A 56,004-nucleotide genomic window follows, 5' to 3' on the forward strand; every position below is an offset into this window, starting at 1 on the left:
AGCTCGGTGCCATGCAGCGCCAGTTCGAATTGGGTGGTGTGGACCATGTCAGGTGGCTTGATCGTCAGCAAGGCCGGACAGCGCGGCCGCCACCGACTTTAACCGCGTCCGCTGAGCCACCCCGCTCTGAAGCCCCGCACGCGACACGCCCCCATGGATAATCGGCTGGAGCCCCCCGGCCCGAAGGTTGCGTCGCCCCCAATCCCATCCACCCGCTAACGCCCACAGCAAGCCCCATCACCATGCCGCCCAAGTCCACACCTCTTCGCTACCTGAGCGCCCTAGCGCTGATTGCAGCCGGCTGCGCCTTCGGTCCTGCCCGGGCCGACAGCCTGGCCTCGTCGGCCTCCAGCGCCGGCTCTTCGGCCAGTGGCAGCGTGTCGGATTCGTTGCATGGCTCCAGCAACAGCTCGGCCGACAGTTCACGCGATGGCCGCCAGGTGGCCAATGGCGACTACCGCATCCTGGCGCTGGCCCCGGTGCCGGAGCGCCCCGGCAAGCTGCGCCTGACGCTGCAATGGCAGCCTGCCTTGCCGACAGCCCAGGTCACGGCGGCGGCCGACCCGACCCTGCTGATGCTGGACTTGCCGGCCGACGTGGTGCGCCAGCAAGACCTGGGCGCGGGCGGCACCGTGCATGCCGAGCAGCGCGTCTATGGCATTGAGTTCAGCCGTACCGAAACCCGGCAAGCCTTCTTCCTGGTGCTGGCCGACGACTGGCACGACGACCTGGCCGCCCGCCCTGTCATCGGGCTGTGAAGCCGCGGGTGATCCGGGGCCTGCTGGCGGGCCTGGCACTCGCCGGCGCCTGGGCCACGGCACAGGCTGCCGGATGGGCGTCGTCGTCATTTTGTGAGCGCAACCCCACGCTGAGCGCTGGCGAGCAGGACACCCTGCTGCGTTTTGCCGGTGTGTTGCGGGCCGAACTCGACGCCACCGGCGAAGACACGGTGCTGATCAGCCGCTCGGGCCTGGATCTGTCCGAGTTCGGGCTGCGCTACTCGCACGCCGGGGTGGCCTTGCGTGACCGCGACACCGGCGTGTGGCGCGTGCGCCAGCTCTACTACGCCTGCGACGAACAGGCCCCACGCCTGTACGACCAAGGGCTGGCAGGTTTTGTGATGGGCTCCGAGCGGCCGCAGCGGGGCTATCTGTCCATCGTGCGCCTGCCACCTGATGCCGCCCGGGCCTTGCGCGCGGCCGCCCTCGACACGCCTGCAGCCCTGCAACTGCTGGCCGGCCGCTACAGCGCCAATGCCTATGCCTGGAGCCTGCGCTACCAAAACTGCAACCAATGGGTCCTGGAGCTGATGGCCCTGGCCTGGGGTGCCCTGCCCCCTGGCCCCGATCTGCGCGCCCAGGCTCAGCAATGGCTGCGCCAGGCCGGCTACGCCCCCGCCCCCGTGCCTGTGCCCTCGCATTGGCTGATGTTTGCCGCCAGCTTTGTGCCGCTGGTGCACCTGGACGACCACCCCGAAGACGACCGCTACGCCTTGCGACTGAAGGTCAGCGTCCCGGCCACCTTGGAGGCCTTTGTCCGGGCCCGCTGGCCCGACAGCCAGCGCCTGGAGCTGTGCCATGACAGCCAGCAGGCCGTGGTGCACGGGGGCTGGGCCCTGGTGGACGAAGCCTGCCGTGCCGGACCGGCAGATCGCCAGCAAGCGCTGCAGTGAAGGCCTGTGCTGGCCGAGTCCGGTCAGGGGGCATGGCGCAGGCGCCAACGCCCCAGACTCAAAGTTGCTATAACCCGCCAGGCCACCAGCCCTGTTGAGGCGCAAAGACTGCGCCCGACAGGGTTGCCCCCACTGGCCTTGGCCCTGCAACCCACCTGGACCCCCATGACAACAAAGCACCCCATCCCCTCGGCCCTGATGATGGCCGTTCTGCTGGCCAGCACAGCGGCATCGGCTGCTCCCCCCACTGCCGACGAGGTGGTCAGCACGATGGAGAAGCTCAATGGCGTCACGCCGGGCGCCCGGCGCAATCACATTCAGGGCCTTTGTGCCACGGGCAGCTTTGTGGGTGCACCGGCGGTGCAGGCCTACTCGCGCTCGGCGCTGTTCAGCGGCCAGCCCGTGCCCGTCGTGGCCCGCTTCTCGCTCGCAGGTGGCAACCCCAACACACCCGACTCGGCGAAATCACCGCGAGGGCTGGCCGTCGAGTTTCGCCTGCCGGGCGGCAGCCTGCAGCACTTCACCATGCTCAACGTGCCGGTCTTCAGCGCGGCCACGCCACAGACCTTCCAGGATACCCTGTTGGCCAACCTGCCCGACCCGGCGACCGGCAAGCCCGACCCCGCCAAGCAGCAGGCCTTTCGTGACAACCACCCTGACGCCAAGCCCCTGGCCGCCTTCATGGCCAGCCACAACCCGCCTGTGAGCTACGCCCAGAGTGACTTCTACAGCGTGCACACTTTCAAGTTTGTGAGCGCCAAAGACCAGACCACCCTGGTGCGCTGGCGCTTTGACCCCGAAGCCGGTGTCAGCCGCTGGAGCGACGAAGCCCTGAAGACGGCTCCGGCCCGCTTCCTGGATGAAGACCTGCTGAGCCGCGTGAAGGCCGGGCCCCTGCGCTGGAACATGGTGGTGACGCTGGGCGAGGCCGGCGACGAGCAGAACAACTCCACCGTGTATTGGCCCGCCGAACGCCGCCAGATGCAGGCGGGCGTGCTGACCCTGACGGCCGCCACGCCACAAGCCGGGGCCGAATGCGAAAAGATCAACTTCGACCCCCTGGTCATCGCCGAGGGCATGGCCCCCACTGAAGACCCGGTGCTGCTGTTTCGCTCGCCGGCCTACGCCGCCTCGTTCGTCAAGCGGTTGACCGGCCGCTGAGCCCGCGGCTCACACCACGTCTGGCTTGCCAATGGCTTTCAGCACGGCCGGGCCAATGATGCGGTGCATGGGGGTGACCGGAAGCATGTAAAGCTTGCCCAGCAGGTTGTGCACATGCACCACGGTGGTCACGGTGACGGTGCTCGGCCCTCCGGCCGGGTCGGCGGCCCGATGCACCGACAGGGTCACGTCCAGATGCTTGTCCTGGTCACCCAGCAGCACCTCGTCGGGGGTGTTGCGGATCAGGGTGAATATGCCGACACGCTCACCCACGGCATACGCTGATCCGGGCTTGGCGGGGTCCAGTCGCGACAAGGCGCCCAGGTCTTTCAGGCCCAGCAGGGCCACCACCCGGTTGCGCAGCACCATCAGGGTGTCAACCCAGCGCGGTGTGTGCCGCAAAGCCTGCAGAAAATGGTCCAGAGCGGTGGCCTGGCTGGGCCCCACGGCAATGGCGTTGGCATCGTGAAAATAGGCCCCGGGCAGCAAGGGGCTGATCAGGCTGCCAGCGGGCGCTTCGCAGGTGTAGGGGCGTGAGGGCATGGGGGTCATCGGGTGAGGGCTGATCGGCTGGGCCAAGCAAGGCGCTCAGGGCTTGTCGCTGAGCATCTGCAATTTGGCGAGCAGTTCGGTCACGCTGAAGGGCTTGGCGATGTACTCGTCGGCTCCCGCCATGAGCCCATCAAACTGATCCATCAACTGGGCCTTGGCGCTCAACATGAGAATCTTGCAGCTGTGGCTGGTGTCAGCCCGGATCACCTTGCAGACCTCCAGGCCGTCCAGCCCACCGGGCATCATCACGTCGAGCAACACCACATCGGGTTTGTGCTCGTGGTATTGATCCAGGCCACTGCGTCCGTTCACAGCCTCGATCACCTCGCAGTCCATGAAATCGAGCGCCATCACGATCAGCTGCCTGACAGAGGGGTTGTCTTCGATGATCAGGATTTTCATGCGCCTGCCTTGCCTGAGATGAATGTCTAGGGGCGTCAGCTTATCAGCCAAACCAGGGCCTTCAGCAAAGCCCGGCCAAGTCAGGCCGCGGTCAGACGCACCACGCTAAGGTCATGCCACTTCATGAAGGACCGCTGATCTTGCCCACAGAACCTCGATACGACGCAAGGCCTGGCCTGCAGGCCGAGCGCCCCTGGCGCCCCTTGCCTGGTGCCACCAGCGATCCCGGCGAATCGCTTTGCTGGGTTTGGCTGAAGGTGCTGGCCGTGGGCTTTCTGCTGGCCACGGCCGTGGGGCTGATCGGGCTGACGCTCGACATCCTCTGTGTCTGAAGCGCTGCCCAAAGGGCGCTCAGACCAATGAGCGTTCCTTCAGGTGACGTCAGCGGCACACCGGCAGCATCAGGCCCCCATCGAGCAGGCGCATCGAACAAGCCCAGCCGGCCATGAGGTCGCCCGACCGGCGGCTGTTCGAGGCCATCCAGGGCCGTGCCCAGGCGATGACCGGGGCGCGGCCCACTGACAGATCCTGACCCAGTTCGGTCAGAGGCCGGGGTGCAAGCCTTGGTCGCGGAACTTTGTAAAGATGAGCTCGTCTACCTTGAGCGGTGCCGAGAGCGGCCCGCCCTGCGGCCCCTCAGCCTCAGGTGATGAAGACCTCTCAGGGAGAAAATACAAAGTGAAGCACTTCAACAACTTTCGTCGGCCCCTGCTGACCCTTTCCATCGTGGCCCTTCTTGGATTGTCAGCCTGTGGCGGCGGTGGGCTGGATGCCCTGGTCGGCGGCACGATGTCGGGACTGCCAACGGGCCAGCAGCTCGTGTTGCAAAACAATGGTGCCGACGACCTGACGCTGACCCAGAACGGCGACTTCCGCTTTGCCACGGAGCTCAAGGCCAACGCCAGCTACAGCGTCACCATCAAGACCGCCCCCACCGGCGTGAGGTGCCAAGTCACCAATGGCAGCGGCAAGATCAACAACGTGGGCTCTTCGGTCCAGAACATCAAGGTCAGTTGCGACACCGGCCCCTCCATCGGCGGCACCCTGACCGGGCTGCAAAGCGGCTACAGCGTGATCTTGAGCACCAACGGCATGTCGGTGGTCCTGGCACAGAACGGCGACTTCAGGTTCGCCAATTCGCTGCCCAACGGCACCAACTACAACGTGGTGGTGGCACAGCAACCCCTGGTGGGCAACTGCCTGGTCAGCAACCCGACGGGCGTCACCGCCACCAACAAGCTTTCGCTGGTCAGCGTGAGCTGTCAGTGAACATGGCCACCCCGGTGCGGTTCAGGTAGACAAGATCCCACTCGGACTCTTCCACCAGCTCAAAGCCATGCCGCTGGTAGAAGTGGTTCGAGCGGCTGCCTCGCAACGCCGTCACCTTGACCGGCAGGCCCTGAGCCGCAGCCTGCCTCAACACATCGACCACCACTGCGGCCCCCAGGCCCCGACCTTGGTGATCGGGGTGCACGTACAGGTGATCGAGCAGCAGGTGCTGCGGTTCAAGCCGCAGCACCACCACACCGACCCTGCGCCCCCCCACCATCAGGTGACGAGTGCACTCAGGCGAAAAATGCTCAAGAAAGCGGGCCCGGGCCCGCACGGGGTCAAACCGCCCCAAGGCCTCCAGGCTGGCTTGCATGGCCGCGATGCGCAGGGCGACCAGTTCCTCGGCATCGCCGAGGCGGGCGGGTTCGTAGTGAAGTGTCATGGCAGGCCTGGAGCATACGGCCCCGGGCTTGGCTGGGGGCAAGCCCCTCCACAGCTGGCGTAAGACCGCCTACCGCGACGGGTCACGCGCCGTCAGGGAGCGCACCCAAGGAACGGGTCAACCGGGCCCGTCACGGGGCGCATCAAAGGCAGATCAAGGGCTTCAGATAGGCGTCCCGACGACCCTTGAAGCCCGCGGCCTGCTCCATCAACCACCCCTGCACCAGCGCCACCGCAGGCGGCGGGCTGGCCGAACAGATGAGGTGGTAAGCCGCCCGGGATGTGACGTAGCCCTGAAACGGCAGCACCAGCCGGCCCGCCAGCAGCTCGTCGAGCACCATGCTCAGGCGCCCCATGGCCACCCCCTGATGCGCCATCGCCGCACCCACGGCCAGCAGTGACAGATTGAACACCCGCCCTTGCGGCAAGCGGTTGGCCGGCCAGGCCACACCGGCCTGCGTCAGCCAGTGCAGCCATTCTTCGCCGGGCCGGGCGCCGGCCCAAGGGGACTCATCGTGCAGCAACCAGGCCCCATCGAGATCGGTGGGCGAGCGGAGCTCGGGGTGCTCGGCCATGAAGACCGGGCTGGCCACTGGCAACAAGACCTCGTCGAGCACCTGCTGGGCCTTCAGGTCGGGATAGTGCCCCAGGTCGTACCGCAACGCCGCAGCCAAGCCCTCGGCCCGCATGCGCTGGGCATCGAGCGGATGGAACTCGGCCATGACCTTGAGCCCCACCTCTGGCAGACGGCGGTAGAAATCACCCAACCGGGGCGTGAGCCAGCTCATGGCCAATGTGGGGGAGCAGCTCAGCAGCAGGGCTTCTTGTGCGTCGGGGGTGCGAATCTGTGCCAGTCCTTGCTCGATGGCTTGCAAGGAGGGGGTGAGCGCCGAGGCCAGGCGCTGGCCCTCGGTAGTGGGCGAGAGCGTGCGGTGATGGCGCACCAGCAAGGGCTTGCCTGCCCATTCTTCGAGTTGGCGCACTTGCTGGCTGACCGCCCCCTGGGTGATGCAGAGGTCTTGCGCCGCCTTGGTGAAGCTCTGGCAACGCACCACGGCCTCGAAGGTGCGGGCCCAGACCAGCAAGGACGGCGAAAGGTGGACCAGGCTCACAAGTTCACATTGGTTTGACTAATGAATTGCATCAGTATAGGCCGCTTCTCTGTTGGCATGGCTGGATGAACAATGCAGCCATCCATTAGCGAAAGCAGCCCATGCGCTCCCCCAACACCGACTCCCACACCGACTTCAAGATCGACTTTGACATGCCAGGCCTGTTGGACGGCCGACCGGTGCTCTGGACCCAAACCCAAGGCCATCCCAACCCCGTGCAGGATGAGGGCACCCTGGCCTTGTCACCGGCCGCCATCGAATCGGCCCGCCTGCGCCTGAAACGCTTCGAACCGCTGCTGGCCGAGCTTTTTGATGGGCTGCAAGCCTGCGGCGGGCAGATCGAGTCGCCTTTGATGAACGTGCCAGATCTGCAAACAGCCCTGGGCCTGCCGCCCAGCCGGGGCAGCCTGTGGGTGAAGGCCGACCACCTGCTGCCCGTGGCCGGCTCGGTCAAAGCGCGTGGCGGCACCCACGAGGTGATCGAGTTTGCCGAAACACTGGCCCTGCAGCACGGTCTGATCGACCCAAGCGGGGACTACCGCCGACTGGCCAGCCCCGAGGCCAGGGCCCTGTTTGGCCAGTACACGGTGGCCGTGGGCTCGACAGGCAACCTGGGGCTGGCCATCGGCACCATGGCCGCCGCGCTGGGTTTGCGGGCCGAGGTACACATGTCAGCCGACGCCAAGGCCTGGAAGAAAGCACGGCTGCGCAGCCGCGGCGTGAGTGTGATCGAACACGCAGGCGACTATGCTGACGCGGTGGCAGCCGGGCGGGCCGGGGCGGCGGCCGATCCGCATTGTCATTTTGTGGATGACGAACGCTCCAGCTCGCTGTTCTTGGGCTATGCCACGGCTGCCGCGCACCTGGCGGCCCAGTTGGCAGAGGCGGGGCGGCCTGTCGACGCCCGGCACCCGCTGTTCGTCTACCTGCCCTGCGGTGTGGGGGGCGCCCCCGGCGGGGTGGCGTACGGTCTGCAGCAGCTGTTCGGGCACCATGTGCATTGCCTATTTGCCGAGCCCACGGCATCGCCCTGTTTTCTGGTGCAGCGGCTGGCGGGCTGGCCGGGCCTGCCCGCCACCGGGCCACACCCCAGCGTATATGACATCGGTCTGAACAACCTCACCGAAGCCGACGGGCTGGCCGTGCCCCGGGCCTCCACCCTGGCGGCCGCCGCCGTGGGCGCCCAGATCGCGGGCATCTACACCGTGCAGGACGACACCTTGATGCGCCACCTGTGGCAGGCCCAGGCCAGCCAGGGCCTGCGCATCGAGCCTTCGGCCGCTGCCGGCCTGTCAGGCCCGGCCATGCTGCTCAACACCCCCCAAGGGCAGGCCTATCTGCAACAGAGGGGCCTGGACAGCCAGATGGCGCAGGCGACCCATGTGGCCTGGCTGACCGGGGGCATGCTGATGCCCGAGGAGGACTATCAGGGCTTTGTGCTGCGGGGCCAAGCCCGCGATCAAGCGCAGGCCTGAAACCGGGAAGGTGGGAACCCGGGTGCGCTCAGGCGGCCCGGCGCACCCACATCAGACTGGCGCCCATGGCCATCAACACGCCGCCAAACAGGCGGTTCTGCGCCCGTTGCGCCCGGGCGCTGCGCAGCAGGCTGGCCAAACGTGCGCCGGTGAACGCATAACCATGCATGACCACCAAGTCTACCGCCACGGTGGTGAGCATCAGCACCCCGATCTGGGGCAGCAGGGGGCGGCTGGCGACGATGAACTGGGGCAGCACAGCCACCATGAAGACGATGCCCTTGGGGTTGGTCAGGTTGGTGAACAAGCCCGTCAAAAAACGCTGCCGGGCCGACATCATCGGCACTGCGCCGGCGTTCGCCCCGGGGTTGTCGGTCGCCTCATCCAGCAAACCGTGGCCTGCGTGTACCGGCGCGCGCCATTGCTTCCAGCCCAGCCACAGCAGGTACAGAGCCCCCAGCACCTTGACCACGGTGAACGCCATGGCCGAAGCCACCAGCAGCGAGCCCACCCCCACCCCGGCAATCAGGGTGATGCCCATGAGACCGGCCTGCAGGCCTAGGATGGTGACGCTGGCGCCTTGCACGCCATAACGCAGCCCATGCCCCACCGACAGCACAGCCCCGGAACCTGGCGACAGGGCAATCAGCCAGGCCGCCGCGAAATATGACCACCAAACACTTGTATCCATGCCTCAAATGGTAAGGGGCAATGCGCCTGCCCCAGCACAGGTGGGCTTGAAAACCGCCTTGGCCGCCAGGCCACAGGGCGATTGAAGCGAGGGCTCAGTTCAGGGGCGCCTGAAAGAGCAGGCCACCGGCGGGCAGGGGCAGCCCCACAGGCGCCAGCCCAGAGGTAGCTGTGGGCGGCTCTGCCAGCAAGGGCGGCACGGCATTGGCACCGACACGGTTGCGCAAGGCCGCCGCAGGCTCCCGGTAGACGTGCTGGCCAATGAACAGGCGCATGCGCAAAGAGGCCAGCACCTTGAGGAACAGGTCCATGCTGATGTGTGCAGGGTCGGACTCGATGTGGGCGATGCGCGATTGGGTGACCCCCACCATCTGCCCGAACCGGGCCTGGGTCAGGCCAGTGGCACGGCGGGCCTCGATCAGCATCGGGCGCAAGGTCGCCAGATCGGGAAACGGATGCACCTCGGCGCCCAGGGCGGTCATCAACAGGTAGAACTGGTGCAGCTTGATGGCCAGCGGATTGCGCTCGATGCCCCACACGCGCGAACTGCTGATCTGCATGTAGTCTGCCACCTCGGCCACCGAAACCTGCTGGGCCAGGCGCAGGGCCTTGAGCTGCGCACCGAGCTGGGTGGGAATGACGGCGTATTGCATGGTGCTGGGGACTCCGGTGGGGGCTGCTGCGATTGTGCCAAATCCGGCCGGTGCCGCCAGGGCTTTCCGAGTGGAACGCAGGGTCAGCAGTCGTTGGCAGCCGCATCGACCCGGCACTTATGGCGCTCCGTCCAAATCCGGCAACGCTGGGTCAGCCACCCTGATATCCCGGGGTTTGCCGCGCTGCGCCCTCCAGGCCGCGCGTGACAGCATCGATCCCATGTTCAAGCTCGAAAGGCGTTGATGACGCAGGCCCGACGCCCCTCTGAAAGTGAGGTGTTGCCGTCGATATGGGCCCAGACCAGTTCCTTCTTTCTCTTTGACGACCAAGCCGGATCACGCTCTACACCCTCATTTTCGCAACGGCTTTCCGTCAGCAACAACAGGTGTAGAAAAAGTCACCTGGCCCATACAGTTGTATCGAACCGACCCAATGTGGGTTACCCGACCTTTCAAGGGCCTACAGGCAGCAGGTGAAACTGAGCAATCATCGACATTGATCGCAATATCTGCCATGCGTATTCTTGATGACAATTGCCAGAATTGTGACCCTGTTGAACATTTCTGATGGCACGATGAAAGAGGTCGTCATCCGACCTTCACGTGGCCGGACTGGTCCCCCGTGAAACGGTCCGAATGCCGGGCCTTTTTTTGAAATCTGTCACACCGGGATCACATCAGTGATGCCCCGCATTCACACGGCGTGGGTGGGTTGTCCTCTTCAGTTGCGATTCAAATCTTTCCGATCTCTTATGACTTGAATCAAATCTTGACCAAAGCATCAACTTATGATGAAAATCGCACATCACAAATTAAATGATTTTGTCATTTATTTTTATCATCTTATGATCGAGCCTCATACCGAGACCTGGAGCCAGCGTGCGTCTTGACGAGCCATTTGATTTAGGTTCGATTCTGTTACCTGGCTCAGCAGGGATTCAGACTTACCCACTGCCAGGCAATGTGGGTTCCAGCTTTATTTCGCACTGGTCTGGGCCCGCACACCAATCGTCCAGTGTGGGGACCCCTTATCTCAGCGTGGCTTTGTTTCCTCATGCCGAAAAAAAGCATGCGATGTTCAACTTTGGCAACGGTTGGAATGATCGCTTCTGCGACGACCCCCACGCGATCTATGTCACGCCGCCAAACACAGCACATGAATGGAAAATAGACGGCGCACTCATGGTGGTCATGCTGTCCATCTCCATGTCACAGATCAGCGCAGTGATCGAGGAATTAGAAATCAATGACGATGCCATCGAACTGGTCAAGCCCCTGGCCGAAAAGGGCTACTCAGATCCTTTGGTGCATGACCTTATCCTTCGCCTTTGGACTTTTGCCCGCTCGGGTACCAGCTGCAATCCGTTGTTCTTTCAAAGCAGCCTTGTCTGCATTTTGCACAGCATCGCGTCCAAGATCACGCAACGCGCCGGCATGCCGCCCCAGCAATTGAATGGTCGGAATCTGCAAAAGCTCTTGGACATGATTGAGGATCGCATCAGTGAGAACCTGACTTTGAGTGACTTGGCCACGTTTTCCAAAACCAGCAAGTTCCACTTTATTCGTTTGTTCAGTGAGGCGACCGGACGAACGCCTTACCAGTACATTCAGCACCGACGAATCGAGAGGGCGCGCCTGTTGCTGATGACAACAGAGCAGACCGTGGCAGACATTGGCACCCTGGTCGGGTTTGGCGATGCCCCCAACTTCTCCCGCACCTTCTCACGGCATGTGGGTCTGAGTCCGACCCAATTCCGCCAGCAAGCCTGCTGACCCCTTTTCGCAGGCCGGGGCCCAGGCGAGCTCCTGTTTGCTGGCCCACTGCCCCTCAGGTGTGCAACGCCCGATTGGCGTTCACACTCGGACGCCTGAAGACATCCACGACATTGACTCATTGATTGGCTTGATGGCGCAGTGCCGTGAGGCTGATGCGCTGTCTCTGACCAAAGCCACATTTTGGCGCGCGTTCTGTTCCAGCGACTTGGTTGCCTCGCCCACTTGGGCAATCCCTGGGGTCTGTTCACGGCTGGCAACCCAGATCTGGGCCATGAGGTCGGTGAGGCTCCGATTCTCCCGAACCACATCGTTCATGGTCTGCCCAGCCTGGTTGACCAAGGCGGTGCCCGCTTCAACGCACCCACGCCCTCGTTTGATGGCCAGCGTCGACGCCAGCCCTCCGCCTTCACATCAGGTGTCAAAAGGTTTCCCAGGCGTCATCGGTACCCGTGCGCCCGGCCGTCGGGACTGACCGGCCCAAGGCCGATGGTGAACCTGCCTTGGTGAGCAGAATGCCCCCCTGGGGACCCAAGCTGGGCCGTATCGGGTTACCTGCCACCACGCTCAAATTCCGGGCATGGACCTGCGGCTGATTGCTGGCGTTGCTGCGCTTCACTGGCAATTGGCTATTGGCCAGCTTGAACACCGACACTGCCGCCACCAGTTCACGCGCCTGCTGGTCCAAACTTTGCGCAGCCGCCGCACTCTCCTCCACCAGCGCGGCATTTTGCTGGGTCGTCTGGTCCAACTGGTTCACCGCCTGGCCAATCTGGCTGACTCCGGTGTTCTGCTCCGTACTGGCTGAACTGATCTCACCCACCACTTCACTCACCCGCTTGATCGACAGCACCACATCCTCCATTGTCCGACCCGCCTCGTCCACCAACAGCGTGCCTTGTTCCACCTGGACCACGCTGGCACCGATCAACGACTTGATCTCCTTGGCCGCGTCCGCCGAACGGCCCGCCAGGCTGCGCACCTCGCTGGCCACCACCGCAAATCCCCTGCCCTGCTCGCCCGCACGCGCTGCTTCCACTGCCGCGTTCAATGCAAGGATGTTGGTTTGAAATGCAATCCCGTCGATCACACCAATGATCTCCGCGATCCGCTTGGAGCTTTCGTCAATGCCCTTCATGGTGTGCACGACTTGCTTGACCGCCTCGCCCCCCTTGAAGGCCACCTGCGAGGCGCTTGCTGCCAACTGATTGGCCAACCTGGCGTTGTCGGCGTTGGTACTCACCGTGGTGCCGAACTGATCCATCGTCGCTGCCGTCTGCTGCAGCGCACTGGCCTGCTCTTCGGTGCGCTGGCTCAGGTCGGTGTTACCCATCGAGATCTGCGTGGAGGCCGTGGCCACACCTTCCGCATTCATGCGCACGTTGGAGATGACCGATGCCAGGTTTTGCTGCATGGACTGCATGGCTGCCATGATGCTGCCCGTGTCACCGGGCTTCACATCGATAGCTGTCGTGAGGTCGCCGCCAGCCACCTTCTGGGCCACACCCACCGCGGCATCGGGCTCACCGCCGAGTTGCTTCGTCAGGCTGCGCGTGATCACCAGGCCCAGGCCCACACCGATGGCCAGTGAGGCAACCGTCAACACGATCAACAGGGTGCTGGTGTCATGGTAGGCGATCAGATTGGCTTCAACAGACTTTTTGGCGTTTCCTTCCTTCAAAACCACAAGCTCTTGCATGGCTTGATCCAGTTCGTTGACCTTGACGCTGAATGGGCCAAACAGGTAGGCGCTGGATTCATGCGAACTTCCTATTCCTTCGCGTTTTGCGATGGACACAATTCGACTGACTTCTTCCTGGTAGCCCGGCATCAACTCATTCAGCTTCTTTAGAAGCTCAACCCCCCGTGCCGAATACACCATGGAGTCGACATCACGCAGGTTGGACTTCAGTAACTCAATATTTTTATCAATGGTTTCGAATGATTTCAACCGACGCTCTTCGCTAGGGGCAAGCATAACGTTACGCACGGCACGCCCCACATACAGCATATTGATGGTGCATTGTTTCAACAGCGATATCCCTCTCAACTCTTTTTCATAGAGCATTTGATCACGCTCATTGATTTGAGACATGCCCCAGATACCAACGCTGCTGACAGCGAAACCAATCACTCCAACCAAGACAAATGAACCGATAAGTCTATGCGCCAACTTCATATTTATATCCCTACGAAAATTTCAGACAACAGCCCGCGCTGTTAAAAAACAAACGGAATCAAGCAGCCTGTCAGACTCAAGAAGCACCAATTGTTTTGCAGCCCCGAGAACAGCATTTGACGCAGATCAAACCTCAATAATCCCCTTCAAAAAACAAGAGAAAACCAATAAATGATGAACAGCACCGTTCTTCGAATGACTCCCAATTCTAAAATACATAATCTACGAACGGCAAATTCAGACAAGCAGAGCAACACAAGACAATGATTCCATTGTCTTTCTGATAGAAAAACGACAGAGAATTCCCATTCAGATTTCGAAATGATTAATGCCAACAGACTCATTTCACGGCCATGACTCCGGCGCAGCACTTTCAACAAGGCTGAATGCTTATTCAGTTGAAGCAACTTTCTCCAATTGGCAACATACTCAAATCATGATTGGTATCTAATACTCTCGATCGGTTCCATTTTCAAAATGACAATGGCAGCCATGGGCTATTGCTTGACCAGCAATCAACTGCGAGAGAGTGAATGTTCTCAGAGTACACATACCCTGCGCTGACATACCTGGGAACCTTGTCCATATTTTTCGTGTTGGCGTTGCTGATTCGCTCTATTTTTAGAATTTACTCAATCCTCAATAAGATGAGCGTTGAAAATAAAAATCGTTCACGGGCTATCCTCACAAACAGTGCAGCAGGTTTGATCAATGAGTTCGGCCTAAAAACAAGCTTGGCAAACAAGCGAAAACCTGCAGATCGAGGGGACCCCTCCATTTGCGTTGTCTGCCTGCAGTGCGGTGATGCCTCACTCCAATCCCGTAACGCTTGTTGCGGGTCCGATGAAGACGGCTGCCGCCAAGGGCGAGATAAACGTGTTCAGACACGGCCCTCAAGCGTGGAAAGCCGGCAGCCTGAAACTGTGCGAACTCATTCTTCTCACTTGCAGTGACTCGTCGGTTGCCACTGACCTCGGAAACAAGCAGCTATCGGGGCTGGGAGCGCCATTGACCAGCCATCATGATTCGGTGCACGTGAAATGCTCGAAGGGGGCCGCAATCTGAGCAGCCCCCGACCACAATCGATCAAATGGTGCTCGACTGAAACCTGCCAAGGTGCTGATGGTCGCATTGAGCCAATGCCTGCAAGGTTTGCAGCTGCCAGCCGACCTCCGGCTCGAAGGCCTCTCGTTCAGCCACCGCGGCGTAGCCACCCGAGCCGTAGACGGCAGCGTAGGCACAGTACTGGGCCGCCTCGATGGCCTTGCCTGCCACGGCCTTGGCCACACCGTAACTGGCCGACACGGCCGCATGGCCACAGCCATCCAGCGACCGCGATCCCCGGTGTCGATTCGCCAGGGTGGCGGCCTGGTCGGCGGCGGTCTGCAGCGCTGCCTCATCCGCTTGGCCATCGACATACCGGGCCAGGACCTGGAGGCAGGCGATGACCTCGGGTTCCTCCAGCAGGTGTTCGACCCGGCGGGCGCAGGCCAGGCAGAAGGCCAGTGCCAAGGGTCTGTTTTCGGGAGCGTCCAGCCGCAGCTGGCTGGCAAGACAAGTCAATGTTTCGTTCATCGAGGGTCTCCGACAGGCCGTTGTAGAGCCGACCCCACTTTACCCGCCCGGCGCCACCGCGCACAGAACATGCCGAGTGCCACGGCAATCCCTGGGCGGCCAGCCCCGCGAAACTTGACAAACGCCGGGGCCGACAAAGTGCTTGGCTTGCTCAAGCTCGCATGCGGCTAGGTGGCCAACGCCAAGCCCGCGCCAAAGCCAGAGGCTGCTCAACAGCCTGACTGCGGCGCCTGCACAGACAATGGAAGCCTGCTGGTCGGCGGGGGCCGTCAGCCCTTGCCCCTCTGGAGACCGTCATGAAACACATGCGCCTTGCCCTGATCACCACGAGCAGCTTGCTGCTGACCGCCTGCGGTGACACCGCCTTGCTCACGGTGGCTGAAGGAACCGGGCCACATCCACGCTGGGTAGCGCCCCACACCACGCTGATCCCGACCGTGAACATCGCGCCCGCCCGAGGCTGGCCTGCGGGCAAGACGCCAACGCCGGCCGAGGGCACGCGCGTGGCGGCTTTTGCGGATGGCCTGGACCACCCCCGCTGGCTGCTGGTTCTGCCCAACGGTGATGTGCTGGTGGCCGAAACCAACGCACCGCAACGGCCCGATGACAGCCGTGGCCTCAAAGGGATCGCGGCCCGCCTGGTGATGAAGCGGGCCGGGGCCGCAGCGCCCAGCGCCAATCGCATCACCCTGCTTCGCGACAGCCAGGGCAAAGGCGTGGCCGACGAGCGCCATGCCTTGTTGACGGGCCTCAACTCGCCCTTCGGGATGGTGCTGCTGGGCCAGCACCTTTATGTGGCCAACACCGACGCTGTTCTGCGCTTTCCGTACACGCCCGGGGACACCCAGATCAGCGCCCCAGGCGAGGTGGTGGCCAGACTGCCCGCGGGCCCCGTCAACCACCATTGGACCAAGAACCTGCTGGCCAGCGCCGATGGCCGCAAGCTCTACGTGACCGTGGGCTCCAACAGCAATGTGGCCGAGCTGGGCATGGACGCAGAAGCTGAGCGTGCCGCGATCTGGGAACTGGACCTGGCCAGCGGCACGCACCGCGTCTTCGCCAGCGGCCTGCGCAACCCCAATGGCATGGCATGGGCCAGCGATGGCGGGTTGTGGACCGTGGTCAATGAGCGCGACGAGATCGGCAGCGACCTGGTGCCCGACTACCTGAGCTCGGTGCAGGACGGCGGCTTTTACGGCTGGCCCTACAGCTACTTTGGGCCCCACCTGGACGAGCGCGTGCAGCCTCAGAACCCTGAGCGGGTAGCCAGCGCCCTGGTGCCGGACTACGCGCTGGGGCCGCACACCGCCTCGTTGGGACTTGTATCGGCCCAGGGCAATCGCCTGCCAGGCCGGTTTGCTCAGGGCATGTTCGTCGGGCAGCACGGCTCATGGAATCGACGTCCGCACAGCGGCTACCAGGTGATCTTTGTGCCGTTCGAAGGCCCCCACCCCTCGGGCGCAGCGCCGCTGGAGGTGCTGACCGGATTTCTCGATGGCGAGGGCGGCGCTTATGGGCGCCCGGTGGGCGTGGCCATCGACCGCCAAGGTGGGCTGCTGGTCGCCGACGACGTGGGCAACGTCGTCTGGCGGGTCAGTGCGACAGAGGGCCGCGCAACAGGTCGTTGAACGGCTGCTGGTACCCGGCCGTGAGGCCCTGCCCAACCCGTGACGTCGCCATCACTGACTGTGGACACTGTGCTCCTGCACCCATTTGACAGCGATGGGCACATTTTTACGTGCCAGCTTGTCGATGCCCGCCAAGTCCTTGGAGCGTTCTGCACTGCCCTCAGGCGCGGTCTCGTAGTGGGCAATCAATTTGTTGGCCTCCGCTTCGCGATCCCTTTTGACGGCCAGTTCATGACCCACGAAACACCCGGCCGCGGCCCCCATGACCGCGTGGCCGCCAGCGACATGCCCTGCCACGGCGCCAGCCGTGGCGCCACTGATGCAGCCCAGCGCATAGGCCGGTGAAGCAGAAAACCCCAGGCCAGCCAGACAGCTGGCAACCAGGACGGCAGATCGAACAACGTACGTCATTGAATACCTCATCTCATGAATGTTGGTGGTCGCCTGAGCGGCGATCGCGGAACCTACGCCCTGAGGCGTCTGCGAGAGGCGCCATGCCAAGCGCCAAGGGCGCCGTGAACCTGGGTCGCCCCAACGCAGCTTGCGCTTGCCATCAGGCTTCAAACCTGTTTGGCGCAGGCCTTGCCGTGATCGGCGTGGTTGCCCTTGGCCTTGGCATCGGCCTCGTTCATGTACTCGCCGGATTTGGTCTTGCCATAGGACTTGCTGCCTTCGCAGTGGTACACATGCGACTTGGTGTTGACCCAAACCTGGCCACTGCCACCCCCCGGTGCGGCAGGGGCCGCAGAGGGCGATTTGGCGGGCGAATGGGCTAGCGTGGCGCTCGCTGCGGCTGCCGGTGTCGGCATGGCAACAGGGGCAGCGGCCGGCGCCGTCGCGGCGGGGGCAGCCGCAGGGGCTGCGGCTGTTGCCGTTTGTGCAAAGCCCGAAGCGGCGCAGAGCAGCCCGGCGGCGAGTGTCAAAGCGAAAACGGATGTCTTCATGGAAGTCCTTTGCGGTGATCCAGGTTGGGGCATCAAACCTTTTGAAGCCTCGCTTACACAACGTACCTAACGCGCGCGCCGATGACCCGCATCAGGCTGCACCACACCGTCAAAGCAGGCAATAAGTCACACGACACCGCCACTTGCCCACTTGTTTGGGCTTGGCGAGGTCGGCCTGGCCGCGAAAGCCGCCAGGCTTCGGGCTCGCCGCCACCGCCCACGGCCTCCACGGGGGGCTCAACTGCGTCGCCATCCATGAACCCGGCGGGCCACCTGCGCAATCACCGCCTCCCGCGCTTCCAGCTTGGCCTTGGATTCCGTCAGGAACACGGCCACCACGATGGGCCCCCCCTCTTGCGGCCAATAGACACCCACATCGTTGGTGCTGCCATGTGCCCCCGTGCCGGTCTTGCTGCCCACGCGCCATGCCTCAGGCAGGCCTGCAGCCAGTCGTTTGGCATTGGTCCGGGTGTCTTGCAACCATTGCGCCAGTTGTTGCCGGCTGCCGTTCGACAAGGCGGGGCCCAGCACTGCCTGCCTGAGCAAGTTCACCATGGCCCGGGGGCTGCTGGTATCGCGCGCATCACCGGGGGTGGATTCATTGAGCTCGGGCTCCCAGCGGTCCAGCCGGGTGACCGGATCACCCAGTTGCTGGGCAAACCGGGTCAAGCCCTCGGGCCCGCCGAGCGAGCGCAGCAGCAGGTTTGCCGCTGCGTTGTCACTGACGGTGATGGCGGCATGACACAGCTCGCCCACGGTCATGCCCGAGCCATCTGCGTGTTTTTCGGTCACGGGCGACCAGGGCAGCAACGCCTCGCGGCCAAACGGGATTCGCCGGTCCAGGTGCTCCAGGCCCTGGTCTACCCGGCGCAGCACCTGGGCGGCGGCCAGCCACTTGAAGGTGCTGCACATGGGAAAGCGCTCGTCGAGCCGGTGACCCGTCCACAGCCCGGTTTGGGTGTCGCACACCGCCACCCCCAGGCGGCCCTGGGCCTCACGCTCCAGGGCCACCCACTGGGCCGCATTTTCTGGGGGATGGGCCATGGCTTCGGTCTGGGCACGGGCCACTGTACAAGCCAGGCTTGTCGCCGAGACAAGGGCAAACCGGTTGAAGCTTCTTCTTTGCATGGAATTCAATTGCAAGTTGGGTGATCAAGAGCCGGCATGCTAGTGAAGTCGATGGCGCAGGACAAACGATGATTTCGGGTGCGAAGCCATAGAAAATCTGGGGCATGAACCTTCCTTTGAATGCCCTGCGCGCCTTCGAGGCATCCGCGCGCCACCTGAGCTTCACACTGGCTGCGCGCGAGTTGAACGTGACCCAGTCCGCCATCAGTGCCCAGGTCAAGAACCTGGAGCAGCATCTGGGCTCGCCCTTGTTCCGCCGCCTGCCCCGTGGCCTGGTTCTGACCGATGAGGGCCAAGCCTTGCTGCCGATGCTCAGCGACTCGTTCAAACGCATGGCGGCGGTGCTGGGGCAGTTCGAGCGGGGGCGCCTGCGCGAGCCCCTGACGGTGGCGACCGTGGGCACCTATGCGGTGGGCTGGCTGATGCCTAGGCTGGAACGCTTCACGCTCGACCACCCGTTTGTCGACCTGCGCCTGCTGACCCACAACAACCAGGTCAATCTGGCCGGCGAAGGGCTGGATTTCGCCATCCGCTTCGGTGACGGCTCCTGGCACGGTACCTGGGCCGACGCATTGCAGCAGGCCCCCCTGAGCCCGGTGTGCTCGCCCGAGCTCGCTGCTCGGCTGGGCTCACCCGACGACCTTTGCCGGCACTCCCTGCTGCGCTCCTATCGCAGTGATGAATGGCCCGCGTGGTTTGAGGCTGCCGGCATCACACCGCCCGTGCTGCGCGGCCCGGTGTTCGACACCTCCCTGGCCATGGCCTCGGCCGCCGTGCAAGGCTTCGGCGTTGCCTTGCTGCCGCCTTCGATGTTCACACTCGACCTTCGCCAGGGCCGGCTTGTGCAGCCCTTCGACCTCCAGATCACCCAGGGGCGTTACTGGCTGACGCGCCTCAAATCGCGGGCCCCGAGCACGGCGATGAGCGAGTTCCGGGACTGGTTGCTCCAAGAGGTGGGCGCCGAACCCGCGCCCTGACGGGCCTCGGCCTGCAGGCCCAGCCCAGCCCGGCTTGAGGCTATTCCGGGCTCGCCCCCCTGGGCCGGCCAGGGCCCGCTAGAGTGCGGCCCATGTCTGCGCAGCCCCTGCCCTCGTCCCGTGCCCTGGTGTGGTTCAAACGCGATTTGCGGGTGGCCGACCACGCCCCCCTGGTGGCGGCACAGGCCCATGGTGATGCCGCAGGGCTGTTCATCATCGAGCCGGAATGGCTGGCCAGCCCGGAGTGCTCGCCCAGCCACGTGGCCTTCACCTTGGGCTGCCTGGCCGAACTTCGAGCCAGCCTGGCCCACCACGGGCTGCCCCTGCTGGTGCGGGTGGGATCGGCCAACGAGGTGTTGGCCAACCTGCGCCAGGGCTTGGGCTTCACCCACCTGCTGAGCCACGAAGAGACCGGCCCAGGCTGGTCGTACACACGAGACCTGGCAGTGGCCCGCTGGTGCCGCGAGCAAGGGGTGAGCTGGCAGGAGTTCAGCCAGACCGGCGTGGTGCGTGGGCTGCGCCAGCGCGCTGGCTGGGCCCAACGCTGGCAGGCCCGCATGGACGCACCTCGCCTCCAACTGACGGGCCGATTCCAGGCCGCCACCGACTTGAGTCAACCCGATTGGCCCACCCTGGCCGAACTGGGCCTGCCATCGCCGGTCCAAACGCTGCAAGCGCCCGGCGAACAGGCCGCCCTGCAAACCCTGCGCAGCTTCCTGGCCGGGCGCGGCCACGACTACCGGCGCACGATCTCCAGCCCGCTCACCGCCGAACAGGGCTGCAGCCGGCTGAGCCCGCACCTGGCCTTCGGCACGGTGTCGATGCGCACGGTGCACCAGGCCACCGAACAGGCCATCCTGCACGCGCCCGACCGCAAGATGGCCTCGGCGCTGCGCGCCTTCGGCGGCCGCCTGCGCTGGCACTGCCATTTCATGCAAAAGCTGGAGAGCGAGCCCCAGATCGAGTGGCGCAACATGGCCAGGGCGTACGACGGCTTGCGCGAAGACGACTGGAACCCGACACGCTTCGAGGCCTGGTGCCAGGGCCGCACCGGCTACCCCATGGTGGACGCCTGCATGCGATCGCTCCAGGCCACGGGTTGGCTCAATTTTCGCATGCGGGCCATGCTGGTGAGCTTTGCCAGCTACCACCTTTGGCTGCATTGGCGCGAGACCGGGCTGTTCCTGGCGCGGCAGTTCCTCGACTTCGAGCCCGGCATCCACTGGTGCCAGATGCAGATGCAGAGCGGCACCACCGGCATCAACACCCTGCGCATCTACTCGCCCGTGAAGCAGGCGCTGGACCACGACCCCGAAGGCCTGTTCATCCGCCGCTGGGTGCCTGAACTGGCTGCGGTGCCCCTGCCCTACCTGGCCCAGCCCTGGACCATGCCAGCCCCCGTGCAAGCGTTGGCCCGCTGCCACATCGGCCACGACTACCCGGCCCCAGTGGTGGACGACAAGGTGGCCGTGAAGGCCGCCAAAGACCGCCTCTATGGCCTGCGCCAGACCGAGGCCGCCCGCGCCGAGGCCGATGCCGTGCAGGCGCGGCACGGCTCCCGCCGAAGCGGGCTGCCCCCCAGCGGCAAACCCGCTGCCGGCAGGCGCCGCGCCCCCAGCGCCCCCAGCGCCCCAACCCCCGCGCCCAACCAGGGCACCCTGTTTTGAAAGGTGCCCATGTGCCCCCCCGATTTCAAAGGCAACAAAAGCCACCTGCCCAGCAAGCCCTGCGCGGTCTGCGGTCGCCCCATGAGCTGGCGCAAGGCCTGGGCCAAGAATTGGGAATCGGTGCTGTACTGCAGCGAAGCCTGCCGACGCCACAAAACGCCACCGGACCGGAGCGAGCCCGGCGGCCACTGAAGCCGGTGCAACCGGCATTCAAAGCGGGGGCATGTGCAGCGTTTGCCCGTGCTGCAACAGGCGCAACGCCGACACGGGCAGCCCGGCCCGCGCCAGGGCTGCGGGCACCTCGGCCAGCGGCGCATCCAGGGGCTCGTCACTGAGTGCAAAGGTGCCCCAATGGATGGCCACCGATTGAAGGGCCCCGACGTCCTGATGGATCTTGACGGCTTCCTCGGGGTTCACGTGCTGCGCCCTCATGAAGGCCCTCGGCTCATAGGCCCCCACGGGCAGCAGGGCCAATTCCACCGGCCCCACCCGCTCCCGGAGGGTCTTGAAGTCGTCTGAATAGCCGGTGTCACCCGCAAAGTAGACAGAACGCCCACCGGACTTCAACACCCAGCCGGCCCAATGGGTCTGGTGGCGGTCGCTGATGCCACGCGCGCTCCAATGGTGTGCCGGCACGGCCTGCGCCTGCACAGAGCCCACAGCCTGGGTTTGCCACCACGCCAGGGCCTGCACATGCTGGACGCCACGCTCCTCGAACCAGCGCTCCAAGCCGTGCGGAACCAGAAACAAGGGGCTGCCGCCGGACTGACTCGCCAGCGTCAGGACGCTGGCCTCATCCAGGTGGTCGTAGTGGTTGTGCGAAATCAGCACCAGATCGATGTGCCCCAACTCCTCCGGCCGGTAGGGCGGCGGCACACTGCGTGCAGTGCCCACCCAGCCGAAGGGCGAGGCACGGTGAGAGAAATGGGGATCGGTCAACACCCGCAAGCCGCCGATGCGAACCAGGGTGCTGGCGTGCCCCAGCCAAGTCACCGCCACCTGGTTTGGCGCCAGGGCCAGCCCTACCTCGGGATCGTGGACTACCGCGAAACGCCCACCTGGCAGGTAGCGCCCGGGCGGCGGAGGCAGGCCATGCCACCAGGAGGTCAACATCCAGGTCAGCACCTCGCCCAGGGGTTTGTCGATGACCTGCCCATCGCTGTTGCGGTAGGTCGGCGAGACACCGGCGCAGCCCGCCAGGGCCAACGTCACCAACAACAGAATCGCCCACGCTGCCCGGCGCGCGCGCCAACGCGCCTTGGCGCTCATCGGGCGCCTCCGACCGGGTGGGGCCCACCCGCGCGAGCGTGCAGCATCCAGGCGTTGACCAGACCGCCCAGCAAGGGTTGTTGGGTGATCGTGAAACCCGGCACGGCCAGATCGGCAGCCTGAACCAGCCGCGAGGGCTGGCGAGTACGGGCCCAAAGCCGCAGGACCCACGCGTCGCGCAAGCCCCTGTGCTCGGCCAGAAAACGGCGCACCGCCTCGGGATTCATCAGCACCGAGGGCTCGATCAACAACAGGGTGCCGCCGGGGCGCAGCAGGGCCAGGAGCGCACGCAGTGCGGCCGGACGATCTGATAGCACGGCCAGCAGCGAAGCCGCCGAGACCACGTCAGCCGTTGCCGCCATCGGATCACCAAGCCGCCCCACTTCGAACGCCGGATGATCACCGGACAGGGTAGTGGCCATGCGTTGGGCCAAACGCACCATGGCCGGGTCGGCATCGACCCCCTTGACGCGGTAACCCCGTCGCCAGGCGAGGCGACTCAACAACCCTGGCCCACAGCCCATGTCGAGCCATAGCTTGCCTTGGCCAGTTGGCAACAGAGCTACAGCCTCTTCATGCAAGGCCTTGTAAATGGGGGCGGCCTGCACCCGCGCGAAGAACCACGCGCTCAGGCACGACATGGGCGGCTCCCGGTATCAAGGCGATGGCGTTGCCGTTCGGAACGGAACTCGCACGGCAGCGGCGCAGGGCACGTGGTGGTGGACGGCTTGAGGCTGTCACGGTATCGGGACATTGAATATCTTTCCTGTTGACGCAGTGAAGCGATGCTAGGGTCCTAGCTATCTTTTGGGAAGTAGTTACCATTTGGAAACCATGAAACTCGCCCCACTCGCCACCCTGCGCCAAGGCCCCTGCCTTAACGCATGCCCGGTCAGCAAGACGGCCCGTCTGATCGACGGCCGCTGGACCACCTTGATCATCCGCGACCTGCTGGGTGGCACCCGGCGGTATTCAGAGTTACTGTCTTCGCTGGAGGGCATCAGCCCCAAGGTGCTGGCGGCACGCTTGCGCTTTCTGGAGCAGCAGGGGCTGATTTCCAAAAAGATCTACCCGGTGGTGCCGCCGCGCACCGAGTACAGCCTGACGCCCGTGGGTTCGGGTCTGAGCGGTGTGATTCAGGCCATGGCAAGCTTCGGCGCTACGCTTGACCAACCGACTCCGGATCAGAATCCGTCCGAGGGCTGAAGCTCCCCCCCCTTCAAGGCTTGCGCACCACCTGCTGCGACAAGGGATAGCCGCCCATGGTGCCGACCGTGCCATAGACCGCCGCAGCTGTGCCCGTCATGCAACTGGCACCCATCATCCCCAGGGCCGTGCAGTCGGCATAGGCCGTCTGCTGCAGCTGTGCAGTGGTCGGGGCAGCGCTGGGATCGTCGGTATTGACGAAGACCAGGGCATAGGCGTTGCCCACTCCACCGGCTGAAGGATTGGCGGCCGCCGGGTAGCCGTCATAGCGCGCATCGCTGGCCACGCCGGGTCGCCAGCCTTCATTGCCATGCGCCACCACGAAGGTGTTGTTGGTGGCCAGGTAGAAGGCCCCCACCATCACGCCGGTACCGGTGCTGTCGGCATAGTGCACGCCCTGGTGGCTCAAGGGCACGGTGCTCATGGGCGAATCCGTCATCGACTGGGTCAGCACCCCATTGAGCCCCGACACACTCCGCGTGGTCGAATTGAAGCTGAAGCTGCCCGTGAAGATGCTGTTGTTGGGCTGGGTCTGCGGCTCGTAGAACGTGGCGGTGATCTGGTACCGGGTGATCACCTGCAAAGGCTCGGAGGCCGGGCCGGTGCCCAGTGCATTGACCGCATTCACCACCCAGGCGTAGCCAGCGCAAGACGTGCCGCAGGCCACCTGGATCGGCGACGCACTGGCGCTGGCGCTCAGCCCCGCCGGCACCGAGCTGACCCGGTAGCCGGTGAGCGGCGAGCCCCCGCTGCCGGTGGCGCCGACGCTGATCACGACCGTGCGCGGGTCGCTACCCAGGCGGGCCTGGAGCCCGGTGGGGGCTTCAGGCACGCCCACCGAGGTGGCCGGGCTCACGGTCAGGGTCTGGGCCACCTGCGGCGCGGCGGCGTACAGGCTGTTGCCGTCCTGGTCGGCGGAGAGCGTACAAGTGCCCAGGGCCAGGCCCTGCACCAGGCCGCTGACAGCCTGCACGGTGCAGACCTGGGGCGTCAGGGTGCCGTAACGCACGGCCAGGCCCGAGCTGGCCAACGCCGTGACCGTGGCACTGCCCCCCAGCGTGAGCGCTGGGGCAATGCCGAAGCGAATGGTTTGTGCAGCCAACCCCTGGGTCTGCACCACCAGGCTTTGGGTGGTCTGGGGTGCTGGCTGGTAGTCAGCGTTGCCAGCCTGGTTGGCCGCCACCACGCAGGTCCCGGTGGTCAGGGCCGTGACCTGCCCCGCGTCCAGCACCTGGCACACGGCCGGCGTGAGGCTGCTGAAGCGGGCACTCAGGCCGGAACTGGACGTGGCGCTGACCTGGGCGCTCAGACCCAGGACCAGGGCAGGCGCCGCCCCAAACTGCAGGGTCTGCGCCTTGGCCAGGGTGGCGGGAGCCAGGCCGCCGCCACAGGCGCTGAGCAGCCCTGCCAAGCCCGAAGCAACAACCGCGGCCAGGGCACATGCCCCAGCCCTGGGCTGCCGATGCAACAAAGAGATGTTTGCGAACATGGTGAAGAGTCCTCAGAAATCAAGGCGCAGGGCCAGTTGGATCGAGCGGCCCTTGCCGGGCACGGGCACGCCCCATGCGATGCCGTTGATGGCCATCGATGAGCCCTGACCCAGGTAGGCCCCGCCCAGGGGTGCGCTGTAGAAGCGGTTGAACAGGTTGTCGACACCCAGGTCGAAACGGGCCTTCTGGAACTGGTAGCTGGCGCGCCAGTTCAGCAAGGCATACCCTGGGGTCGGCATCTCGTTGCGCACCTGCGAGACCCGGGTCTTGGCACTGACGGCCAGCCACTCCAGGCTTTGGGTCCAGGCGCCCCGCTGCTGCTCCAGTGACCAGCGCAGATTCAGCGGCATCTGGTTGTAAAGGCCGTCGCCCGTGACCCGGTTCGTGCCCTGCACCCAGTTGAGCACGGCACGGGTCTGCAGCGTGCCCAGGCGGGCACTGCGCCCCAGCACCGCCTGCCCGGACAGGTCCAGCCCCTGTAGCCGGGCCTGCTGGTTTTGGTATTGCAAGAGCACGAAGCTTTGCGTGTCGGTCTGATTGGCGGCAGCGCACTGGCCCATGGCGCAACGCTGGGCGTCGATGTAGTTCTCGATCTGCGTCAGGTAGACCGTGCCGCGCACCTGCCAGTCGGGCTGGCTGCCCGGGGCGGCACCGGGGGGCGGCACGGCCTGCCAGTCGGCCGTAGCGCTGAGGGTGTGGGCCACCTCGGGGCGCAGGTTCTGGTTGCCGATGTAGCCGTTGCCGTCGCCGGCAAAGTTGTTCATCAAGGCGGCCATGGCCTGGGTGGACCAGGGGTAGCGCTGGTACAGGCTGGGTGCGCGTGATTTGCGGGCATAACCCAGTTCGTAGGTCTGGCCGGCGACAGGCGTGTGACGCACCAGGGCGGTCAGGTCCCAGTTCAGATCGGAGCGACGGTGCCCTTGGGCATTGAAGCTGGCAGCATCGTTGCCCCACAGGCTGGCCAGGTTGTTGTTGTAACCCTGGACCGGCGCTGCGTCCGAGCTGACCGAGCTCAGGCGCAGGCCCAGCAAGCTGCTCCACTGCGGCTGCCATTGGGCCTCCCACTCGGCAAAGGCGTCGTGGCGTTGGCGCCGTCCATAGTTCAGGTTCCAGAACGCGTTCGGACCCATGGTGCCGCCCACCGGAGGCCACCAGTCATTCAGACTGTAGTGCTGGGCCTCCAGGCCCAGGCGCAGCAGGTCTTGCTGCGTCCAGTTGATGTTGGCCTTGAGCAAGGCCCCCAGGGTGCGGGCCTCGGTGCTCATCGGCATGCCGGTGCCATAACTGTCCCGATCGGCCCCCATGTCCATGCGGTGGTGGGTGCGCTGGCTGTAGGCCTGGGCCAACAACTCGCCCCATTCATATTGCCCCTGGTAACGGGCATTGAGCTGGGTGTTGCGGTTGCCCGTCATGTCCATGCGCTGGTTGGGGTAGCCCTCAAAGGGGATGTCCTGCTGGCTGGCACTGAGCTGCAACCAATGCGTGTCGTGCCGCAGCGCCAGGGCCAGGCTCTGGTTGCGCGCGCGGAAGCCGGATGAGCCCACCTCGTCGCCCGCCAGCGCGCCGCCCGAGGTGGCCGCAGCCGACTTGAACGCGGCTGCAGCGCGGTAGTTGTCTGATTGGGCGCTGGAGCCGGTATAGCTCAGGCTCAGGCCCTCATTGGCCACCACCAGCGCGGCATCGGCGCCTCGGCCACGGCCATTGCTTCGGTAGAACGAACCGACATGCCCTTCTGTCAGCAGGCCTTGACCGACCGCCGCGAACTTCGGTGCCGCCGACTCGACCTGGATGCTGCCGCCCAGGCTGTCGCCCCCCACGCTGACCGGCGTGATGCCGGCAAACACGCGCACCCGAGCCACGTTCGAGGCATCGATGTAGGACAGCGGCGAGTTCATGTGGTTGGGGCAGGCCGCCATCAGGTCCATGCCGTCCACCTGGATGCGCAGGCGTTCGTCCGCCAGGCCATGGATGACGGGCAGCGACGACACGCCGCCCGCACCATACAGGCTGAGCCCGGGCAGCCCGTCCAGCAACTCGGCGGCATCGCTGCTGCCCAGGCGGCGCGGGGTCAGGGCCGCGCCTTCAAGGCGCAGGCGCCCCGGCAGGCTGCGGCTCTCGTTGCCGGGTGCGGTGTCGGTCACGGTGACGGCGGTGAGGGTGCCCGCGACTGGCACGGGCGTCTTGCCTTCGATGTTTGAATCCCCGGTGACAGGGGTCTGAGCCATCAGCAGGCCACTGGCTGAACTGGCCAACAGGGCGATCACGCCCAAGTGGCGGGTCGGGTGTCGTTTCATGGCGTTTTCCTTGGGGTCTTGCCAGAGCCCCGGAACGGATCGGCGTGGCGCGGGTTGTGCAGGAATCGGTGGTCCGTCAAGGTCTTGAGAAAAGCCAGCAGGTCAACCTGGTCCTGGCGACTCAGGGCCCGCGGGTGGATCAGAGGGCTCTTGAGCGGGCTGGCTCGCCCGTCGCCCGCGTCAGGGTCTTGGGCCACGAAGCGCCCACCATCGGCGTACAGGGCCACCACCTCTGCCAGCGTGGCCACCGAGCCGTCATGCATGTAGGGCGCAGTGACCTCGATGTTGCGCAGCGTGGGTGCACGGTAGTGCCCCATGTCGGCCGCCTTGCCCGTGATCTCGATCAGGCCGGGGCTGGCCGCCGGGTAGGCACCGCGCCCATCCAGGTTGTACAAGCCCTTGTTGTAGAAGCTCACATCGACCTCGCGGGTGGCCACCGTCAGGAACTGGTTGCTGAAGTTCGGCTCCCGATGGCATTGGATGCACTCGGCCTGGCGGAACACCTTCAGGCCGCGCGCCTCAGGGGCGCTGAAGCGGGCTTTGCCTTGCTTCACCCGGTCGTACTTGCTGTCGAAGCTGAGCAGCGAACGCTCAAAGGCCGAGACGGCCTTGATCACATGGTCCCAGCTGATGGTCGCTTGCGGGTCTTCCGGGAAGGCCGCGGCAAAGCGCCGCGGGTAGCCAGGCACGGCCTGCAGGCGTTGCAGCACCTGCTGGACGTTGTTGTCGTTCACCCCCATTTCGACCGGTGTCTCGCCAAAGACGGGATTGGTCATCTGGCGCTCCAGCGTGATCAGCGCCGGGTTGGCCCAGGTGTAGGTGGCAATGAACGCCACATTGGCCAGCGACATCGGGCTGCGCGGATGGGCCTCCCCGGTGGAGCCCAGCCCGTGGGCACGGCCATCGGTGAAGGCCAGCCGCTGAAAGTGGCACGAGCCGCAAGACTGTGTGCCATTGCCCGACAGGCGCTTGTCATAAAACAGAAAGCGCCCCAGCTCGACCTTGGCGGGTGACATGGGGTTGTCGGCTGGCACGCGCGGCGGCGGCACATCGGCGGGCAACTGCCAACGCCAGTCAGAGGATCCCGCGGCAGCGCTGCCAAGGGACGCCGCAGGGGTGTTGGAGGCAGCGGCACCGGCAGCCCGGGGGCTGTCTTTGGAGGCGAGGGCCTGTTGGCTGGCGCACGAGGCCACCACCAACAGACCCACCCCCAGAAAGACCCCTGGCCACCGGGCACCCCAGATATCAAGCAGAGGGGTGCCCATGGATCACAAGCCCACAGCCTTGAAGGCGCCCTGGGTCTGGCCTGCGATCGCTTGCCCTGTGCCCGTACCGTCGCTGTTGAAGTTCAAGGCCAGCACGCCGAAGGGCCCCACGCACTTGGCGTCGGTGGGGCTGGACATGCAGCTGTTGGCCGCACTGAAATCGGCGCTGGCGAACAAGGTCTTCACGTCCAGCGCAATCGCCTGGGTGTTGGGGTTGAAGCTCGAAAAGGTCAGCGGCACGCGGTTCGGCGCAGTGCAGCCGCTGATGGCCACCCCATTGGCCGGATCGCCGACGCAGCCGGTGGAACCCAGGTGCAGCAAGGTGATGGGGTTGCCAGCATCAGCGCTTTGCAGCTCCACTTTGGTGAACTTGCGGCCACCGCGCCAGTTCCAGGACATGCCAGGGTTCACGTCGGAACGCAAGACCGCCGGTGTGGCCGGGTCGGTCGAATTGAGGTGATTGAGCGAGAACGGCACGCCCAAGGTCATGCTCACCCCCACGTACTGCCCGGCCGGCACCGTCCCCTGGATCAGCTTGTTCAGCGAGGCGCCCGCCGTACAACTGCCCACACCGGTCTGAGACAAGGTGATCAGGCTCACGCTGTCGGTGCCCTGGTAGTTGTTGTTGTCGGTGGTCGAGAGGGTCAGCGCCACCGTGCTGCCATCGGCCTTCAGCAATTTGACGTTCGAGATGTAAAAGCGCAGGTCCTGGATCTGGGCAGCGCTGCTCTTGCTGCCCAGCGCCGGCACAGCGGTGCCGCACTGGATCGGGGCGCTGCCGGCATAGGCCGCGAACTGCAGCTTGACTGCGCCACTTGAATCAACCGACCAGCCGTTGCCGCTGTCGCCGCCGCCGCCACAGGCACTCAGAAGTACCGACAGCGCCAGGGCACAACTGCCCGCGCCGAGAGAGGATTTGAAAAACCGGGTCGTAGAAATGCCAGCCATGAAAAGCTCCTGCATCGAATGATTGAAATGAAAAGGGTGCAATCGGTCACCAGCACCCCGTGCACCGGGCGCAGGTCTGGTGTTGCGATCAGAAATAAAAGTGAAGCGACACGGCACGGCCCACCCCAAGGGGGTGACCAGGAACGTGTTCACTCCGGGTGCACGAGGCCCCAGGGGCCCGCGGCACCCAGTGGCGCGAGAAGGTGTTGAAAAGAGGCCGGGCGTGGCTGCACGCGCTCATACCAAGCGGTACAAGACGCAACAGAGCAGCTTGAACAGCAGCCTCAGGCCAGCGGAGGCGCGCGTGGATGCGCCAGACGCAGGTCAGGGCGCAGATCGGGAACCGATGGGGTCGGCAGCCGCCACCTGGGCTGCTCGGGCGCCAGCATCGGCAGGACCAGGCTGGGTGCCGGGCCCAGGCGATCCAGCATGAGCACGCAGTAGGCGCAGTCATCGATGCTGACAGCAGCGGTATCGGACAGATCCGCCAGCGCTGCCTTGGCCAGCGATGGGCTGGCGGGCTTGCTGGCCGAACACACATCAGCCCAGAGCAGGGCCGAGGGCTGCTGCGCCGCCAGTGCCCGTGACACCGTGGGCATGAGCGAGGCCAGCACCATGGCCGCCACCATCCACCAGCTGGCAAGCCGGCGGCAGGAGACACTGCGGAAAGAGTTGCTCAAGTGGCGCATGGACAGCCGAAGATTATGCCGCCATGGGTTCACAAAAAACTGACATCAGATCAATGAAACTTCACAGAGCAAGCCGGCCACGCGCCCCGCCTCGAAGGCCACGTCGGCCCGCAGCCGGGCACGTCAACGCTGCGCCTGAGGACCGAAGCGCGAGGGGCTGAATGCCGAAAGATCCTGCTGCACCGATTGACCCGCCGCCAGTGCGGCCGCCCACTGCCCCGTGCGTGCTGAAGCGCCCAGGCCCACGTGACCATGGCCAAAGGCCAGCACCACATCGGGCGAAGCACGCGAAGGGCCGATGCAGGGCAGGCCATCGGGCAGGCTGGGGCGGTGCCCAAGCCAGCGTTGAACGACGTCGGTCTCAAGGTGGGGGCCCATGCCTTCGAACATGCTGCACAGGTGCTGGTAAAGGATGTCGGCACGGCGCCAGTCCGGGGCAGCGTGCAGCCCCGCGATTTCAACCTGGCCGGCGGCGCGCAGGCCGCCCGCCATCCAGTGGACAATGAGCTTGCCGTCGGCGGCCATCATGGGTAAACGGGGACCACGGGTGGCTTGCGCGATCTGCACGTGGTAGCCGCGCTCGGATTCCAGCGGTACCGGTGTGGCGGCCGCTGCAGCCAGCGCACCCGAACGGGCACCGGCGCAGATGACTGCCGCGTCGCACGGCAACTCACCGCGCTCTGTCACCACCGAACGCAAGTGCCCGCCCTCCAGGCGGAAGCCAGTGGCGCGGGCCTGCCACGACACGGCGCCCAGCGACTGGGCGTGGCGAGCCAGGGCGGCCACATAGCCGCCCGGATCGCGACACTGCCCCGCCTCGGGCACATGGACCGCAAAGCGGTAGCGGGGATCCAGATCGGGCTCACGCTCGCGCAGGGTGGCTTCGTCCCACTCGACCCACTGCACACCGGTGCGTGCCCTTACCCGCCAGGCCAGCGCCTCGCCCTCGAACGCTTCGCGCGAGCCATACACATGCAGCAGGCCCTGCTGCTCGATCAGTTGGGGCACACCGGCCTCGCGGGCCAAGCGCTGGTGGAGCGCCGGGGCGTCGACCAACAAGGCCCGCAGTGCGTGGGCCGCGCGCTGCACCCGGGCCTCGGTCCAGCCCGAGGCCAGGTAACGCAGCAACCAGGGCAGCGCCTGGGGCAGGTAGCGCCAACGCACCGCCAAGGGCCCCAGGGGGTCGGCCAGCCAGCCGGGCACGCGGCGCCAGGCGCCCGGCAACGCCGGTGGGATCACCGAATGCGATGACAGCCAGCCTGCGTTGCCGTAGCTGGTGGCGTGCTGGCCGCCAGCCACCTCGGGCTCGACCATCGTCACACGCAATCCCAGGCGCAGTGCCTCGATGGCGGTGGCGCAACCGACGGCGCCTGTGCCGATGATGGCCACATGGCGGCGAGCGGCGGATGGATCAGCGGTGTTCAGTGGGGTGTTCACGGGGTTGCCCTTCGATGGCGCAGTCAGTGTCATGGTGGCACCGATCTGATGCGGCTGATGCGGCCGCTCGGATGCCCTGGCCTGCAAGCAAAAAGCCCGCCCGGGCTTGTGGCCGGGGCGGGCGTCGGTTCACGTCAGGGCCTGGCGGGGGTGTCCCGCCCCGAGGCGCCTCAGGTGATCGCTGGATCGATCGGGGTTCGACGGATCAGTATTCCCAGAAGATGCGTTGCAGTTCCTTGCTGTCGTTGGTCTTGGTCAGAGCAACCATGGCCAGGATGCGGGCCTTTTGCGGGCGCAGGTCGTGCGCCACGACCCAGTCGTACTTGTCGTCGGGTTGCTCGGCGTTGCGCAGCACAAAACCGTCAGGCACACGGGCCGAGCGGATGATCTGCACGCCCTGGGCGCGCAGGCCCTGCAAAGCCGCCACGGCCTGGGCAGCCACCGAGCCATTGCCGGTGCCGGCGTGGATCAGGGCCTTGACGCCGGCCTTGCCGTAAGCGTCGATGCCGGTGGTGTTCATGTTGCCGTAGCCATAAACGATGTCCACGGCGGGCAGGGTCTTGATGTCATCGATGTTGAACTCGGACGCATTGGTGTGGCGCTTGACCGGTGCACGGAACCAGTAGTTGCGGCCTTCCACCACCATGCCCAGGGGTCCCCATTGGCTCTTGAAGGCCTCGGTCTTGATGTTGATGGTCTTGCTGACGTCGCGACCGCTCTGGATCTCGTCGTTCATGGTGACCAGCACGCCCTTGCCGCCGGCGTCCTTGCTGGCGGCCACGCTGACCGCGTCGTACAGGTTCAGCGTGCCGTCGGCCGACAGGGCGGTACCGGGGCGCATCGAGCCCACCACCACGATGGGCTTGGCAGTGTGCACGACCAGGTTCAGGAAGTAGGCGGTTTCTTCGAGCGTGTCGGTGCCATGGGTGATGACGATGCCGTCCACATCGGCCTGCTTGCTCAGGGCCGAGACCCGGCGCGCCAGGGTCAGCAGGTGCTCGTTGGTGAAGCTCTCGGAAGCGATCTGGAAGACCTGCTCGCCGGTGACCTGCGCCACGTTGGCCAGTTCGGGCAGGCCCGCCAGCAGCTTGTCGACCGGCACCTTGGCCGCGGCGTAGGTGGCGCTGTTGGCGGCCGAGGCGCCAGCACCAGCGATGGTGCCGCCGGTGGCCAGCACCACCACGTGCGGCTTGGCCGCCTGGGCCAGTGCGGCGGCAGACAGGGCGCTCAGCGCGACGGCGGCCAGCCATTGTTTCAGCGATTGACGGGTGGACATCAGCATGAAGGAAAACTCCTGAATTCGGGTCTTGAGGGGGAGCACGCAGCCCTCGGGTGGGGCCTTGAACTCATCCCGCAGGGTCGCCGCGGGATGGCTGATGCTAGGGGCGCCACCAGGCCGCCAATGCGGAATAATCGACCGCAGGGTGTGAAATCCGCTCATATCCGCATTAACCCTGATTCATCGCTGGGCCCCCATGAACCTGAGGCAACTCGAAGTCTTCCAGGCCGTGCTGCAGACCGGCAGCATGAGCGCCGCCGCACGCCTGCTGTGCGTCACGCCCTCGGCCGTCAGCAAGGCGGTGGCCCACACCGAGCTGCAACTGGGTTATGCCCTGTTCACGCGCAGCCCGGCAGGGCTGACGCCCACCCCCGAGGCCCAGGTGCTGGCCGCCGAATCGGCCGGCATCCACCGCCAACTGGAGGGCCTGCGCCAGACTGCGCGCAACCTGGCCCGCGGCGAGGGTGGGCAGATCCGCCTGGCGGCCATTCCCTCGATCAGCCACAACTTTCTGCCCAGCCTGCTGCAGGCCCATGCAGGCCGGCACCCCCAGGTGGGCATAGAGGTGCGCACCCTGAACCAGGATCAGATGGCGCCGGCATTGCTGACGCACAGCGTGGATTTCTGCCTGGGCTTCTACCCGCACCCGCACCCGCAGTTGCAAAGCGATCTGCTGGTGAGCGGGCGCCTGTTCCTGGCGGTCACACGCGAGCTGTGGACCTGGTCGCTGCGCGGCAGCCCCCCGCTGGCCTACGGGCGGCTGGCCCAGGTGCCGGTGATCCGCCTGGTGGGCAACGACCCGATGCGGCAGGCGATTGACGAACTGGCTCAACGCCTGGGTGTGCCGGAGGCTGGCGGCGGCATTCAAGTGCAGACATCGCAGCTGGCACTGGAGCTGGTGCGCCGCGGCATGGGCTGGACTGTGGTGGACTTTCTGACCGCCCAGCACCTGGACCCGCGGACCATGGTGGCCATCGAATTGCACGAACTCCCGCCCATGTCGCTGTACAGCTACCACAGCCCGAATCACCCACCGGGCCAGGCCGTGCAACGCCTGCTCGCCATGCTGCCCGGATTGCTGCAGCAAACGCTGTCGGCCCCCGCGGTCGGCGCCCTGGCACCGCAGCGGGCGGGCGGTTCCTGAGGCACACTGTTTCCGCGCCCCGGGCCGCGTTGCGGCCTGGCTCGCAATCCACACCCCAACCGGAGACCTGACCCATGCGACTCAAGACTGCCGCCCCCATCGCTCTGGCCTTTGCCGCCGGCCTGCTGGCCGGGCCCTGGGCCACCGACCTGCTGCGCGATGCGCACGCCCAGGCGGTCCCCCTGGCGCCGGTCGCCATCGACATTGCTGCACTCACCGATGCTGACCTGTCCGCCACCCCCAACCCCGACTTGCGCAGCAAGACCCTGGTGGTGACCGACCAGGCCACCCTGGCCGTGCAGACCGGCAATGTGGCCAAGCACTACCACGCCAAATCGGATGAGATCCAGTACATCGTCGAGGGCACGGGCACTGCCTGGCTGGGCGACCGGCTGGTGGACATCAAGCCCGGCATGCTGTTGGTCATCCCCAAGGGCACCGCCCATGCCGGCACCGTGCCCAGCAGCGGGCGCTTCAAGGCGATCGCCATCAAGGTCCCGCCACAGGCCAACGGGGACACGGTGCTGTTGGAATGAGGCGGTAAGGCCTCAGCGAGATCGGCCCTTGCTTGACTCCAGCCGATCGAGCAATGAATACCAGGCCACGCCCGCGGCGATGTAGAAGCGCTGCAGGCCGTGCAAGGGGATGCGACGCATGCGGGTGATGGGGTACGGAAAAGGCGCCCCTCCTGCAAGCTCGCCGGCCGTCAGGCGCTGGGCAATCTGCTGGCCCAGGCTGGTACACAACGCAATGCCACGCCCATTGCAACCCAGCGCCATGGTGACGCCGGGAGCAGGCTCGTGCACGTGGGGCATGAAGTCGCGCGTGATGGCGATGCGACCGGCCCAGCGGTATTCATACTGCAAGGGCCCCAAGCCTGGAAACAGCAAGGCCAGCGAGCGTTCGAGGTGGGCAAAATCCTGAGCGCCGACCGGGTCGCTGAAATGGCCGCGCCCCCCCATCAGCAGCCGTCCCTGGGCGTCTTTGCGGAAATACAGCAACAGCCGTTGCGAGGTGGAAGCGGTCTCACCCGCCGGCAGGATGGCCGCTGACTGCTCGCCCTGCAGCGGGCGCGTCGCCACCATGAAGCTGTTGGCGGCCAGCACCGTCTGACGCAAGCCAGACCACAGACCGTCGGTGTAGCCATTGGTGGCAATCACCACGCGGTCGGCCCGCACCGTGGCGCCGCCTCGGCAAGTGGCAAGCCACTGCCGGCCCACCCGCTGCAAGGCTGTCACCGGGCTGTGCCCGTGCACTTGAACACCTTGCCTCTGAGCGGCTTGCAACAGGCCCCGGGCATAGGACAGCGGTTGTACCCCACCAGCACGGCCATCGAGCCAGCCGCCGGCGAAAGCCTCCGTGCCCACGCGGCGCATCACCGCTGCGCGGTCAAGCCACTCGACTGCCACGCCTCGGGCCGCCCATTGGCGCGAACGCGCCTGCAGACTCGCCAACAGCTTCTCGTCGTAGGAAAGCTGCAGCCAACCGGCTCGCACCGGATCGCAGGCGATGCCATGACGGCGGATCAGCTCGAACACCAGGTCGGCCGACCCGGACACCACCTCGATCAAGGCCTCGGCACGCTCAGGGCCCAGCAGGGCCCTGAGATCGTCGGGATCGTGCTTGAGCGTGGGGTTGACCTGCCCACCATTGCGCCCTGAGGCCCCCCAGCCCGGCTCACGGGCCTCCAGCACGGTCACGCGGGTGCCCGCCTGGGCCAGGTGCAAGGCAGTGGACAGACCCGTGTAGCCCGCGCCGATCACCAGCACATCGGTGCGGGTCGATTCGGACAGCGCCGGCGTGGCGGTGGCGGGCAGCGCTGTGGCCGCCCACAGCGAAGGGGGCATGGCTTCGGAATAGGGCAGGCTCATGGCGTGCGCTCCAATACCGCCTGGGCCGGCTGATGCAGCACCCGCCGCAGGAAATCCTGCGTGCGCGCGTGGCGCGGTGCCCCCAGCACCTGGTCGGAGCTGCCCTCTTCGACAATGGTGCCGCTGTGCAGAAAACAGACCCGGTCGGCCACCTCGCGGGCAAAACCCATTTCGTGGGTGACCACGATCATGGTCATGCCTTCGCGGGCCAGGGCACGCATCACCTCCAGCACATCGCCCACCAACTCAGGGTCCAGTGCCGATGTGGGCTCGTCGAACAACATGGCCTCGGGTTTCATGGCCAGCGCGCGGGCAATCGCCACCCGCTGCTGCTGACCGCCCGAAAGCTGGGCCGGGTAGGCCTGAGCCTTGTCCACCAGGCCCACCTTGTCGAGCAGATCCAGGGCCAGGGCCCTTGCCGGACCGCGGGCCTGGCCCTGCACATGCACCGGGCCTTCCATCACGTTGTCCAGCACGCTGCGGTGGGCAAACAGGTTGAAGCGCTGGAACACCATGCCCATGCGACAGCGCAGTTGCCGGATCGATGCACTGCGCACATCCACGGGCTGGCCAAAGGCGCGGATTTCACCGCCCTCGTAGGTTTCCAGCCCGTTGATGCAGCGCAGCACCGTGGATTTGCCTGAGCCGGACGGCCCGATCAGGCACACCACCTGGCCGGCTTCCACGTTCAGGCTGACGCCCTTGAGCACTTCGTGTGCTCCGTAGCGTTTGTGCAAATCGCGAATTTCGATCATGGCCTGCGGGCCCCCTTGCCAAAGTGGCGTTCAAGTTTCTTCAGGCCCGCCACGAGAGGCAGGCTCAACACCAGGTAAAGCAAGGCCACCAGGGTGTAGACCGTCATGTTCTGGAAGGTGGACGAGGCAATCAGTTGCCCGGCCCGGGTCATCTCTGCCACGGTGATGGTGGACACCAGCGACGAATCCTTGAGCATCATCACCAGCGTGTTGCCATAGGGCGGCAGCGCGATGCGGAAGGCCTGGGGCAGGATCACCCGGCGCATGATCAGCACCGGTCCCATGCCCATGGCCAAGGCAGCCTCGCGCTGGCCCGGGTCGACCGCCTCGATGCCGGCCCGGAAGTTCTCGGCCTGGTAGGGCGAATAGGCGATGCCCAGGCCGATCACGCCAGCCTGGAAAGCCGTGAGCTGGATGCCGACGTCGGGCAACACAAAATAGATGTAGAACAACTGCACGATGATGGGCAGGCCGCGGATCAGGTTGATCAACGCGCCCCCGGCCCAGGCCAGGGCCCGCACCGGGGACAGTCGGACCCATGCCAGCACCAGGCCGAGCACGGTGCTGAAGACAAAGGACAACAGCGTGACCTCGACGGTGACCACCGCCCCCTGCAGCAGGATGGGCAGGAACTCACGCGCATGGTCGATGAACTGGGACGCAATCATGAAGCGCTCTCAGACCTGGGGCGCGCGGGCCTCAGATGCCCCACTTCTGCACGATCTTGGCCAGGGTTCCGTCCGCCTTGATCGCAGCAATCGCCTTGTTGAGGCGCGTCAGGGTCTCGGTGTCACCCTTGCGCACCACCAGGCAAACATCGCCCACGTTGAGCGGTTTGTAGCTGTCGACGAGGCGCACCCCCTGGAAGGTGTTCTGGCGGATCTGATAAGCCATGATGGGCTGATCAGCCAATGCGGCCTTGATGCGACCGAGGGCCAGATCACGCGCCAGGTCGGCCACCGAGTCGTAGCTGCGCACCTCCTTGAAAATGCCCTTCTTGTTGAGCATGTCGAGGAACACCGTACCCACCTGGGCCCCAACGACTTCGCCCTTGAGCTCATCAAGCGTGGTGTAGGGCTTGGCATCGTCGGCCTTGACCAGCAGCCCTTCGCCATAGGAATAGACCGGGTCACTGAAGTCGACCACCTGCTGGCGCGCCGCCGTCTTGAGCATCGCGGCCGAGATGATGTCGATCTTGCTCGAGGTGAGCGACGGAATCAGGGCCGAGAAAACGGTCTGCTGCACATTGACACTGAATCCACCGGCCTTGGCCACCGCCGTGACGGTGTCCACCATCATGCCCTGGATGGAGTTGCTCTTGACGTCCAGGAAGGTGAATGGGATGCCCGTGGCCGTAGCCCCCACGTTGTAGCTGGATGCACCGCCCTGGGCCCATGCACCCGAAGTGACACAGGCCGCGCACAAGATCAGGGCGGCACGGCGAAGGGATGAGGCAAGTGACATGGAAAGCTCCTATACAGGCAAGGCCAGAGGGTGGATGAATGGGTGAAGTTGCATCGCTTGGTGCAACGAACATGCCAATATTCGATTTATAAAACTCTTATTGCAATTAATACAAACCACTATTCGACGATATAGAATCGAATATCGATTTTTAAGACCGACATGATCCCCACCCAAGACACCCTGAAGACAAGTGCTGCCGACGCGCCGGCAGCCGGCGGCAACAGCTTGCTGTTCAACCAGTCGCTTGAGAAAGGACTGGGCGTGCTGCGCGCCTTCAATGGCCAGCGCCGCACCATGACGATCGCCGAGGTGGGCGAAGCAGTGGGGATCAACAAAAGCTCGGCCCAACGCATGGTCTATACGCTGGAACAGTTGGGTTACCTGCGCAAACACCCGCAGACCCGGCGCTACCAACTCGCTCCGCGGGTGATGGAGATCGGATTCAACTACCTGTCGGCCAATCCGATGATCGAGATTGCCAACCCCTTCCTGTCCGAGTTGTCGAACGTCACGACCGAAACCTCGTGCCTGACCGAGGGCGATGGTGACGAAATGGTCTATGTGGCCCGCTTTGTGAGCGCCCAGTTCGTGCCGGTGCACATGCCCATCGGCAGCCGCATCCCCATGTACTGCACCGGCTCAGGCCGGGCCTACCTGAGTGCACTGCCCGAGGCCGAAGCCCAGGCCCTGATTGAGGCGGCACACCGGGTGGCCCATACACAGCACACCCTGACGACCGTGGAGGCCATCCTGGAGGCACTGCGCCAGACGCGCCAGCGCGGTTACGCCATCAACCGCGAGGAGCTCTTTCTGGGCGACATGACACTGGCCGCACCCGTACTTGGCGCCAGTGGCCGCCCGCTGGGCGCCATCCACGTGGTGGCCCCCACCAGCCGATGGACCCTGGAGGAGGCCGAGCGCAGGTTGGCCCCACCGCTGCTGCAGTGCGCCAGGGCGGTGAGCAGTTCGGTGCGCACCATGGGCTGATGGCGCTCGGGCTGGGTTAGAGTTCCGCCACCCACATCGCCCCCTGGCCCGACCACCATGAACCGACTGCAATCCGAGCTGTGCCGCCTGTACCTCCCCACGGGCGCCCCGCCGCCTGAAGGCGATGTGGCCGAGTTGGCACTGACCGGCCCCGACGGTGCGTTGCGAGGCGCCGTGCTGGAACTGGCCCGCCCGGCCGACTGGCCGGCGCTGTCGGCCCTCTGGCAAGGGGTGCAGGCCGACCTGGGCCTGCCAGCGCCGGCCATCGCCGTGAATGGGCTGGACGGCTACCAGCTGTGGTTTTCGTGGGCCCAAGCGATGCCACTGGCCCAAGCCCAGGCCTTTTTGCAGGCCCTTTGCGCGCGCTACCTGCCCGGTGTGCCGGCGCGGCGCCTGCGGCTGCTGCCCCAGCCTGGCCAGGGCGTGCCCCAGGTGCCAGCGCTGCGGCCCGACACCGGGCTGTGGTCGGCCTTTGTGGCGCCTGACCTGGCCGCCGTGTTTGCCGACGAACCCGCCATCGACCTGCCCCCCGGCCCCGAGGCCCAGGCCGATCTGCTGGCCCGGCTGACCAGCATGCGCCCTGGCGACATGCTGCAGGCCTGGGAGCGCTTGCAACCCGCGCCAGCGCCCCAAGCCCACAAGGCACAGGCGGCGGCGCCTGCGCCGATGGGCCCACCAGCCACCCCCCACACCAGCGCCGGGCCTGGTCCTGGCTTGAGCCCGCAGGCCTTCTTGCGTGCTGTGATGGACGACCCCGGCGTAGCCCTGGCCCTGCGCATCGAAGCGGCCAAGGCCCTGCTGCCTGCGAGCCCCGCCAACGCGGGCTGAACACCATGCAGCCGCCGCCCCGCCCTGCCAGCCCGCAATAGGCCGGACTGGCCGGACTGGCCACGCTGCGCGGGCTGTGCACCCTGCTGCTGGTGATGCACCATGCCGCCATCAGTGAGCGCCTGTTGACGATCTCGCACGGGCCGCGTTGGAGCGCAATCGGGATGAGTGGGTGGCCCGGATGCGCCGCATGGGCTTGTGCCCATGCAAGCGGGCGGGGCGCCACACATCCGGGTTCGTGCCCGATTTCGCGCCAACCCTTCGGGCCGTGGCCTTTTCAGGCGGTCTGCGGCATTGCGGCACTTGTCGATAGCCGGGCTATCGACAGCGCACCGCGCCTTGCATCCGATTCCAAAAAGACCACTGCGCGGCCCGCCACATTCTTTTGACCGCTCAGGCCCGCCGTTTTGAAATTTCAAAAATATAAGTACATACCTGCTGGCGAATGAGCCGTCGCCAAGTTCATCAGTGTCTTCAAATGACGCCCCATCCATGCACAGACGCCAAATGCGCCAAATGCGCCATAGCGAGATCATCTCTGCCATGGGAAGCCCAAGCCATGCCCCAGGGTTTATACGGTTTCATCGATCAATTTAGTTCATTAATGTAAGCATATTGAAAATGACAACGTTATCTTCAATCTCAAACTCACCACACCATCTGCAACGCCATGTTCACGAAGCCAACGCCTTTGACCCCCCCGTTTTCAGCGCCCACCGCCATGTACCGACTGAGTTCGCTCGGCATGGCGTGCCTGGCTTTCTCGCTCTCCGCCTGCGGCGGCGGTGACTCCGGGCCCAGGGCGGCGGTCGGTGCCATTCCGGCCGCCAGTTGCAGCGCGGCCACTTTTTCGTACAGCAACCTGACCGTCACATCCGTCAAGCTGGTGGCAGCCGGCTCCAATGAGGCGGCTGGCAGCAGCGGCGTGACCATCACCAACCCCGAGTACTGCGACGTGGTGGGCACCCTGAACCCCCGCACGGGTGCCCTGGATGGACGCCCCTATGGCATCGGCTTCGAGATGCGTCTGCCCACCCAATGGAACGGCCGCTTTTTCTACCAGCCCAACGGCGGTCTGGATGGCTCGGTGGTGGCGGCCGTGGGCGACATCCTCGGCGGCGGGCAAGCCTCCACAGGACTGACCAAAGGCTTTGCCACCCTGAGCACCGATGCAGGCCACCAGCCCGACACCACGGTGAACGCCAACATCAATGGAGGCGTGTTCGGCATCGACCCGCAAGCGCGCCTGGATTACGGCTACAACGCAGTAGGCAGCCTGACCCCGATGGCCAAGACCTTGATCAAGCAATACTTCGGCAAGCAGCCTGACCGCTCCTACATCGTGGGGACATCGAACGGGGGGCGCCACGCCATGGTGGCGGCCTCGCGCTTTGGCGACCAGTTCGACGGTTTTGTGGCCGGCTCGCCGGGTTTCAACCTGCCCAAGGCGGCTGTGGCCCAGCTCTGGGGCGCCAACCAGCTGGCCACCATCTCCAGCAAGTTCAGCAGCGGCGCCAAGGCTGGCCTGCCCGATGTGTCGACCAGCTTCAACGTCAGCCGCGACCTGAAACTGGTCTCCAACGCCATCATTGCCAAGTGCGACAGCCTCGATGGCGTGGCCGATCAGTCGGTCAACGACATCCAGGCCTGTCAGACAGCCTTCAACATCAGTACCGATGTGTCCACCTGCGCCGGCACGCCCGATGGCACCTGCCTGAGCGCCGGCCAGAAAACGGTATTGGCCAACATGCACGCGGGGGCCAAGAACTCGGCCGGCCAGTTGCTCTACACCCAGTTCCTCTGGGATGCCGGCATCTACAACAGCTCCTCCTCAGGCTGGTTCACCTGGAAGACCGCCAACGCCACCGGACCACGCGATCCGCTGTCCGTGGGCTTTGTGTTCACGACCCCACCCACCTTGCCCAGCGTGATGACCGGCGTCGACCCAAGCATCCTGAACTTCGTGCTCGGCTTCAATTTCGACACCGATGCGCCGAAGATCTTCGCCACCAACGCCACCTACACCCAGTCGGCCATGGCCTTCATGACCCCACCTGACCTGCTGATGAGCAAGATGGTTGGCAACGGGGGCAAGATGATTCTGGTGCAAGGCTCGGCCGACCCGGTGTTCTCGGTCCAGGACACGATCAATTGGTACAGCAACTTCCAGGCCGCCTGGAATGACAAGGCCCAGGTGGCGGCACGGCTGTTCGTTGTTCCGGGCATGGGCCACTCGCGAGGCGGGCCCGCCACCGACAACTACGACATGGTGGACGCCATCGTGAACTGGGTGGAGTACGGCAAGGCCCCGGACAGCGTGCTGGCCTCCGCTCGGGGCGTTGGTGGCTCGATTGCCTCAACCAACGCCGACGTGCCCACCAGTTGGTCACCCAACCGTACCCGCCCACTGTGCCCCTACCCGAAGGTGGCCCGTTACAACGGTTCGGGCAATGTGGAGTCGGCCGCCAGCTTCAGCTGCCGATGAGGAGCAAGCGTCATGACGGCAGATGTCTCTGAAACCGGCCAGAAGGGCACGCCTTCGATGCCACGACGCCGTTGGCTGGGGGCCGGCCTGCTGGCCGGTACCGGCCTGATGGCCACGCCCGCCCGGGCCGCACCGGGGCCCAGCACAGCCACCACCGACCGGGTACCCATGGCCTTGCCACGCACCGAATTCGTCTACGAAGCGGTCTGCGATCTGGAGCCCACGCTGGACCTGGGCCAGTCACCCTGGGGCGAGCGTCGCATGGTGCCGATTGCCGGCGGCACGTTTGAAGGCCCGGGTCTGAAGGGCAAGGTGCTACCGGGTGGGGCCGACCGCCAACTGATCCGACGCGATGGTGCCCGCTCGCTGGACGCGGTGTACGAGTTGCAGACGCATGACGGCGTGATCATCTCGGTGCGCAACAAGGTGCTGGTGCGGCCGCCCAAGGACGGGCGCGCCCGCTACGCGTTCTCAACCCTGGAGATCGTGGCCCCCGAGGGCCGTTATGGCTGGCTGAACGACCATGTGCACGTGGGCATGCTCGACAGCCTGCGCCCGGAGCGCGCGGCTGTGGTGATCCGGGTGTTCCGCCTGATCTGAAGCCGCGCAGCATCACAGAAGCGGGTAACTCTGCAGTAAGTCAGGCCGGATGACCATGCGTCATCTCCAGGCCTGTTTTTCGTCCTCAAGTCCTTTTGAGGAGCGGGCCTGGACCTGATGCACGGAGGTTCAGACCATGAAGGCTGTCCGCCCCCTCTTGCCCTGGCCCCTCCCCGCCACCCGCCAGCGGGTCGCGACAACGCCCGCCGGAGGTGCCCGGCAAAGCTTGTCACGGGGCCGCAGAGCGCTGTTGATCATGCTCATGGGTGCATGCCTCGGCCCATCCTGGGCCCAGGGCTCGCCAATGCCGCCGGTCGAGGCGGCCGTCGCCCGGCTGCAGCGAGACTGGGAAGCCATCCGCTACCAGAAGGCCGCCAGTGAGCGTGAAAAGTGGTTCGAAGGCCTGGCCACCAAGGCCCACGTGGTCAGCGAGACTTACGAAGGCCGAGCCGAACCCCTGATCTGGGAGGGGATCGTGCTCGGCTCGCTGGCCCAGGAAAGGGGCGGCCTGAGCGCCCTGCCGCTGCTCAAGCAGGCGCGCAGCCGGTTCGAGCAGGCCTTGCGGATCAATGACCAGGCGCTGGAGGGGACGGCCTACACCGGCCTCGGGGTGCTTTACTACAAAGCACCGGGCTGGCCGCTGAGCTTCGGCGACAAAGCCCAGGCGCGCGCGCTGTTGACCCGGGCTCTGCGACTTGATCCGCAGGGCCTGGACCCGAACTACTTCTATGCCGAGTACCTGGTCGAATCCCGCCTGCCAGACCAGGCCCTGCCCTACCTCGAGAAAGCCCTGGCCGCACCGGATCGCCCGGGCCGACCGCTGACCGAAGCAGGCCTCCGTCAGGACGCCAGGGCCCTGCTGGCCAGGATCCAGCAGACGCACTGAACCTTCCAGCGCCGCCCTTCCACCTGCGCAGCCCCCATGCCGACTTCAGTGCTTGCTTCAGGCCGGACATCGCAGCACGCCTTGTCAACACCAACAGCCTCAGATCCCCCCCCCAACAAACAAAGGAGTGACACCATGCGTGATGACCCAATGCCTCTACCCCCTCAGGAGATGTGGCGCAACGACCTCGCGTCGCAAGGTCCCGTCCCGGATTCTGGCGGCCTGGACCGAGCCCTGCCCCGGCTTCTGACACGGCTGTTCTTCCGCCAAGCGGTCATCACCGCGCACCAGGCATTGGCGCCGGGCCTGTTCATGATTTCTGTGCAGGGACAGGCACTGAAGGGGCTGACCTGGTCACCTGGGGACAAACTGCAGATCAAGGTAGGCCCCGGCATGACGAACCGCACCTACACCCCCATCGACTGGAATCCGGAGACCGGCGAGACCCGCTTTGTGGCCCACGCCTTGGCACACGGCCCGGGCAGCGAATGGGTGCGCCACGCCCGGGTGGGGCAGGCCGTGGCCTTGATGGGGCCGCGCCGGTCGCTGGACCTGTCGGCCTGGCCTGCCGCCACCGGCGTGCTGGTCGGGGATGAGAGCAGCATCAGCCTGGCAGCCGCATGGCGGCCGGCCCGCATCGTCCTGGAGGTCGACCAGCCCGAGCGCATCCACGCCCTGCTGCAGACCTGGCAGTTGCAGGCCGAACTGGTGGCCCGCCAAAGCGACGACGCCCACCTACCCGCCCTGTCAGCGCTGGTGCTGGCCGGCGCCGACGCGGCTTCGCGCTACGTCCTGACCGGGCGGGCACGCACCATCCAGAGCCTGCTGCCGGCCCTGCGGGCGCAAGACGTGCCCCGCCATCGCTTGTTGAGCAAGGCCTATTGGGCAGCCGGCAAGACCGGCTTGGACTGAGTCAGAGCAGCCCATCGGGCGGGCGCACCTGGCGCCCGCCGCCCTGCGCATCGCACGACTTGAGTTCGAGGCCCGGCCCGGGTGTCTGGCCAGTTGGCGAAGCAGCCTTGGAAGCCTCCCAGGCCTCACCCACCTCGATGCGACGCGCCATGTCGTCGAGCTGCCGCGCCTGGTCAGACGCCACGGGGTTCATCCAGACCAGTGCGTAGCAGATCACCAACAGCGTCAACACCAATCCGGCCACGCTGCGGGCGGCAGGTGCCTTCAGGTGGCGCCGCAGGGTGGCTGCCTGGGTGTACAGATGCACCCCCACGGCAGCCACCAACACAATGCCGAACAACTTGTGCACCGGGTGCATGCGCAGCGTGAACGAGGGTTGGTCCACGATCAGCATCATCAGCCCTGAACTGGCCATGCCCAGAAAGGCCACCAGCAGCACAGGGGTCGTCAGGCGGCGGACCATGACGCGCCTCCCGGCGAGGCGACGGGCAGCAGGTTCAGACTGAATTCGGCCCCGGGTTCAGCATTGCGCGCCTTCAGATGCCAGCCATGGGCCTGCGCCACTTCGAGGCAGATCGCCAGTCCCAGGCCGGCCCCCACATCACGCCGCCCGGGGCCGCGCCAGAAGCGGTCGTAGAGGTGGGCGAAATCGGCCGGATCGATGCCCGCACCGACATCGCGCACCACGATGGCCTGTGCCTGCAACCGCAAGCTGACCATGGAGCCTTCAGGCGCGAAGCCGATGGCGTTCTCGACCAGGTTCTTGAGCAGCACGAACGATGCTGAGTGGTCGCCCCGCACGCCCCGGGGCACCGATTCGATGTCGGGCACCAGGCCGACACCGGCGCGCTGGGCCAGGGGAGCCAGAAAGTGGCACACCTCCCAGACGATGGCCTCCCAATCCAACTCCGCATGGCGGTAGCTGCGGGGTTCGGTCACCTCGGCCAGCACCAGCATCTGCTGGACCTGGCGCGAGAGCTGATCGACATCCTGGATCAAGGCCCGGGCATCGGTTTCGCCCAGCTCCATCTGCCCCTTGAGCAGTGCCAACGGTGTCTTCAATTCATGGGCGGCGTCCGCCAGGAATTTCAGCTGCCGGGCAAAAGCGTCCTCCAGCCGCTGCAGGCTCTCGTTGAACGACAGCACCAGGGGTTTGAGCTCTCGAAACACCCCTTCGGTGCCCAGACGCAAGCCGGGGCGACTGAGTTGGATGCGGCCGGCCTCTTCGGACAGCCGCGTCACGGGGGCCAGCAGACGACGGAACAGAAAGAACTGAACCCCGCCCAGCAACAGCACCGAGAGCACCGCCATGAGCAGCATCATCCCCCCCAGCCGTGTCCCGTTGCCGGCATGGAACAGAACCACCAGCCGCTCGCTGAGTCCGACCTGCAACCACAGATGGTCCTCCCCCTGACTTGGCGCGGGCAAGGCGACGGTGCGCACACGCAGCGGCAAACCCTCGACCCAGACCCGCCCATGGGTCTCGTGCGGTTCAGCGGCCGGTGCGGCGCCGGGCCAGACCTGCCGGGCCCGCTCAGAAGACCACAGCAGTTCATGGCCCTGATCGTCGAAGACGCGATAGACCAGATCCAGCGGCGCCAGATCGGACAGCCATCGCACCTCTTGCGGAATGAGCACCTGGGTCGGCAACCCCTGCGCGTCGAACTGCACGCGCTCCGCCAGTTCAGTGGCCACAGCCAGGGTGGAGTGGTCCACCCAGTGCAGCGGATCGCCGCGCAGAAACCAGACGATGGCCAGGGCGATCAGCGACAGCGTGACCAACCAGGCCACGAGGTAGGTCCACATCAGCCGGGCACTGAGGCTGAGGTCGGCCCATCTACAGGTCTTCAAGCGCATAGCCGACCCCCCTCAGGTTCTGGATCTTCACAGTCGAGCCCAGCGCCAGGATCTTCTTGCGCAGGCGATGCAAGGCCACATCGAGCGCATTCGGCGTGACCGCCTCCTGCAAGCCCCAGGCCGCCGCCTCCAGGGCGCTGCGCCGTATCGGGTCGCCCCCGCCCTTGATCAGGGTCAGCATGATCTGCAGTTCGGTGCGCGGCAGTTGCACCGATTGCTGAGCACACACCAACAAGGCCTTATGGGGTTGCACCTGCAAGTCTGCGAAACGGGGCTCAAGCGAGGTCTGCTCCGGTGCGCGGCGCAACAGGGCCCGGGTGCGGGCCACCAGCTCTTCCAGCGGGAAGGGCTTGGTGAGGTAGTCATCGGCGCCGCCCTCCAACCCGGCAACCCGGTCGTGCAAGGCGTCGCGCGCGGTCAGGATCAGGCAAGGCAGTTGCTTGCCACTGTCACGCCAGCGCCGGATCAGCGACAGGCCATCGCCATCCGGCAAGCCGCGATCGACCAGCGCCGCTGAGTAGGCCTGGCTTTCAAGTGCCGCCCAGCCCTGGTCGATGCGCTCCAGCACATCGCATTCGACACCGGCCTGGGCCAGGGCTCTTTTGATCAGGCTGGCCAGCCTGGGGTGATCCTCGATCAGCAGGACACGTTGCACAAAGCGACTCCCTCTCAGAACCGATAAAGATAGCCGATGCGCAGCATGGGCAGCGTCGAGCGGTCCACCAACGGGCTGTTCTTGATCGACGAGCCCAGGCGGGTCACGCCCAGGTCCAAAAAGGTGGTCTGATTGGGCGCCAGCCGGTAGTCCAGGCGCACCGCCAATTCGGTGTTCAGGGCCCCGCTGGCCTGGTAGGCCGCACGGCCGGCTCGGGCTTCGGCCTGTTCCACGCCGTAGTAGTACTGCACGTACTTCTGGTCCTGCCAGCTCAATTGGGCCCGCGGGGCAAGGCCGAAGCCACCCAGGTCAAAGCGGCGTTCCACCCCGACCTTGATCTTCTGCCCCTTGCTGTAGCCGGAGGCGTCGCCCGCCAACTCGGCCGACAGGTTGGCCAGCTCGGTGCGCCAGGCCACCCGCGTGCCCACCCAGAAGCTGGACCTGCGATCAGCCATGCCGGCCAGGGTGGGCGAATCCTTGGCCTGGTAACCCTCATCGGCCCCGTAGCCAAGCGTGAGCCCGAAGGCCACCGGCCCGGCCTGACCGAGCTTGAACTCCAGGCCCGGGCCGAACACCCGGACCCAGGCGTTCTCGTACGTCACCATGGGGAAGATTTCGGTCTTGTGCCTGAAGTCCTTGTAAGCCCGGACCCGGGGGAACACCACACCGCCGACACCCCAGCCGTAGGGGGGATCGGCATCGCCTGGTGCACCGTCGGCCCGTGCACTCTGGGCACAAGCCAGGCACATGGCCAGGGCCGCCAAAGGCACGGCCCGTGCCATCTGTGGGATGAATGCGTTCATGAGGTTCTTTCAAAACAGAGAAGATGCCCCATGGTCGCCCGCATCGACTTACCGCATCGTTACTGAGAGCCCCTCCTGCCCGAAATGGCCCCTGCCACACGGCACAGCCTTTGAATGCGGCAGCAGGCCAGCAAGACGAGCGCCATCAGTCCTGACTGCGGCCCACCGTGCCGAATGAAATCCACTCGCTTTCCAGGTCTTCTTCGATCCGGCTGAAGGCCTGGCTGGCCTCGACGGTGCCCATCGATTCGTAGCGGATCTTGCGCACCAGCGAATCCAGCGCCTTGGTCTTCTTCCAGAACCAGGCGGACTTCTGCTCAAACCGGAACACGGTGCTGGCCGTCAGCATGACGGCGGGCAGGGCCGCCAATGAGGCCGTGAACCACTTGGGAATCTCGGCAATGGCCACGGTGATGCCGGAGCCAATGCTGGCCAGCACGATGACACCCGACACCGCATAGGCCAGAAAGTAGTTGCGGATCGCGAAGCGCCGTGCCGCTATCGCGGCTGCAGCGATCTCCTCGTGGATCGCGCGTGCCAATTCGTCATCGGAAGGATTCATGGTGGGCTCCAGACGTCGGGTTGCAGCGGCCTCCCAAACGAAGGCCGTGCAACGCCTGGGGATTCTGCAACCGGGTGGGTGGGGCAGCCAGCGCCACCCCCCCCCCCCCCCCCCCCCCCCCCCCCGCCCACCTGCAGTCCCGGAGGGCCCTCAGAAGCTGTGCTTCATCCCCAGCGAGATACCGGTGCTGGTGGCACTCAGGCCGGCGCCCTGGTAGTCGCGCTTCCAGCGGGTGTTGTCGGCCTCAAGGTAGACCAGAGAGCGCTTCGACAGCTTGTATTCCAGGAACGCAATGGTCCGGTTGTAGCCGTCATCGAGTGCCGCCGTGCGCGACCGGTTCACACGGTAGTGCCCGACCAGCAGATCGAGCTGCGGCGTGATGGGCCAGGTGCCGCCCAGGCCCAGCACCTGGTTGCGCGTCTTGGCCGTGGCCGAGGTGTCTGCGGTGTGGCCGCTGTAGGTCAGGTTGAGCCTGCCCGCCCCCACCGGCACGGCAACACCACTGACATAGCCGTTGAGGGTGAGGCCCGTGACCGTCTTGAACTGCGTGTAGGCCACGACGGCCTGCCAACCTGCAGCCTTGTATTCGATGCTGGCCCCGTTCGAGGACAGCTTGCTGTTGCTGTCGGCCTGGTTGCCGAACGCGTGCATGACCCGAGCCGTGGTGTTGCCAAAGCCATAGGCGTACTTGACCGAGTTGTCCAACCGGTAGCTGCCGGTGCTGGAGCCCGAAGCACCATATTCGATGCCCAATTGATGGGCACTGAGCGCCGCAATCGCCACATTCGAGTTCAAGCTGGCAAAGCGGGTGGCCAGGGGGTCCACCGGCAGCACCGCGTCGGCCAGCAAGGTGTTCTGACGGCCCAGGGTGAGGGTACCCAGATCGCCCCGCAAACCAGTGTAAGCGCCGCGGTCAAAGAACTTGCTGCTGCTGGCGGTGGCGCCGGTGTTGATGTTCAGCCCCGACTCCAGAAAGAACAGGGCCTGCAGCCCGCCGCCCAGATCTTCGGTGCCGCGGTAGCCCAGGCGGCTGGTGGTGTTGATGCCGCTGTTGATCATGCTGGCACTGCCCACCGAGCGCGCATTGGCAGGGTCCATGCCGGAGGTGCTGCGCACCCCTGCGTCCATGATGCCGTAGACCACGGCGCTGCTCTGGGCCTGAGCCAGGCCCGAGGCCAGCAGGCCCAACAACAGCGTGGGCAGGGCATAGGCTGCCCGATGGGGCATCTTCTTCTTGGTCATGCAAGTCTCCTCGTTTCCCGGGATATCGTTTTGGTGAATGTGCTCCGCCGCCTGCAGCGGCCATGGCGTGGCGGACCCCGCGCAAAAGCGGCGTGATGATGCCGGGTCAACGGCTATTTCTCAATTGCATTAATTTGATTTATAAATGCTTCATGCGCATCAATATCGAATTAGGGGAACTGCAGGCCTTCCTGGCCGTGGCTGAAAAATCCAGCTTCAAGGCCGCGGCGGAGAGCCTGTTCCTTTCGCAGCCAGCACTCAGCCGCCGCATCGAGAAGCTGGAGCTGGAGCTCAAATGCCAGTTGTTTCAACGCACCACACGGCGCGTTGCACTGACGGACGAAGGCCGTCAGTTGCAGGCCCATGCGCAGATCGTGATGGAAGAGTTGCGCCTGGCTTACCAAGGCCTGGAGGCCCGGGCCTTGGCCCGCACCGGCAAGGTGACGGTGGCCTGCGTGCCCTCGGTGGCGCATCACATCCTGCCGGCCGTGCTGGCCCACTACGGCAGCCTGAACGAAGGCGTGCGGGTGAAGATCATCGATGAAAGTGCGCAGACCGTGCTGGACAGCGTGTTGCACGGCCATGCGGATTTCGGCGTGAACTTTCTGGGCAGCCAAGAGGCCGATCTGGAGTTCGTGCCCATCCGAACCGAGGACTACGTCGTGGTGGTCCCCGAAAGCCACGGCCTGGCCCGGCGTCGCAGCGTGTCCTGGAAGACGCTGCTCAAAGAGCCTTTGATTGCGGTGTCCAGCAGCAGCGGCAACCGCCTGCTGATCGACAGTGCCATTGCACGCACCGGCATGCGCCCCACCATCCGCTACGAGGTCAACCACGTCACCGGGGCCTTGAGCCTGGTGGCAGCGGGGCTGGGGGCGGCTGTCTTGCCGGCGTTGGCCGTGCAGGGCCCGCTCCAATCGGGCCTGAAAGGGGTGGCCCTGACCGACCCCGCGGTCTCACGCACCCTGGGCCTGATTGTTCACAAAGGCGCCCGACTGCATCCAGAAGCACAAAGCCTGGCTGACCTGTTGGTGCAGGCCATCCAGGCGGTCTGAGGGCGGGCGACAGAGGCCCCTTCGGGCCAGGCCCCCGCCTCGGGCATCAAGGCTGGCAGCTGAAGCTGGCGGCCGACTCGACGTCCCCCGTGCCGTTGTAGCGCGCCACCTTGGGGTAGGCGCACAGCGGTCGAGTGCGGGTGGCCGACCAGGTGCTGGGCACATCGGCATTCACGCCACCCGCATTGCCGGCCCCCCGGGCGCTAGCCACCACCTGATCCGGGGCCTTGCCCTGCTCCACCCAGGCCACCAGGGGCGTGATCATGTCGAACTGGTCGGTGGCGGGGCCGCCCGAGCAGTGGTTCATGCCAGGCACCTTGAACAGGCGGGCAAAGTTGGTGGCATCGCCTCCGTTGGCAGCGTTCAGGCCGTCAATCAAGGCCACGGTGTCGTTGACCGAGAAGATCGGATCGCTCACACCGTGGTAGACCATCACCTTGGCGCCCCGGTTCTTCAACCCGGACAGGTCGGTCGGGTTGGGTGGCGTCATGAAGCCCATGCCCGACTCGGTGTAGGTGCTGTTGGTGGCATTGATCTGGGCCACCAGGGTGTCGATGTTGGCGCCCAGGGTGAAGGCCGGCCCGTTGAAGGTGGCTGCCGCCTCGGGCGGGGTCTTGAAGATCAGGCCCACGGCGCCTGAATCAAGCTGCAGCGGCGCCGTGAACTCCCAAAAGGCCACGCCGGCACCCCCATGCCCGCTGTCGAACGGGAAGCTGTTGTAAACGGCGGCGCCCGCGCTGGTTGTGGGGCCCTTGAAGATGTTGGACACCGCCGTTTTCTGAGCCGTGGTCAGGCAGGTGCCATCGCGGCTGCCGGTGCAGGTGGGCACATCGGTGGCGATGTTGAACGCGGCCTGACAGGCCTTGCCATCCTGGATCATCCCGTCCGTGGCGCCGTCCAGTGCGTCGCACTTGGCCAGCACCGCCTTGGAGACCATCGTGCGCTCGGCGGTTGTGTAGGCCGTGCCCAGGCCGGCCGGGGTACTGGGGTCGGTGCCTGCCGCGACCAGGCTGGCGTACTGCTGGCCCCGGTAAATGCTGCGCACGGCCGCCTTGGGCAGGTTGTAACCCGGGGCGCCTGCCAGAAAGCCATCGTACTGGTCGCTGTAGCGCGCCGCCCCGACCAGGGTGTGACGCCCCCCGTTGGAGCAACCGCCCAGGTAAGACCGATCAGGGCCCTTGCCATAGGCCAGTTGAATCACGTTTTTGGCCATTGGGGTCAGCTTTCCGACCGCTTGGTAACCGTAGTCGAGGCGAGCTTGGGGATCGATACCGAACGTCGGGTTCTGGGCCGCAGTGTGTCCGGCGTCCGAACTCAACACTGCGAACCCCTGCAGCAAGGCATGGGTTTGGGGCCCCCCGCCAAAGCCACCTGTGGCCGTGACCACATTGCCGTCGGTACCCCCATTGGCCTGGTAAAAGAAGCGGCCATTCCAATTGACCGGCAGGCGCATTTCAAAGCCGATGGCATAGGTCTGACCATCGACGGCGCTCACACGCTGGTTCATCTTGCCTGTGACCAGGCAATGGGCCGGCACGGCCTGCCCCCCCACCGTGAGGGTGCCGGCAGCCACGGTGCTGGTGCCCGTGATGGCCGTGTTCTGCAGGGCGCCCAACTTGCTGGCCAAGGCCTCGCAGGTGCCGCTCAGGCTAGCACCGGTGGCGGCCCCCAACTGGGGGATCACCACACCGCCGCCACCGCCGCCACAGGCCGAAAGCACCGCCACAGCGAATGCAGCGGGCAACCATCGGCACGCGGCAGAATCATTTACCTTATTAAGCATCTTCATGTCTCCTCGTGGGTCAATTCGCGATTTATATTGGGAAAGTCCAACTCACGACCTTCCAGATACTTACTATATGTAATTAGTTTTGCACAAAAACTAGGGATTACGCGAAGGAATCGAAGAGGGGATGGAAGCCGATCCGGCGCACCCGGACAGGTGCCCCAGGCAAAAGGCCACGGTGCACACAGGCGTGTGGTCACCCACGCAAGGGCCACTCGTCCAAAGACAAACAGAGATTCAGTGGGGATCAGGCTGGGCCAACACCCAGGCGGCCAGTTGACGGGCTTCGACCTCGGTCACACCGGGCTGGCGAGGCATGATCACGCGCCCCCAACGCCCCACCGAGCCGGCGCGGATGATCGCCGCCAGCCGCTCCGGGGCTTTGGGATCTCCGCGGTAGCGCTGGGCCACCTGGGCGTAGCCCGGCCCCACCTGCTTGTGCACCAGGCCATGGCAGGACAGGCAACCATGGCCACGGGCCAGACTCAGGCCCGGGTCGGTCACATCGCTGCCCGCATCGCCGAAAGCCACCCACAACAGGCCGGCCAAGGCCAGGCCCAGCAGCCCCGTCAGCGCCGCGGGCCAGAGGTGACGGATTCGATGGATCAAGGCAGGGGCACTTTCAGACCTTGCGGTGTGCAGCGACCTTGGCCAGCAACTCAAACAACAGGGTGCGCTCACCCGGGCTGAGGTGGCTCAGCAGATCCGCCTCCATGCGGTCGATGATGGCTTCCAACTTTTGCACCAGCGCCTCACCGTCGGGGGTCAGCCTCAGGTGCTGCACACGCCGGTCTGTCTCGCTGCGCTCACGCTGCAGCAGCCCTCGCTCTTCCAGGCGCCCCAGCAGCAGCGTGAGGTTGGGGCCCGGCACATTCATCGCCACCGACAGGCGTTTGGGCGTGACATGTTCATTGGAGGCCACCAGCATCAACAGGCTGAACTCCAGCTTGTTGAGCTGGCAATGGGTCTCGATGTTCGACTTGAAGAGCCGATTGGTGGGGATGGACGCCTGCGCCAACTGATAACCCAGCAGGCGGGTGAGCCGATGGTGATCAAGGTGGCCGGGGCCGGTGGGGTCAGAAACACGTGTGCTGGGCATACCCGGGTGAGTTTAGCGCCGGCCCGGGCCAGCGGGGCCCGCCATCCTGACGCTTCAGGCAGGGTGCCTGATCAGCCCCCCCTTGAAGCCCAACAATGACACGGCCGCCAACAGCATGGCCAACAGGGCCAGCGTCATATCCGACAACGCTGGCACGCTCAAGGCATCGGCCCCGCCAAGCCCCACCCCGCCCGGGTCAGTGATCGCTCCATCAACCAACCCATCGTCGTCACCAGAGCCACCATCTGTCAGCGTCAATGTGACCGTGTTACCCGAGATTGAGGCCCCGGAAAAGACATACCAGTGCGCCGCGTCTGTAGGGCTGGTTTTACCGTACTTCCAGTACCGGGCACCCGCTGGCAAGGCCTGCGGGTAGGTCAGGGTCAGTTGAACGGTTCCCCCAACCGTGACATTGCTGATGACCATGTCAAACAGGCCGTAGGGGAAGCTGACCCCCGCGGGCGCAGCTGTTGCTGGGGAACCGGCGTCACCACTCACCGCGATGAGGCGGGCACGGGTCAAGGTGGCACTGCCGCCCCCACCGGTGAACGCCGCCCCCACCGATCCGGAACCACCCGAGGGCGTGCCGCTGTAATTTCGCGCCGTGACCGGCAAGCTCAGCGTTTGTGATGGGGCTGCCGCATAGACGGCATTGCCTGCCTGACTGGCTGTAACAGTGCAAGTGCCCTCGGCTACACCCGTGACCACCTGTCCGCTCACGGTACAAATCGAGGTGGTCTGACTGGCCCAACTGAGCGTCAGGCCTGAACTGGCACTGGCGCTGAGCGTGCCCGTGCCACCCACAGACACCACCGGCGCGCTGCCCAGGGTGATGCTTTGAGTGGCCTGACCGACGGTGATCGTATAGGTGCTGGTGCTGCCATCTTGCGCAGTCACCACCAGGTTGATGGTGCTGCCCGCGGCGACGGCGGCCGAGGCCTGGCCTGCAAGCAGCGAGCTGCCGTTCAGGGCCATGCCCGCATGGCTGAGATCGTCGGGGGTGGCGCTGACCTGCACAGCGTTCGCGCCATTGTTCAACACTGCGCTGTAGCCGTAGACGGTCGCCGAAAAGACCGGCGAAAGCGTGGCGTTGCTCAGGCTGAGTGTCGCAAGCCGAGAGTCGTAGGAAACCACTGCGCCGAGGGTGACCGTATCCACCCGCGACTTCTTGATTGGGTAATCGTGCTGAATGGCGTTGACATCGCCATCCAGATCCTTGGCGCCAAGGCCATCGCCGTAAAAGACCACATCACCACTGTCGCTGATCAAATCCACCGTGCTGGCAGAGTTGGTGGTGTCCGGGACCTCGACGACGCCTTCTACAGAACCGCCATAGTTGGGCGCCGTGATGCTTCCCAAGGCGGTCGCCCGCATCTGAAGATTCGTGGCCAGACCCGTGCTGGAATCAAATGAACCGTCCCAGGTGAACAGACGGAAATCGTAAGGTGCCGTCCCCGTGGCGCTGTTGGCCGGCCCGGCAATGATCAGGTACTGTCCTGCCGCGTTTTTCTTGATGTCGCGGATGCCCCGCCCCCCAAGATCGAGTCGGATCGGCAGGCCCAGACCGGAACTCGGTTGACTGGCGTTGTAGGTGCCACCACTGGTCGTCAAGACCTGATTGGTGTCACGGTAATTGGCCACCTGAATGATCAGTGCGTGGGTACGGCCCGCGTTGTTGCCAGAGGTCACGCCAGGTTGTCCGGGTGCGGGTACCAAGGGGGCGCGGAATGCGAACCAACCCACGGAATCGTTTGGTGAGGTGGTCAACCCCTCGATGTTGAAGCCGTCCAGACTGCTGCCCTCCGGCGCGTTGCCGTCTGCCGTACTGGCCGCCA

At 65.3% G+C, this 56,004-nt stretch carries 57 protein-coding genes (2 of these 57 running past the window's edge); 21 read left to right on the forward strand and 36 right to left on the reverse strand.

Features of this window, described 5'->3' with window-relative positions; translation table 11 throughout:
- Positions 1-47, reverse strand: the beginning of a protein-coding gene (locus tag AC07PT_RS14590) for an alpha/beta fold hydrolase (RefSeq protein WP_494657075.1). It extends 664 nt beyond the left edge of the window; the window shows 47 of its 711 coding nt (coding positions 1-47); the start codon lies at positions 45-47; the stop codon falls past the left edge of the window.
- Positions 48-242: 195 nt separating this feature from the next.
- Here AC07PT_RS14590 and AC07PT_RS14595 point away from each other — a divergent pair, with 195 nt between their 5' ends.
- From AC07PT_RS14595 to AC07PT_RS14605, 3 genes are all read left to right on the forward strand, one after another.
- Positions 243-758, forward strand: a complete 516-nt coding sequence (locus tag AC07PT_RS14595; RefSeq protein ID WP_492345998.1) for a hypothetical protein — start codon at positions 243-245, stop codon at positions 756-758.
- 8 nt (positions 759-766) lie between these two features.
- Positions 767-1,672, forward strand: coding sequence for a DUF2145 domain-containing protein (locus AC07PT_RS14600; protein ID WP_492345999.1), 906 nt, complete (start codon positions 767-769; stop codon positions 1,670-1,672).
- Positions 1,673-1,837: 165 nt separating this feature from the next.
- Positions 1,838-2,833: a catalase family peroxidase gene (locus AC07PT_RS14605; protein WP_494657076.1), complete on the forward strand. Its 996-nt coding sequence runs from the start codon at positions 1,838-1,840 to the stop codon at positions 2,831-2,833.
- A gap of 9 nt (positions 2,834-2,842) precedes the next feature.
- On the opposite strand, the gene AC07PT_RS14610 is transcribed toward AC07PT_RS14605, so the two are convergent.
- Both AC07PT_RS14610 and AC07PT_RS14615 read right to left on the reverse strand, forming a co-directional pair.
- Positions 2,843-3,376, reverse strand: coding sequence for a DUF2867 domain-containing protein (locus tag AC07PT_RS14610; protein WP_494657077.1), 534 nt, complete (start codon positions 3,374-3,376; stop codon positions 2,843-2,845).
- A gap of 45 nt (positions 3,377-3,421) precedes the next feature.
- Positions 3,422-3,787, reverse strand: a complete 366-nt coding sequence (locus AC07PT_RS14615) for a response regulator transcription factor (protein WP_492346002.1) — start codon at positions 3,785-3,787, stop codon at positions 3,422-3,424.
- A gap of 140 nt (positions 3,788-3,927) precedes the next feature.
- Between AC07PT_RS14615 and AC07PT_RS14620 the strand changes: the two genes are divergently transcribed.
- Positions 3,928-4,119 carry a hypothetical protein gene (locus tag AC07PT_RS14620; protein ID WP_494657078.1) on the forward strand — a complete coding sequence of 64 codons (192 nt, stop codon included), beginning with the start codon at positions 3,928-3,930 and terminating at the stop codon, positions 4,117-4,119.
- Between the two features lie 49 nt (positions 4,120-4,168).
- On the opposite strand, the gene AC07PT_RS14625 is transcribed toward AC07PT_RS14620, so the two are convergent.
- On the reverse strand, positions 4,169-4,306 hold the full coding sequence (locus AC07PT_RS14625; protein WP_494657079.1) for a hypothetical protein: 138 nt from the start codon (positions 4,304-4,306) through the stop codon (positions 4,169-4,171).
- A 159-nt stretch (positions 4,307-4,465) separates the two neighbouring features.
- On the opposite strand from AC07PT_RS14625, the gene AC07PT_RS14630 reads away from it, so the two are divergent.
- Positions 4,466-5,056, forward strand: coding sequence for a hypothetical protein (locus tag AC07PT_RS14630; RefSeq protein ID WP_494657080.1), 591 nt, complete (start codon positions 4,466-4,468; stop codon positions 5,054-5,056).
- Here AC07PT_RS14630 and AC07PT_RS14635 read toward each other — a convergent pair.
- Both AC07PT_RS14635 and AC07PT_RS14640 read right to left on the reverse strand, forming a co-directional pair.
- Positions 5,037-5,501, reverse strand: coding sequence for a GNAT family N-acetyltransferase (locus AC07PT_RS14635; protein WP_494657081.1), 465 nt, complete (start codon positions 5,499-5,501; stop codon positions 5,037-5,039). The genes AC07PT_RS14630 and AC07PT_RS14635 overlap by 20 nt on opposite strands.
- Positions 5,502-5,643: 142 nt before the next feature.
- The gene (locus AC07PT_RS14640) at positions 5,644-6,612 is read right to left on the reverse strand and encodes a LysR family transcriptional regulator (RefSeq protein WP_494657082.1); all 969 of its coding nucleotides are present in this window, start codon (positions 6,610-6,612) and stop codon (positions 5,644-5,646) included.
- 101 nt (positions 6,613-6,713) lie between these two features.
- Here AC07PT_RS14640 and dsdA point away from each other — a divergent pair, with 101 nt between their 5' ends.
- Entirely contained in the window at positions 6,714-8,087 is a 1,374-nt protein-coding gene (gene dsdA, locus AC07PT_RS14645) for a D-serine ammonia-lyase (protein ID WP_494657083.1), read from the forward strand.
- Between the two features lie 28 nt (positions 8,088-8,115).
- On the opposite strand, the gene AC07PT_RS14650 is transcribed toward dsdA, so the two are convergent.
- Positions 8,116-8,778: a LysE family transporter gene (locus AC07PT_RS14650; RefSeq protein ID WP_494657084.1), complete on the reverse strand. Its 663-nt coding sequence runs from the start codon at positions 8,776-8,778 to the stop codon at positions 8,116-8,118.
- A 94-nt stretch (positions 8,779-8,872) separates the two neighbouring features.
- Positions 8,873-9,430, reverse strand: coding sequence for a helix-turn-helix domain-containing protein (locus tag AC07PT_RS14655; protein WP_494657085.1), 558 nt, complete (start codon positions 9,428-9,430; stop codon positions 8,873-8,875).
- A gap of 879 nt (positions 9,431-10,309) precedes the next feature.
- On the opposite strand from AC07PT_RS14655, the gene AC07PT_RS14660 reads away from it, so the two are divergent.
- On the forward strand, positions 10,310-11,203 hold the full coding sequence (locus tag AC07PT_RS14660) for an AraC family transcriptional regulator (RefSeq protein WP_492346010.1): 894 nt from the start codon (positions 10,310-10,312) through the stop codon (positions 11,201-11,203).
- A 421-nt stretch (positions 11,204-11,624) separates the two neighbouring features.
- Here the strand turns inward: AC07PT_RS14660 and AC07PT_RS14665 are convergent, their stop codons facing one another.
- The gene (locus AC07PT_RS14665) at positions 11,625-13,382 is read right to left on the reverse strand and encodes a methyl-accepting chemotaxis protein (protein WP_494657086.1); all 1,758 of its coding nucleotides are present in this window, start codon (positions 13,380-13,382) and stop codon (positions 11,625-11,627) included.
- Positions 13,383-14,468: 1,086 nt separating this feature from the next.
- A complete protein-coding gene (locus AC07PT_RS14670; RefSeq protein WP_494657087.1) occupies positions 14,469-14,957 on the reverse strand; it encodes a hypothetical protein in 489 nt (162 codons plus the stop codon).
- A 296-nt stretch (positions 14,958-15,253) separates the two neighbouring features.
- Here AC07PT_RS14670 and AC07PT_RS14675 point away from each other — a divergent pair, with 296 nt between their 5' ends.
- Complete coding sequence (locus tag AC07PT_RS14675; protein ID WP_494657088.1) at positions 15,254-16,585, forward strand: PQQ-dependent sugar dehydrogenase; 1,332 nt, start codon at positions 15,254-15,256, stop codon at positions 16,583-16,585.
- Positions 16,586-16,636: 51 nt separating this feature from the next.
- Here AC07PT_RS14675 and AC07PT_RS14680 read toward each other — a convergent pair whose 3' ends face one another.
- The 3 genes from AC07PT_RS14680 to bla form a co-directional block, all read right to left on the reverse strand.
- The gene (locus AC07PT_RS14680; RefSeq protein ID WP_492346015.1) at positions 16,637-16,996 is read right to left on the reverse strand and encodes a hypothetical protein; all 360 of its coding nucleotides are present in this window, start codon (positions 16,994-16,996) and stop codon (positions 16,637-16,639) included.
- A gap of 149 nt (positions 16,997-17,145) precedes the next feature.
- Positions 17,146-17,529: a DUF3761 domain-containing protein gene (locus AC07PT_RS14685; RefSeq protein WP_494657089.1), complete on the reverse strand. Its 384-nt coding sequence runs from the start codon at positions 17,527-17,529 to the stop codon at positions 17,146-17,148.
- Positions 17,530-17,766: 237 nt separating this feature from the next.
- Positions 17,767-18,657, reverse strand: a complete 891-nt coding sequence (bla, locus tag AC07PT_RS14690; RefSeq protein WP_494657090.1) for a class A beta-lactamase — start codon at positions 18,655-18,657, stop codon at positions 17,767-17,769.
- Positions 18,658-18,761: 104 nt separating this feature from the next.
- Between bla and AC07PT_RS14695 the strand changes: the two genes are divergently transcribed.
- From AC07PT_RS14695 to AC07PT_RS14705, 3 genes are all read left to right on the forward strand, one after another.
- A complete protein-coding gene (locus tag AC07PT_RS14695; RefSeq protein ID WP_494657091.1) occupies positions 18,762-19,634 on the forward strand; it encodes a LysR substrate-binding domain-containing protein in 873 nt (290 codons plus the stop codon).
- A gap of 92 nt (positions 19,635-19,726) precedes the next feature.
- On the forward strand, positions 19,727-21,301 hold the full coding sequence (locus tag AC07PT_RS14700; RefSeq protein WP_494657092.1) for an FAD-binding domain-containing protein: 1,575 nt from the start codon (positions 19,727-19,729) through the stop codon (positions 21,299-21,301).
- A 9-nt stretch (positions 21,302-21,310) separates the two neighbouring features.
- Positions 21,311-21,493, forward strand: a complete 183-nt coding sequence (locus tag AC07PT_RS14705) for a DUF2256 domain-containing protein (RefSeq protein WP_492346020.1) — start codon at positions 21,311-21,313, stop codon at positions 21,491-21,493.
- Between the two features lie 18 nt (positions 21,494-21,511).
- On the opposite strand, the gene AC07PT_RS14710 is transcribed toward AC07PT_RS14705, so the two are convergent.
- Complete coding sequence (locus AC07PT_RS14710; protein ID WP_494657093.1) at positions 21,512-22,570, reverse strand: MBL fold metallo-hydrolase; 1,059 nt, start codon at positions 22,568-22,570, stop codon at positions 21,512-21,514.
- Positions 22,567-23,211, reverse strand: a complete 645-nt coding sequence (locus AC07PT_RS14715; protein ID WP_494657094.1) for a class I SAM-dependent methyltransferase — start codon at positions 23,209-23,211, stop codon at positions 22,567-22,569. Before AC07PT_RS14715 ends, AC07PT_RS14710 begins: the two co-directional genes overlap by 4 nt.
- 193 nt (positions 23,212-23,404) lie before the next feature.
- On the opposite strand from AC07PT_RS14715, the gene AC07PT_RS14720 reads away from it, so the two are divergent.
- Positions 23,405-23,776: a winged helix-turn-helix transcriptional regulator gene (locus tag AC07PT_RS14720; protein WP_492346023.1), complete on the forward strand. Its 372-nt coding sequence runs from the start codon at positions 23,405-23,407 to the stop codon at positions 23,774-23,776.
- A 13-nt stretch (positions 23,777-23,789) separates the two neighbouring features.
- On the opposite strand, the gene AC07PT_RS14725 is transcribed toward AC07PT_RS14720, so the two are convergent.
- The 7 genes from AC07PT_RS14725 to AC07PT_RS14755 form a co-directional block, all read right to left on the reverse strand.
- Positions 23,790-25,265, reverse strand: coding sequence for a hypothetical protein (locus AC07PT_RS14725; RefSeq protein ID WP_494657095.1), 1,476 nt, complete (start codon positions 25,263-25,265; stop codon positions 23,790-23,792).
- Positions 25,266-25,277: 12 nt separating this feature from the next.
- Positions 25,278-27,560 (reverse strand): TonB-dependent receptor plug domain-containing protein, encoded by a 2,283-nt coding sequence (locus AC07PT_RS14730; protein WP_494657096.1) that lies wholly within the window; start codon positions 27,558-27,560, stop codon positions 25,278-25,280.
- A complete protein-coding gene (locus AC07PT_RS14735; RefSeq protein ID WP_494657097.1) occupies positions 27,557-28,825 on the reverse strand; it encodes an MbnH family di-heme enzyme in 1,269 nt (422 codons plus the stop codon). The genes AC07PT_RS14730 and AC07PT_RS14735 overlap by 4 nt, the downstream gene beginning before the upstream one ends.
- Positions 28,826-28,828: 3 nt before the next feature.
- Positions 28,829-29,773: an MbnP family copper-binding protein gene (locus AC07PT_RS14740; RefSeq protein ID WP_492346027.1), complete on the reverse strand. Its 945-nt coding sequence runs from the start codon at positions 29,771-29,773 to the stop codon at positions 28,829-28,831.
- A gap of 284 nt (positions 29,774-30,057) precedes the next feature.
- Positions 30,058-30,453 (reverse strand): DUF2946 domain-containing protein, encoded by a 396-nt coding sequence (locus AC07PT_RS14745; protein WP_494657098.1) that lies wholly within the window; start codon positions 30,451-30,453, stop codon positions 30,058-30,060.
- A gap of 132 nt (positions 30,454-30,585) precedes the next feature.
- A complete protein-coding gene (locus tag AC07PT_RS14750) occupies positions 30,586-31,899 on the reverse strand; it encodes an NAD(P)/FAD-dependent oxidoreductase (RefSeq protein WP_494657099.1) in 1,314 nt (437 codons plus the stop codon).
- A gap of 205 nt (positions 31,900-32,104) precedes the next feature.
- Positions 32,105-33,175 (reverse strand): asparaginase, encoded by a 1,071-nt coding sequence (locus tag AC07PT_RS14755; RefSeq protein ID WP_492346169.1) that lies wholly within the window; start codon positions 33,173-33,175, stop codon positions 32,105-32,107.
- A 199-nt stretch (positions 33,176-33,374) separates the two neighbouring features.
- On the opposite strand from AC07PT_RS14755, the gene AC07PT_RS14760 reads away from it, so the two are divergent.
- Together AC07PT_RS14760 and AC07PT_RS14765 are read left to right on the forward strand one after the other, a co-directional pair.
- Entirely contained in the window at positions 33,375-34,322 is a 948-nt protein-coding gene (locus AC07PT_RS14760; RefSeq protein ID WP_492346030.1) for a LysR family transcriptional regulator, read from the forward strand.
- Positions 34,323-34,396: 74 nt separating this feature from the next.
- Complete coding sequence (locus AC07PT_RS14765; RefSeq protein WP_492346031.1) at positions 34,397-34,858, forward strand: cupin domain-containing protein; 462 nt, start codon at positions 34,397-34,399, stop codon at positions 34,856-34,858.
- Positions 34,859-34,870: 12 nt separating this feature from the next.
- Here AC07PT_RS14765 and AC07PT_RS14770 read toward each other — a convergent pair whose 3' ends face one another.
- The 4 genes from AC07PT_RS14770 to AC07PT_RS14785 are packed head-to-tail and all read right to left on the reverse strand — an operon-like array spanning position 34,871 to position 38,412.
- Positions 34,871-36,193, reverse strand: coding sequence for an NAD(P)/FAD-dependent oxidoreductase (locus tag AC07PT_RS14770; RefSeq protein WP_492346032.1), 1,323 nt, complete (start codon positions 36,191-36,193; stop codon positions 34,871-34,873).
- Entirely contained in the window at positions 36,190-36,948 is a 759-nt protein-coding gene (locus AC07PT_RS14775) for an amino acid ABC transporter ATP-binding protein (protein WP_492346033.1), read from the reverse strand. Before AC07PT_RS14775 ends, AC07PT_RS14770 begins: the two co-directional genes overlap by 4 nt.
- Complete coding sequence (ehuD, locus tag AC07PT_RS14780; protein ID WP_492346034.1) at positions 36,945-37,616, reverse strand: ectoine/hydroxyectoine ABC transporter permease subunit EhuD; 672 nt, start codon at positions 37,614-37,616, stop codon at positions 36,945-36,947. Before ehuD ends, AC07PT_RS14775 begins: the two co-directional genes overlap by 4 nt.
- Positions 37,617-37,647: 31 nt before the next feature.
- Positions 37,648-38,412, reverse strand: coding sequence for an ABC transporter substrate-binding protein (locus AC07PT_RS14785; protein WP_494657100.1), 765 nt, complete (start codon positions 38,410-38,412; stop codon positions 37,648-37,650).
- 162 nt (positions 38,413-38,574) lie between these two features.
- Here AC07PT_RS14785 and AC07PT_RS14790 point away from each other — a divergent pair, with 162 nt between their 5' ends.
- The 6 genes from AC07PT_RS14790 to AC07PT_RS14815 all read left to right on the forward strand — a co-directional run bounded on the left by AC07PT_RS14790 (position 38,575) and on the right by AC07PT_RS14815 (position 45,113).
- Positions 38,575-39,402, forward strand: a complete 828-nt coding sequence (locus tag AC07PT_RS14790) for an IclR family transcriptional regulator (RefSeq protein WP_494657101.1) — start codon at positions 38,575-38,577, stop codon at positions 39,400-39,402.
- A 57-nt stretch (positions 39,403-39,459) separates the two neighbouring features.
- The gene (locus AC07PT_RS14795) at positions 39,460-40,230 is read left to right on the forward strand and encodes a hypothetical protein (RefSeq protein ID WP_494657102.1); all 771 of its coding nucleotides are present in this window, start codon (positions 39,460-39,462) and stop codon (positions 40,228-40,230) included.
- A gap of 721 nt (positions 40,231-40,951) precedes the next feature.
- Entirely contained in the window at positions 40,952-42,715 is a 1,764-nt protein-coding gene (locus AC07PT_RS14800; protein ID WP_494657236.1) for a tannase/feruloyl esterase family alpha/beta hydrolase, read from the forward strand.
- Between the two features lie 12 nt (positions 42,716-42,727).
- Positions 42,728-43,315, forward strand: coding sequence for a DUF3237 domain-containing protein (locus tag AC07PT_RS14805; RefSeq protein WP_494657103.1), 588 nt, complete (start codon positions 42,728-42,730; stop codon positions 43,313-43,315).
- A gap of 262 nt (positions 43,316-43,577) precedes the next feature.
- Positions 43,578-44,201 carry a hypothetical protein gene (locus AC07PT_RS14810; RefSeq protein WP_492346040.1) on the forward strand — a complete coding sequence of 208 codons (624 nt, stop codon included), beginning with the start codon at positions 43,578-43,580 and terminating at the stop codon, positions 44,199-44,201.
- 135 nt (positions 44,202-44,336) lie between these two features.
- Positions 44,337-45,113, forward strand: a complete 777-nt coding sequence (locus AC07PT_RS14815) for a siderophore-interacting protein (protein WP_494657104.1) — start codon at positions 44,337-44,339, stop codon at positions 45,111-45,113.
- A 1-nt stretch (position 45,114) separates the two neighbouring features.
- On the opposite strand, the gene AC07PT_RS14820 is transcribed toward AC07PT_RS14815, so the two are convergent.
- From AC07PT_RS14820 to AC07PT_RS14845, 6 genes are all read right to left on the reverse strand, one after another.
- Positions 45,115-45,576 (reverse strand): DUF4405 domain-containing protein, encoded by a 462-nt coding sequence (locus AC07PT_RS14820; protein WP_494657105.1) that lies wholly within the window; start codon positions 45,574-45,576, stop codon positions 45,115-45,117.
- Positions 45,561-46,970 (reverse strand): sensor histidine kinase, encoded by a 1,410-nt coding sequence (locus tag AC07PT_RS14825; RefSeq protein WP_494657106.1) that lies wholly within the window; start codon positions 46,968-46,970, stop codon positions 45,561-45,563. Before AC07PT_RS14825 ends, AC07PT_RS14820 begins: the two co-directional genes overlap by 16 nt.
- Positions 46,951-47,625: a response regulator transcription factor gene (locus AC07PT_RS14830; RefSeq protein WP_492346044.1), complete on the reverse strand. Its 675-nt coding sequence runs from the start codon at positions 47,623-47,625 to the stop codon at positions 46,951-46,953. Before AC07PT_RS14830 ends, AC07PT_RS14825 begins: the two co-directional genes overlap by 20 nt.
- Before the next feature lie 14 nt (positions 47,626-47,639).
- Complete coding sequence (locus tag AC07PT_RS14835; RefSeq protein WP_494657107.1) at positions 47,640-48,428, reverse strand: MipA/OmpV family protein; 789 nt, start codon at positions 48,426-48,428, stop codon at positions 47,640-47,642.
- Between the two features lie 145 nt (positions 48,429-48,573).
- A complete protein-coding gene (locus AC07PT_RS14840) occupies positions 48,574-48,990 on the reverse strand; it encodes a hypothetical protein (protein ID WP_492346046.1) in 417 nt (138 codons plus the stop codon).
- A gap of 150 nt (positions 48,991-49,140) precedes the next feature.
- On the reverse strand, positions 49,141-50,232 hold the full coding sequence (locus AC07PT_RS14845) for a porin (RefSeq protein WP_492346047.1): 1,092 nt from the start codon (positions 50,230-50,232) through the stop codon (positions 49,141-49,143).
- Between the two features lie 152 nt (positions 50,233-50,384).
- Here AC07PT_RS14845 and AC07PT_RS14850 point away from each other — a divergent pair, with 152 nt between their 5' ends.
- A complete protein-coding gene (locus AC07PT_RS14850; protein ID WP_492346048.1) occupies positions 50,385-51,284 on the forward strand; it encodes a LysR family transcriptional regulator in 900 nt (299 codons plus the stop codon).
- Positions 51,285-51,330: 46 nt separating this feature from the next.
- Here the strand turns inward: AC07PT_RS14850 and AC07PT_RS14855 are convergent, their stop codons facing one another.
- The 4 genes from AC07PT_RS14855 to AC07PT_RS14870 all read right to left on the reverse strand — a co-directional run.
- Complete coding sequence (locus AC07PT_RS14855) at positions 51,331-53,067, reverse strand: tannase/feruloyl esterase family alpha/beta hydrolase (RefSeq protein WP_492346049.1); 1,737 nt, start codon at positions 53,065-53,067, stop codon at positions 51,331-51,333.
- Positions 53,068-53,307: 240 nt separating this feature from the next.
- Positions 53,308-53,679, reverse strand: coding sequence for a c-type cytochrome (locus AC07PT_RS14860; protein WP_494657108.1), 372 nt, complete (start codon positions 53,677-53,679; stop codon positions 53,308-53,310).
- A gap of 13 nt (positions 53,680-53,692) precedes the next feature.
- Positions 53,693-54,169, reverse strand: coding sequence for a MarR family winged helix-turn-helix transcriptional regulator (locus tag AC07PT_RS14865; RefSeq protein ID WP_494657109.1), 477 nt, complete (start codon positions 54,167-54,169; stop codon positions 53,693-53,695).
- A 54-nt stretch (positions 54,170-54,223) separates the two neighbouring features.
- On the reverse strand, positions 54,224-56,004 hold the end of the coding sequence (locus AC07PT_RS14870) for a beta strand repeat-containing protein (RefSeq protein WP_494657110.1). The gene runs 2,296 nt beyond the window's last position; only the last 1,781 of its 4,077 coding nucleotides appear in the window; its start codon lies off the right edge, out of view; the stop codon is at positions 54,224-54,226.

It is taken from the genome of Curvibacter sp. GW821-FHT09D12 (genome assembly GCF_059416245.1).

Coding starts and splice junctions, on each gene's coding strand:
- AC07PT_RS14595 (WP_492345998.1), top strand. CDS start 243: ATGCCGCCCAAGTCCACACCTCTTCGCTACCTGAGCGCCCTAGCGCTG.
- AC07PT_RS14605 (WP_494657076.1), top strand. CDS start 1,838: ATGACAACAAAGCACCCCATCCCCTCGGCCCTGATGATGGCCGTTCTG.
- AC07PT_RS14610 (WP_494657077.1), bottom strand. CDS start 3,376: ATGCCCTCACGCCCCTACACCTGCGAAGCGCCCGCTGGCAGCCTGATC.
- AC07PT_RS14615 (WP_492346002.1), bottom strand. CDS start 3,787: ATGAAAATCCTGATCATCGAAGACAACCCCTCTGTCAGGCAGCTGATC.
- AC07PT_RS14635 (WP_494657081.1), bottom strand. CDS start 5,501: ATGACACTTCACTACGAACCCGCCCGCCTCGGCGATGCCGAGGAACTG.
- dsdA (WP_494657083.1), top strand. CDS start 6,714: ATGCGCTCCCCCAACACCGACTCCCACACCGACTTCAAGATCGACTTT.
- AC07PT_RS14650 (WP_494657084.1), bottom strand. CDS start 8,778: ATGGATACAAGTGTTTGGTGGTCATATTTCGCGGCGGCCTGGCTGATT.
- AC07PT_RS14655 (WP_494657085.1), bottom strand. CDS start 9,430: ATGCAATACGCCGTCATTCCCACCCAGCTCGGTGCGCAGCTCAAGGCC.
- AC07PT_RS14665 (WP_494657086.1), bottom strand. CDS start 13,382: ATGAAGTTGGCGCATAGACTTATCGGTTCATTTGTCTTGGTTGGAGTG.
- AC07PT_RS14670 (WP_494657087.1), bottom strand. CDS start 14,957: ATGAACGAAACATTGACTTGTCTTGCCAGCCAGCTGCGGCTGGACGCT.
- AC07PT_RS14675 (WP_494657088.1), top strand. CDS start 15,254: ATGAAACACATGCGCCTTGCCCTGATCACCACGAGCAGCTTGCTGCTG.
- AC07PT_RS14680 (WP_492346015.1), bottom strand. CDS start 16,996: ATGACGTACGTTGTTCGATCTGCCGTCCTGGTTGCCAGCTGTCTGGCT.
- AC07PT_RS14685 (WP_494657089.1), bottom strand. CDS start 17,529: ATGAAGACATCCGTTTTCGCTTTGACACTCGCCGCCGGGCTGCTCTGC.
- bla (WP_494657090.1), bottom strand. CDS start 18,657: ATGCAAAGAAGAAGCTTCAACCGGTTTGCCCTTGTCTCGGCGACAAGC.
- AC07PT_RS14695 (WP_494657091.1), top strand. CDS start 18,762: ATGAACCTTCCTTTGAATGCCCTGCGCGCCTTCGAGGCATCCGCGCGC.
- AC07PT_RS14700 (WP_494657092.1), top strand. CDS start 19,727: ATGTCTGCGCAGCCCCTGCCCTCGTCCCGTGCCCTGGTGTGGTTCAAA.
- AC07PT_RS14705 (WP_492346020.1), top strand. CDS start 21,311: ATGTGCCCCCCCGATTTCAAAGGCAACAAAAGCCACCTGCCCAGCAAG.
- AC07PT_RS14710 (WP_494657093.1), bottom strand. CDS start 22,570: ATGAGCGCCAAGGCGCGTTGGCGCGCGCGCCGGGCAGCGTGGGCGATT.
- AC07PT_RS14715 (WP_494657094.1), bottom strand. CDS start 23,211: ATGTCGTGCCTGAGCGCGTGGTTCTTCGCGCGGGTGCAGGCCGCCCCC.
- AC07PT_RS14720 (WP_492346023.1), top strand. CDS start 23,405: ATGAAACTCGCCCCACTCGCCACCCTGCGCCAAGGCCCCTGCCTTAAC.
- AC07PT_RS14725 (WP_494657095.1), bottom strand. CDS start 25,265: ATGTTCGCAAACATCTCTTTGTTGCATCGGCAGCCCAGGGCTGGGGCA.
- AC07PT_RS14730 (WP_494657096.1), bottom strand. CDS start 27,560: ATGAAACGACACCCGACCCGCCACTTGGGCGTGATCGCCCTGTTGGCC.
- AC07PT_RS14735 (WP_494657097.1), bottom strand. CDS start 28,825: ATGGGCACCCCTCTGCTTGATATCTGGGGTGCCCGGTGGCCAGGGGTC.
- AC07PT_RS14740 (WP_492346027.1), bottom strand. CDS start 29,773: ATGGCTGGCATTTCTACGACCCGGTTTTTCAAATCCTCTCTCGGCGCG.
- AC07PT_RS14755 (WP_492346169.1), bottom strand. CDS start 33,175: ATGTCCACCCGTCAATCGCTGAAACAATGGCTGGCCGCCGTCGCGCTG.
- AC07PT_RS14760 (WP_492346030.1), top strand. CDS start 33,375: ATGAACCTGAGGCAACTCGAAGTCTTCCAGGCCGTGCTGCAGACCGGC.
- AC07PT_RS14765 (WP_492346031.1), top strand. CDS start 34,397: ATGCGACTCAAGACTGCCGCCCCCATCGCTCTGGCCTTTGCCGCCGGC.
- AC07PT_RS14770 (WP_492346032.1), bottom strand. CDS start 36,193: ATGAGCCTGCCCTATTCCGAAGCCATGCCCCCTTCGCTGTGGGCGGCC.
- AC07PT_RS14775 (WP_492346033.1), bottom strand. CDS start 36,948: ATGATCGAAATTCGCGATTTGCACAAACGCTACGGAGCACACGAAGTG.
- ehuD (WP_492346034.1), bottom strand. CDS start 37,616: ATGATTGCGTCCCAGTTCATCGACCATGCGCGTGAGTTCCTGCCCATC.
- AC07PT_RS14785 (WP_494657100.1), bottom strand. CDS start 38,412: ATGTCACTTGCCTCATCCCTTCGCCGTGCCGCCCTGATCTTGTGCGCG.
- AC07PT_RS14790 (WP_494657101.1), top strand. CDS start 38,575: ATGATCCCCACCCAAGACACCCTGAAGACAAGTGCTGCCGACGCGCCG.
- AC07PT_RS14795 (WP_494657102.1), top strand. CDS start 39,460: ATGAACCGACTGCAATCCGAGCTGTGCCGCCTGTACCTCCCCACGGGC.
- AC07PT_RS14800 (WP_494657236.1), top strand. CDS start 40,952: ATGTACCGACTGAGTTCGCTCGGCATGGCGTGCCTGGCTTTCTCGCTC.
- AC07PT_RS14805 (WP_494657103.1), top strand. CDS start 42,728: ATGACGGCAGATGTCTCTGAAACCGGCCAGAAGGGCACGCCTTCGATG.
- AC07PT_RS14810 (WP_492346040.1), top strand. CDS start 43,578: ATGGGTGCATGCCTCGGCCCATCCTGGGCCCAGGGCTCGCCAATGCCG.
- AC07PT_RS14815 (WP_494657104.1), top strand. CDS start 44,337: ATGCGTGATGACCCAATGCCTCTACCCCCTCAGGAGATGTGGCGCAAC.
- AC07PT_RS14820 (WP_494657105.1), bottom strand. CDS start 45,576: ATGGTCCGCCGCCTGACGACCCCTGTGCTGCTGGTGGCCTTTCTGGGC.
- AC07PT_RS14825 (WP_494657106.1), bottom strand. CDS start 46,970: ATGCGCTTGAAGACCTGTAGATGGGCCGACCTCAGCCTCAGTGCCCGG.
- AC07PT_RS14835 (WP_494657107.1), bottom strand. CDS start 48,428: ATGAACGCATTCATCCCACAGATGGCACGGGCCGTGCCTTTGGCGGCC.
- AC07PT_RS14840 (WP_492346046.1), bottom strand. CDS start 48,990: ATGAATCCTTCCGATGACGAATTGGCACGCGCGATCCACGAGGAGATC.
- AC07PT_RS14845 (WP_492346047.1), bottom strand. CDS start 50,232: ATGACCAAGAAGAAGATGCCCCATCGGGCAGCCTATGCCCTGCCCACG.
- AC07PT_RS14850 (WP_492346048.1), top strand. CDS start 50,385: ATGCGCATCAATATCGAATTAGGGGAACTGCAGGCCTTCCTGGCCGTG.
- AC07PT_RS14855 (WP_492346049.1), bottom strand. CDS start 53,067: ATGCTTAATAAGGTAAATGATTCTGCCGCGTGCCGATGGTTGCCCGCT.
- AC07PT_RS14865 (WP_494657109.1), bottom strand. CDS start 54,169: ATGCCCAGCACACGTGTTTCTGACCCCACCGGCCCCGGCCACCTTGAT.